We start from the raw sequence: 57,671 nt of genomic DNA on the forward strand, positions 1-57,671 counted from the left end.
CCCGGCGTTCGCCGGGATGACGGGTTGGGGTCGGGATGGCGACGCCTGGCCGGGATGACGGCGAGACTTCGTGACGACGGGCACTTGGGGGAGTGACGGGCGATGATGCTGGACCGCGTGCCGCGCATGATCCAGGAGGAGGGGGCGCTCGACAGGATCGGGACGCTGGCGGCGCGCTATGCGCCGGCGGGGGCCGTGCTGCTGGTCGCCGATCCGGGGCTGAAGGCGGCCGGGATCACCGACCGGGCGATCGCCGCGCTGACCGGCGCGGGCATGCACCCGGTGGTGTTCGACGCCTTCAAGTCGGACCCGACGACCGCCTCCACCGACGCGGCGGCGGCGCTCGCGCGGGAGATCGGCGCGGGGCTGGTGGTGGCGCTCGGCGGCGGGTCGGCGCTCGACCTCGGCAAGGCGGTCGCCTGCGTGGCGCCGGGGGCGCTTTCATCCGAAGCCTACGCGCTATGCGCCAACCCCTTGCCGGCAAAGCCGCTGCCGAAGATCTGCGTGCCGACCACATCGGGCACGGGGTCGGAGACCACGCGGGTGTCCGTGCTCAGTCTCGCCGACGGCTCCAAGGTCTGGCTCTGGGGCGACGAGATGAAGGCCGAGGAGGTCGTGCTCGATCCGACGGTGACGGTGGGTCTGCCGGCGCATCTGACGGCGGCGACCGGGATCGACGCCTTCGTGCACGCCATGGAGGCGGCCACCAACGTGAACGCCACGGCGGCGAACGACGTCTACGCCCACGCGGCCATCGGGCTCGTCACGCGCCATCTGATGACGGCGGTGGAGCGGCCGGGGGATCTGAAGGCCCGCGCCGGGCTGCAACTGGCGGCGGCGCTGGCGGGCGTCGCGATCGACAACGCCGGTACTGCGATCGGCCACAACATCGGCCATGCGCTCGCCTCGCTCCGGCCCATCCACCACGGGCGTGCGGTCGGCGTCGCGGTGCTGGCGACGCTTGCCTGGAACGCCGCGGAGGATCCGGACGGCCGGTTCGCCGCCGTCGCCGCCGCCATGGGCGAGACGGGCGGCGCGGCAGCGCTGGCGCCCGCCTACGAGCGGCTGCTGCGGGCGAGCGGCGTGACGGTTTCGCTGGCCGGGGAAGGCTTCGACGGCATCACGGCGGCGGCGCTCGCCGCCAAGATGGCGGCGCCGGAAAACGCGCCCATGCGGCGGGCGAACGCCAGGACGGTGAGCGACGAGGACCTGATGGTCTTCGCCGAGCGCGTGCTGACGCAGGTGTAGATCTCGGCGCGACCTTCCATCAGGGCCTTCGCGCTCCCGTCCAAGGCTCGGGCGGATCACGTTTTTTCATCCGACGACAAGGCGACCGACCCGATGAACAAGCCCGCCGTCTTCCCCGCCACCCGCGCCGATTGGGAAGCCGCCGCCTCGGTGCTGAAGCCGGAGGCGTCGCATTTCATCGACGGCGCCTTCGTCGCCAGCCGGTCGGGCGAGACCTTCGCCAAGGTGTCGCCGGTGGACGGGCGCGTGGTGGCGGAGGTGGCGGCCGGCGGCGCGGCGGACGTGGACCGTGCGGTCGCAAGCGCCCGGGCGGCCTTCGAGGACGGGCGCTGGCGCGGGCTGGAGCCGAAGCAGCGCAAGGCGGTGCTGCACCGGTTCGCCGACCTCGTCCGCGCGCACACCCAGGAGCTGGCGCTCCTGGAGACGCTGGACGTGGGCAAGCCGATCTCCGATTCGCTCGCCGTCGACGCGCCGTTCGCGGCGGACTGCATCCAGTATTACGCCGAGTTCGCCGACAAGCTGGTGGACGAGATCGCCCCGACCGGGCCGGCGGACCTGGCGCTGATCCGGCGCGAGCCGCTCGGCGTGGTGGGCGCCATCGTGCCGTGGAACTACCCGCTGATCATCACCGCCTGGAAGCTCGGGCCGGCGCTGGTGGCGGGCAATTCGGTGGTGCTGAAGCCGGCTGAGCAAAGCCCTCTGTCGGCTCTGCTTCTGGCGCGGCTCGCCGCCGACGCCGGACTGCCGGACGGCGTCCTGAACGTGGTGACGGGCTTCGGCGAGGCGGCCGGCGCGCCGCTGGCGCTCCACGGCGACGTGGACATGATCACCTTCACCGGCTCCACCGAAGTCGGCAAGCTGATGCTGGAGGCCTCCGCCCGTTCCAACATGAAGCGGGTGGCGCTGGAATGCGGCGGCAAGAGCCCGCACGTGGTGCTGGCCGACTGCGGCGACCTCGACGCGGTGGCGTCCGGCATCGCCTGGGGGATCTTCTACAACCAGGGCGAGACCTGCCACGCGGGCAGCCGGGTGATCGTGGACGCGCGGATCAAGGACGCGCTGGTGGAGAAGATCGCCGCGCACGCCGCCACCATCACCCTCGGCCACGCGCTCGACCCGGCCTCGCGCATGGCCGCCCTGGTGGAGAAGCGCCACGCGGACCGGGTGCTCGACTATGTGGCGATCGGCGTCCGTGAAGGCGCCCGGCTGGCGCTCGGCGGCCGGCGGGCGGACGACCTGCCGGGCGGCTCCTATGTGGAGGCGACCATTCTCGATGGGGTGCAGCCGGAGCACCGGGTTGCCCGCGAGGAGATCTTCGGGCCGGTGCTGACCGTGCTGACCTTCGACGACGAGGCGGACGCGGTGCGGCTTGCCAACGACAGCATCTACGGCCTCGCCGCCGCGGTCTGGACCCGCGACATGGGCAAGGCGCACCGGCTGTCGTCGGCGATCCGGGCCGGCACCGTATGGGTGAACTGCTACGACCGGTCGAGCCTCGCGACCCCGTTCGGCGGCTTCAAGCAGTCCGGCTTCGGCCGCGACCGGAGCCCGCACGCCATCGACAAGTACATGGATTTCAAGACCGTCTGGACCCATTTCGGCTGACGGACGGGGGATACCAAGCTCCTGAAGTCCCGACCTGCCGGGCCTTCAGGAGCGCAGGCAAGCCCGAAAGGGCGCCGGCCGGTCAGGCCGTAACGCTCGAGAAGGTCGGACGAGTCCGAGCTTTTCGAGCCAGGTATGAGGACACATGGCCAAGATCGAGCGCATCACCATCACCCACCACCGGCTGCCGCTGGACCCGCCGTTCGTGGCGTCGTGGGATTCGCGGCCGCGCGGGCACTTCGACGCGACGGTGGTGCGCGTTGCGACCGACGAGGGCCACGAGGGCGTCGCCTCCGGCGACCTGATGCTGGGCTTCGCCGGGCACGAGCACCTGTTCGTCGGCGAGGATCCGCTGCGGATCGAGCGGCACTACCGGGTGCTGTCGCACCTCGACTTCCACTACGGCCGCTCCTGGCCGCTCGACCTGGCGCTCTGGGATCTCGCCGGCAAGATCACCGGACAGCCGGTGTGGAAGCTCCTCGGCGGGCTCAACGACAAGGTGCGCGCCTACGCCTCGTCCGGCACGCTGCGCGATCCGGGCGGCATGGCGGAGACAGCGGAGCGCTTCCTCGGCGAGGGCTATCCGGCCATGAAGATCCGCTTCCAGCGGGGCCGCTGGCAGGACGACATCAAGGCGCTGGAGGCGGTGCGGGCGCGGGTCGGCGACCGACTGACCCTGATGGTGGACTGCAACCAGGGCTGGCGCATGCCCTGGGACACGGTCGCGCCGTGGACCTTCAAGGACGCCCTGCAGGTGGGGCGGGAGCTGGAGCGGCTTTCCGTCTACTGGATGGAGGAGCCGCTGCACCGGGCCGACCGGGAGGGCATGCGGCGCCTGCGCGAGGCGGTGGACGTGCGCATCGCCGGCGGCGAGATGACCCGCGAGCTCTCCGCCTTCCGCGACCTCGTGCGCGACGGCTGCCTGGACGTGCTGCAGCCGGACGCGGCGCTCGTCGGGGGAATCACCGGGCTCCGGCGGGTGGCGCTGATGGCGCAGGAGCACAACGTGGCGTTCACGCCGCACACCTGGACCAACGGCATGGGCGTTGCCGCCAACGCGCACCTGACGGCCGCGCTTTCCGATGCGCCCTTCCTGGAATTCCCCTACGATCCGCCCGAATGGAGCCTCGCCCGCCGGGACTACATGATGGCGGAGCCGCTTCTCGCGGACGGCGAGGGGTGGATCCGTCTCGGCGACACGCCGGGCCTCGGCATCGCGCCCGATGAGGAGAGACTGCGCGCGACGGCACTTTCATGACAGTTTCGCAAACCTGAAGCACGGTGGCCGGATCGGTTCGGGATCAATACAAAACAGGGGACCACCCGAACCCCCCGCCACCTGAAAAACCCCTGAGGAGGACGACGAGCATGCGTTTCAAGCTCTGGACCAACAGCGGCCGACCCACCCATTCGAAGGTGGAAGGCCTCTGCGAGCAGGTGGCGAACGGCGAGATCGACCGCCGCGCCTTCCTGCGCACCGTGTGCCTTCTCGGCGTCTCGGCCGTGTCGGCGAATGCCTTCCTCGGCGAGATCGGCATGCCGATGGTCTCGGCCGCCGCCGCCCAGGAGACGCCGAAGGCCGGCGGGACCCTGCGCTTCGCCTGCCAGATCCAGGAGATCACCGACCCGATGCTGGTGAACTGGGTCGAGGCGTCGGACCTCATCCGCAACTCGTGCGAATTCCTCACCGAGGTGGACGAGAACAACGTCACGCATCCCTATCTGGCCGAGAGCTGGGATCCGTCCGAGGACCTGAAGACCTGGACGTTCAAGCTGCGCCAAGGCGTGAAGTGGACGAACGGCGACGACTTCAACGCCGATGACGTGATCTTCAACCTGAAGCGCTGGACCGAGAAGGATTCGGCGTCGCCGAACCGCACCTCCTTCGAGATGATCACCAACATCGAGAAGAAGGGCGACCACGAGATCGTGCTGACCCTCAGCCAGCCGAACCTCGCCATCCCGGAGATGCTCTACGCCTTCACCTGCGCCATCGTGAACCGCAACTTCGCGGGCGACTGGTCGAAGGACCCGGTCGGCACCGGGCCGTTCGTCCTCACCGAGTACGCGGTGGGCCAGAAGGCCTTCTTCAAGCGCAACGATGCCTACTGGGGCGAGAAGGCGCTGCTCGACGAGATCCAGTACATCGACCTCGGCGCCGACGTGGCCGCCCATGTGGCGGCGCTCGCGGCCGGGCAGGTGGACCTCCTCTACCGCATCACGATCGCCGAGCTCGACCTCGTGGAGAAGCTGCCGAACGTGACGCTGCTCACCGGCAACGCGGCGCAGACCCTCTGCATCCGCATGCAGCCGCAGAAGCCGTTCGACGACATCCGCGTCCGCAAGGCGCTGGTGATGGCGGCCGACAACCAGCAGATCCTGGACATCGCCTACCGCGGCAAGGGCGTCGTCGGCGAGAACCACCACGTGGCGCCGTTCCATCCGGAATACGCCGAGCTGCCGAAGCAGGCCCGCGACGTGGAAGGCGCCAAGAAGCTCCTCGCCGAGGCCGGCTATCCGGACGGGCTGGACGTGGAGCTCGTGGTCGGCAACACCCAGGGCAAGTGGGAGCAGGACACGGCGCAGATCCTGCAGCAGCAGGCGGCCGAGGCCGGCATCCGCATCAAGCTCAACGTGATGCCCGCCACCGAGTACTGGAATATCTGGGACAAGGCCCCGTTCTCGCTCACCTTCTGGTCGCACCGCCCGCTAGGCGTGATGACGCTGAACCTGGCCTACCGCACCGGCGCGGTGTGGAACGAGGCCAAGTACTCGGATCCGGCGTTCGACGCCGCGCTCGACAAGGCGATGGGCATCGTCGACCCGAAGGAGCGCTCGGCCGCCATGGTGGACGTGGAGAAGATCCTCCAGGACGCCGCCGTGATGGTGCAGCCCTACTGGGCCGGCAAGTTCACCGCCCACGCCAAGACGGTGCAGAACTTCAAGCTGCACCCGTCGGACTACTTCAAGATGGACAAGGTCTGGCTGTCCGCGTGAGGGGAGTAGGGGTGGGGATGGGTGGTGTGCTCCTGTGGTGGGGGTGCGCGCTGCCGCCCCATCTTCCACCGTCATCCCGGCGAACGCCGGGATCCAACCGACGGTGGGGAGACCGGACCGTTGTGGATGATCTCGCCTGCGGTTGGGCCCCGGCGTTCGCCGGGGTGACGACCTGGATGGGAGGGAGGGTGTGAGCCTTCGGGTTCATGGCCCTCCACCGCCTCGACCTCCGTCATGGTCCGCGCAGGCGGACCACCCACGCGTTCCGGTGCGCCGGGCGAATGCGTGGGTGGTCCGGCTGAACCGGACCATGGCGATGGGAGAGGGGGTTGGGACGGAGGGTGTGCTCCTGTGGTGGGGGTGCGCGCCGCCGCCGCCTCATCCTCCACCGTCATCCCGCCGAACGCCGGGATCCAACCGACGGTGAGGAGACCGGACCGTTGTGGATGATCTCGCCTGCGGTTGGGCCCCAGCTTTCGCGGGGGTAACGACCTGGACGGGAGGGAGGGTGTGAACCTTCGGGTTCATGGCCCTCCACCGCCTCGACCTCCGTCATGGTCCGCGCAGGCGGACCACCCACGCTTTCCGGTGCGACGGGCGAATGCGTGGGTGGTCCGGCTGAACCGGACCATGACGATGGGGGAGGGGTTGGGACGGGGGGTGTGCTCTCGTGGTGGGGGTGCGCGCTGTCGCCGTCCCACCGCCACCGTCATCCCGGCGAACGCCGGGATCCAACCGACGGTGGAAGAACCGGACCGTTGTGGATGATCTCGCCTGCGGTTGGGCCCCGGCTTTCGCCGGGGTGACGACCTGGACGGGAGGGAGGGTGTGAAACTTAGGGTTCATTGCCCTCCACCGCCACCTCCTCCGCCATGGTCCGCTTGAGGGTCCACCCACGCTTTCCGGCCGGCCGAGCAGCGTTCGGGGCGTCCGTCCTGCCCCTTCAATCCTCGCCGGCATTCGTCGGCCAAATCGCGCGCATTCCGGTAGGATGGTTCGCCGGGCCGAAGGCGCCGTTCGTTCCAACCCGAAAGGTCGCGATGCTAGCCGCAGTTCTGAAGAAACTCGCCGAAGTCGTCGGCGCCATGCTGGTGGTGTCCTTCATCGTCTTCCTGGTGCTGGAAGCGAACGTGGAGGATGTGGCCGTTAAGGTGCTGGGGGCCTATTCGGCGCCCGACCAGCGAGCCGCCTGGCTGGAGGCGAACGGCTACCTGGATCCGTTCCTGGTGCGCTACGTGCGATGGCTGTGGGACTTCGTGACCCTCGACTGGGGCCAGTCGACCCTCTTCCGGGTGCCGGTGACAGAGATCCTGCCGCAGCGGCTTGCGATGACCGGCATCCTCGCCGGCGTGACGCTGGTGGTCTCCACCGTGCTGTCGCTGGTGCTCGGCATCCTCGCCGGCATGAACGAAGGGTCCATCACCGACCGGACGGTGTCCTTCGTGTCGGTGCTGACCACGTCCATCCCGGAGTTCGCCACGGCGGTGTTCCTCTCCGCCATCTTCGTGTTCTGGCTCGGCTGGCTGCCGGGCGCCTCCACCATGATCAGCGGCTTCACGGCGCGCGAGCTGGTGCTGCCGGTGGCGGTGCTGACGCTCTATTCGGCCGGCTACCTCGCCCGCATCACCCGCGCCTCCATGGTGGAGGCGATGCGCAGCCCCTATGTGCGCACGGCGCTGATGAAGGGCGCCTCCACGTCGCGCATCGTGCTGCAGCACGCGCTCCGCAACGCGCTGATCGCCCCGGTGACGGTGATCATGCTGCACATTCCGTGGCTTCTCTCCGGCGTGATCGTCGTGGAGGTCTTCTTCGCCTACAAGGGTTTCGGGACGCTGCTCTACGAGGCGGCGCTCAACTCCGACGTCTTCCTGATCGAGGCGTGCGCCATGGTGAGCGTGGTGGTGGTGGTCGCCACCCAGCTCATCTCCGACGGGCTCTACCGCCTGCTCAACCCGCGCCTTCGCGTCAGCGCCAAACCTGCCGGAGCGACAGCATGACCGCCATCGAGACCCGCAAGGCCGGCTTTCGCGTGCCCGCCGTCCTCAAAAGCCCGACCGTGGTGATCGGCGCCGTGTTCGTCGGCATCTGGGTGTTCGCCGCGCTGTTCGCCCCCTGGATCGCGCCCTACGACCCGTTGCAGAGCCGCGCGCCGCTGCAGCTGCCGATGACGCGGGGGCCGGACGGCTCGCTCTACCTGCTCGGCACCGACCTCCTCGGCCGCGACATCCTCTCGCGCCTCCTCTACGGGGCGCGGGCCGTGGTGCTGTGGGCGGGCCTTGCCACCGCCACCGCCTTCACCGTGGGGCTGGCGATGGGGCTCGTCGCCGGCTTCTACAAGGGTTGGGTCGACAAGGTGCTGTCCTTCATCGCCAACGTCATCCTCTCCTTCCCGGTGCTGGTGCTCTACATCCTGGTGATCGTCACCTTCGGGGCGTCGGGGCTCAACATCGTGCTCGCGGTGACCTTCGCGTCGGCGCCGGGCATCTTCCGCATCGTGCGGGCGCTCACCATCGACATCGCGGCGCAGGACTACGTGGCCGCCGCCATCGTGCAGGGCGAAAGCCCATGGCGGATCATGGTGGTGGAGATCCTGCCGAACGCCGCCGGGCCGCTCGTCGTCGACGCGTGCCTGCGGCTCGGCTACACCACCATCACCATCGGCGTGCTCGGCTTCCTCGGTCTCGGCCTGCCGCCGCCGACGCCCGACTGGGGCAGCATGGTGAACGACGGCCGGCCGATGGCCATCGCCTTCCCGCACATGGTGATCTTCCCCTGCATCGCCATCTCGATGATGACGCTCGGCCTCAGCCTTCTTGCCGACGGCATCCGCGAAGTCAGCCTGAAGCAGGGGCGCGGGTCGTGAGGTCCGCCCGCCCCGCTCGATCCCTGCGCATACCCGGAGCCACGCCATGACCGCCGATTCCGTCGTCTCCGTGGAGAACCTCTCGGTCCGCCTGCCGCGCGGGGCCGACCGGCCGTTCGCGGTGGAAAACGTGACGCTGGACGTGCGCAAGGGGGAGATCCTCTGCGTCGTCGGCGAGTCCGGCTCGGGCAAGTCGGTGCTGTCCGCCGCCGTCATGGGCGCGCTGCCGCGCGGGCTCGCCTTCGGCGGCGGGCGGGTGCTGTTCGGCGGCCAGGACCTGACCACGCTGAAGCCGCGGGCGCTGCGGGCGATGCGGGGCAAGGACATCGCCATGGTGTTCCAGGACCCGATCGCCTCGCTGAACCCGGCCATCCCGGTCGGCCTGCAGGTGGAGGAGGTGTTCCAGATCCACACCGACCTGAAGCCCGAGGAGCGGCGGGCGCGGGCGATGGCGCTCCTGGAGTCCACGCACCTGCCGGATCCGGCGCGCATCCACGGGGCCTATCCGCACCAGATCTCCGGCGGCCAGTGCCAGCGCGTGGTGATCGCCATGGCGCTCGCGCTCGACCCCAAGCTCCTCATCGCGGACGAACCGACGACCGCGCTCGACGTCACCACCCAGGCGCAGATCCTGAAGCTCTTCAACGAGCTGCGCGGCGGCAGCCAGCACGGCATCCTGTTCATCACCCACGATTTCGGCGTGGTGCGCGAGGTGGCCGACCGGGTGGCGGTGATGCGCCACGGCCAGCTGGTGGAGATCGGTCCGGCCGCCGACGTGCTGGACCGGCCGACCCACGCCTACACGCGCACGCTGATCGCCTCCGTGCCGTCGCTGAACCCGCCGGCGCGGACCACGGATCTTACGGCCCCACCAGCCCTGAAGGCCGACGACCTCGTTGCCTTCTACGGCCCGGTGAAAGCGCTGAAGGACGTGTCGGTGACCATCCCGAAGGGCTCCACCCTGGCGGTGGTGGGCGAATCCGGGTCGGGCAAGTCGACGCTGGCGCGGACCATCATCCGCCTGCACGAGCCGGACAGCGGCACGATCGCTGTCGGCGGCGTCGACTATACGGCGCTGAAGGGCCGCGACCTGCAGGAGCGGCGGCGGCTCATCCAGATGATCTTCCAGAACCCGTTCGGCTCGCTCAACCCGCGCCGCACGGTGGGCGACGTCCTGATGCGGGCGGGCGTGCTCGGCGGCCAGACGGCCACCGCGGCGCGGGCGCGGGCGCTGGAACTGCTCGACCTGGTGCGGCTGCCGCGCGAGGCCTTCGACCGGCGGCCGGACGCGTTTTCCGGCGGCCAGCGGCAGCGCATCTCCATCGCCCGGGCGCTCGCCATGAACCCGGAGATCGTGATCGCCGACGAGAGCGTGTCGGCGCTCGACGTCTCCGTCCAGGCGCAGGTGCTGAACCTCCTCGACGACCTGCAGAAGAAGACCGGCATGACCATGCTGTTCATCACCCACGATCTTCGGGTGGCGGCGCAGATCGCCGACCATATCGCCGTGATGAAACGCGGCGAGGTGGTGGAGTATGGTCTCGCCCGGGACGTGCTGCGCCGGCCGCAGCATCCCTACACCCGCGACCTGGTGGCCGCCGCGCCGGGCCAGACGCGCGAGGAAGGGCAGGGCGCCGCGGCCGAATAGGCCTTTGCGGTCGAACCGATGGCCGCGAGAGAAGAGGGACGGGTGATGGCATCGCCGCACGTGATCGTCGTCGGCGCCGGGATCGGCGGCCTTTCCGTCGCCTGGGCGCTCGCCCGCCGGGGCGCGCGGGTGGAGGTGGTCGACCAGGGGCCGATCCCGAACCCGCTCTCCTCGTCCCATGACGAGCACCGGATCATCCGCCACGCCTACGGCTTCCTCTCCGGCTACGGCCGGCTCGCCGGGGCTGCCTATGCAGCCTGGGAAACGCTCTGGGCCGACATCGGCCGGCGGCATTTCGTGGAGACCGGGTCGATCTTCACCTTCCGCGGCGACGACGGGTGGGCGCAGGCCTCCATCGCCGTGATGGCCGAGACCGGCGCGGTGATCCGGCCGCTGCCGCTGTCGGTGCTCGCCGGGAAGGCGCCGATGTTGACGACCGACGGCCTGGTGGCCGCCTACGAGACCGAGGGCGACGGGCTGCTCTTCTGCCGGCGCATCCTGGCCGACCTCGTCGTGCACCTCGCCCGGCTCGGCGCGCGCTTCCACCCGCGAACCCGTGTGCTCGACGTGGACCCGGAGGCCTGCACGGTGACGACGGACGCGGGCGTGCTCAAGGGCGACGCGGTGGTGGCGGCGGCGGGCGCCTGGACGCCGCGGCTGCTGCCCGCTTTCGCGGCGGACCTCACGCCGTCGCGCCAGGCGGTGATGTATCTGGCGCCGCCGGCCTCGCTCGCCGCCGCCTGGGACCGGGCGCCGGTGATCGTGGACTTCAACGGCGAGGCCGGCACCTACACCATCCCGCCGCGCGCCGGCACGCGGCTGAAGGTGGGCGACCACGTGTTCACCCGGGCCGGCGATCCGGACGGGGACCGGGTGGCGACGGCCGACGACGTGGCGCGCCTGCGCGCGGCGGCAGCGGGCGCCTTTGCGGGATTTCAGGATTATACGGTGCTGGAGGAGAAGATCTGCTTCTACACCGTCAGGGAGGACGAGACCTTCCTTGCCGTGCCGATCGGCCGGGCCGGCTACGTGCTCTCGGCCTGCTCCGGCCACGGCTTCAAGTTCGGCCCGCTGATCGGCGGCTTCGTCGCCGAGGCGGTGTTTGGCGAGCGCTCCGGCGCCGACCTCACGGCCGTCGTCGGCGGCGACGCAAATCTCCTCGTGGTGTGACGCAAATCGCCGGTCGCATGCTCTTCCGCCGGCCGGGAATCGGCCGCAGAGTGGGGGGATGACGGCGGACGCCCCCGCGCCCGCCGGGAACACCCGCGCCGGACGGGGTCCGGTCGTTCCATGCTGAGGTCGCCGATGCTGCCGGCCGAACTGACGTCGCTTGAGACCCACGCGCTGGACCTCCTGCGCACCCGCAAGAAGCACTGGAGCCTGCCGCAGGCCTTCTACACGGAAGAAGCCTTCCACGAACTCGACCTCCGGCACATGTTCGGGCGGCAGTGGATCTTCGTGTCGCTCTCCTGCGAGGTGCCGAACCCGGGCGACTGGATCACCGTGGAGGTCGGCCGCGACTCCATCATCATCCTGCGCGACAACGACCGGCAGATCCGCGCCTTCCACAATTCCTGCCGCCACCGCGGCTCGCGCATCTGCCTGGAGCATCAGGGCAAGGCCAAGCGGCTCGTCTGCCCCTACCACCAGTGGACCTACGACCTCACCGGCGAGCTGATCCGCACCCGCTACATGGAGGGCGATTTCGACCGGTCGGAGTTCGGGCTGAAGCGGGTGCACTGCGAGAACCTGGCCGGCTACATCTTCCTCTGCCTTGCCGACGATCCGCCGCCGTTCGACCGGTTCCGGCGCGACCTGGAGCCCTTCATCGCCCGCCAGGACATCGAGAACGCCAAGATCGCCTACACCCAGGTGCTGCACGAGAAGGCCAACTGGAAGCTCGTGATGGAGAACAACCGGGAGTGCTATCACTGCTCGGCCAACCATCCGGAGCTCTTGCGCACCCTCGCCGAGTTCGACGACCCGACCGACCCGCGCGTCGACCCCAAGTACGTGGACCTGATGCAGCGGAAAAACGCCGAATGGGCCGCCGAGGGCATCCCGCACGGGCCGACGGATCCGAACATCCGCTACCGGGCGGTGCGGCTGCCCTTCATCGACGGCCACCAGTCCATGACCCTGGACGGCAAGCTCGCCTGCAAGCGCCTGATGAGCGACTTCACCGACTACGACCTCGGCTCGGTGCGCATGCTCTCGCTGCCGAACAACTGGAACCACCTGCTCTCCGACCACATGATGGCCTTCCGGGTGATGCCGATCTCCGCCCGCGAGACGATCGTCACCACCAAGTGGCTGGTGCACAAGGACGCGGTGGAAGGCGTCGACTACGACGTGGACAACCTGACCGCCGTCTGGAAGGCCACCAACGAGCAGGACAAGGAGCTGGCCGAGTGGAACCAGCTCGGCATCGAGAGCTCCCGCTACGAGCCCGGCCCCTATTCGGGCGTGATCGAGATGGGCGTGCGCGACCTGATCCAGTGGTACACGGACGAACTGGAAGCCTCCCTCTGCCACGACCTCGGCCTGCCCCCGCCGGTCGTCGGCACCGCGCCGACCGAGCGCGCGGTCTACGCCCCGCCACCGGGACGGAGCGCGGGCGCCGGGTCACGCGCGGCGGTGGCGCCGGCGGAGTGAGGGAGGCGGTCGCGGGTGCGTCGGGGGCGGTGGCCAGAGGGGGCGGTCGCGGGTGCGTTGGGAGCGGTGCCGGCGGTGGTGTGAGGGAGGCGGTCGCGGATGCGTCAGGGCGCGCGCGATCGAAGGCGGCGTGAGGGCCGAGGCGAGATCGGCCATACCCGCCCACATGTCATCCCCGCACGTCATCCCGGCGGACGCCGGGATCCAGCCGACGGCGGGGGCTGGGAGACGGTGCGGATGATGGCACCGACGGTTGGGCCCCGGCTTTCGCCGGGGTGACGATCGCGCGTGACGGGCAGGGCGCGTTCGCCCCGTTGGGACAGCGCCCTCGTTCCCTGCACACCTCCATCGTCTTGGTCCGGTTCAGCCGGACCAGCCACGCTTTCCGCCGGGAGGCGTCGAGACAATGCGTGGGTGGTCCGCCTGCGCGGACCATGACGATGTCGAGGCGAGGGTGGGCTTCAGCCGCGGCCGCAGCCCGGTCCTCGGATGCGCTCGCTCGCCACTCCCGCCCGCGCGATCGTCATGGTCCGGTTCAGCCGGACCACCCACGCTTTCCTCCGGGTGATGTCCTGACAATGCGTGGGTGGTCCGCCTGCGCCGACCATGACGATCGGGGGCGGGTGGGGGAGGGGAAGGAGCCGGCGATCCCGGGGGCTGTCGCCCGCGGCGGACCGAACCTCCTCCTACTCCATCCGTTCCGGCAGGTAGTCCTCGCGCGCGAGGTTGCCGAAGCGGGTGAATTGGGCCTCGAAGGCGAGTTGGACGGTGCCGGTGGGGCCGTGGCGCTGTTTGGCGACGATCACCTCGGCCTTGCCGGTGACGGCCTCCATCTCGGCGGCCCACTTGAAGAAGTCCTCTGTGCCTTCCTTCGGCTTCTTCGACTGCAGGTAGTACTCGTCGCGGTAGATGAACATCACCACGTCGGCGTCCTGCTCGATGGAGCCGGATTCGCGCAGGTCCGCCAGCTGCGGGCGCTTGTCGTCGCGGTTCTCCACCTGGCGGGAGAGCTGGGAGAGCGCCACGACCGGCACCGCCAGCTCCTTGGCGAGGGCCTTCAGGCCGGTGGTGATCTCGGTGATCTCCTGCACGCGGCCGTTGGACTGGGAGCGCGACGAGCCGGAGAGGAGCTGCAGGTAGTCGACGATCAGAAGGTCGAGGCCGCGCTGGCGCTTCAGGCGGCGGGCGCGGGCGGCGAGCTGGGCGATGGAGATGCCGCCGGTGTGGTCGATGTAGAGCGGCAGCGTTTGCATCTGCTGGGCGACGGCGGCGAGCTTGGCGAACTGGTTCTCGTCGATGGCGCCGCGGCGGATGTCGGAGGAGGAGATCTCCGCCTGCTCGGCCAGGATACGCGTGGCGAGCTGCTCGGACGACATTTCCAGCGAGAAGAAGCCCACGATGCCGCCGTTCACCGTCTTCAGCGCGCCGTCGGACTGCTCCACCGCCTCGTAGGCGGCGGCCACGTTGTAGGCGATGTTGGTGACGAGCGACGTCTTGCCCATGGCCGGACGGGCGGCGAGGATCACCAGGTCGGAACGCTGCAGGCCGCCCATCTGGCGGTCGAGGTCGCTGAGGCCGGTGGAGATGCCCGACAGGTGGCCGTCGCGCTGGTAGGCGGCGGCGGCCATGTCGATGGCATCGCGCAGCGCGTCGGAGAAGGCGTGGAAGCCGCCCTCATAGCGGCCCGTCTCGGCAAGCTCGAACAGGCGCCGCTCCGCGTCCTCGATCTGGGCGCGCGGCGGCATGTCGATCGGCGCGTCGAAGGCGATGTTGACCATGTCCTCGCCGATGCGGATCAGGTTCCGGCGCACCGCGAGGTCGTGGATGATGCGGCCGTAGTCCTCCGCGTTGATGATGCTGGTCGCCTCCTGCACCAGGCGGAGCAGGTACTGCGTCACCGGCATCTCGGCGATCTGCATGTCGGAAGGGTAGAAGGTCTTCAGCGAGATCGGCGAGGCGACCTTGCCGGCGCGGATCAGCTGGCCGATCTTCTCGTAGATGCCCTTGTGCTGCTCGACGAAGAAATGCTGCGCCTCCAGGAAATCCGAGACGCGGAAAAAGGTCTCGTTGTTCATCAGCATGGTGCCGAGCAGCTGCCGTTCCGCCTCCACGTTGTGGGGGGCCGAGCGGGTGAGCTGGGTGGCGTCTTCGATCTTGCGAGCCTGCGCGACCATCTGCGGCAAGGGTCCTTCAAACGGAACGGCGGTGGCGCCGGGGTGGTCTGTGATAGCGCTTCCGATCCCCGGCCGGGCAAACCGTTAACGACTATGAGTCCTATCCACAGCCCCCCGCCGCAGGGCAGCCACAGGGGGGCTAAATCGCCGACGGCTAATTGACTCCAGTGTAAGGCGATTCGCGTCAGCGCGTGTCAGGAGTTGGCGGGGGCGAGGGGGGCGGCGGGGGCGGGATTGCGCGAAAAATCGTGAGTGCGAGAGGGGTACGATGCGCATGATGCATGCGTTGGGGGGTGGTCCGGTGCGGTTGACAAACCCTCTGGCGTCAGGGTCCGCACAGGCGGACCAGTCACGCATTCTCGAGAGGCACTGCGCAGGAGAAAAGCGTGGGTGGTCCGCCTGCGCGGACCATGACGATGGGGGCGGGTGGGGGCTTTGTGGGCGCTGGACGACAAGCCCTCGCCGCGCGCCAGACCCTCCGCAGTCATGGTCCGCTTGAAGCGGACCATGACGATTACGGCGTGCGGTGACGGGCGGAACGGCCCTTCGCCCCCCCCCAGCCCCATCCCCGAAATGCCACGCGGCGCCGACCCCTTCGGGGTGGCGCCGCGTGGCGTGCTGCTGCTCGCGTCGGGAAGCGGATCAGGCTTCCTCGTCGCCGCCCTCTTCGTCCATCACCGAGCCGACTTCGCGCACGAAAGTCTCTTCGCGGGCGCCGGCGGTCATGTCCTCGCCGCGGGCCTGGCGGTTGGCTTCGTCCTCGGAGCGGGCGATGTTGAGGGTGATGGTGGCGGTCACTTCCGGATGGAGGAAGATCTCCACGTTGTGGAGGCCGATCTCCTTCAGCGGGAAGTTCAGCGAGACCTGGCTGCGGCCGACGGTGTAGCCGGCTTCGGCCAGGATGTCGCAGATGTCGCGGCTCGACACCGAGCCGTAGAGCTGGCCGGTCTCGGCGGCCTGGCGGACCACCACGAAGGAGCGCTGGTCGAGGCTGGTCTTGACCTGGTCGGCGTCGCGGCGGCGCTCGGCGTTGCGCTCTTCCAGGCTGGAGCGCTCGCGCTCGAACTTGGACATGTTCTCCTTGGTGGCGCGGAGGGCCTTGCCCTGCGGCAGCAGGAAATTGCGGGCAAAGCCGTCGCGAACGCGGACGGTCTCGCCGAGGTTGCCGAGCTTGGCGACGCGCTCGAGCAGGATCACGTGCATGGGTAGTCTCCTGTGGTCAGTCCGTTGGATCGGGTCATCAAGGGGCCGCGCGGTCCGTCAGGTGCCGGCGGCGTTGGGCTTTTTGCCGCCGCGAAGGCTCCGGATGGCGTCCGCCATGCCGGCGAGCGCCATGAAGAGAAGCGGCAGCGAGAAGAGGAAGGTGAAGGTGTAGAGGAGGCCGAGGATCATGGTCCGCGCCGGCAGGCCGCGGGTGAGCACGTGCACCACCGCGAACCCCTGGAAGGCGAAGCCCATGCCGACCGCCCCGGCGACGGCGCCGGCCATCAGGCCGAGCGGGCTGTCGGAGAGGGCGGCGACGGCGGCAAGCGCGAACACGGGCACGAAGGTCGCCGGCAGGCCGATGGTGTCCGGGATGGAGTCCCAGGGCCGCTGCAGCCGGCCGGACACCTTGACCACGCGGGCGCCGAGCCAGATCACCAAGGCCATGACGCTCATCCACAGCATGGCGGTGGTGACCGGCATGATGCGGACGTAGACGCGGGTGGCGTCGAGCATCACCTGCCGGTCGGGCGTCGGCACCGTCGGGTCGGTGTTGAGCGCCGCGAGCGTGTCGGCGAGGGTGCCGGACATCTCGTCGATGTCGAGCCCGACGAGCCAGCCGGCCACCACCAGGGTGACGGCGGTGATGATCGTCATGGAGGTGAGCACGCGCCAGAGCGGGTACCACTCCAGCGAGCCGTCCTCGTCGCGCGGACGGGCGAGGCCGATCACGTGGCCGTACCAGGCGGCGGGGCCGGAGGCGACCAGCAGGTAGCCGAAGCCGAGCTCCGGCGCCGTGGTGACGCCGACGAACACCGCCGCGGCAAGCCCCGCGAGGGCGCCGGCGATGGTGCCCCAGCCGAGGCTGGCGATCAGGATGGGAAGCGGGGAAAGGAGAAGGAGCGGCGCGCCGAGGGCTCCGCCGCCGAGAACGGCGGAGAAGAGCAGGGCGGAAACGAATCCGCCCGCGAGTCCCATCAAGGCTTGCGACAGTGTCACGATCGTCTCTTCGCTGTCCCGCTAAGGGCGGTTAGGGGGACCGGGCCGGTTGGCCGTCTCCCAACTTGCGGTGGAGCCGCGGGGCTGTGGCTCCGCGGCGCCGGATGGCGCGAGGCGACGGAGGCGAGGGGCCTCCGCCGCGGGTCGATCACTTGATCACGAACGGGATCAGGCCGAGGATGCGGGCGCGCTTGATCGCCTTGGCGAGCTCGCGCTGCTTCTTGGCCGACACGGCGGTGATGCGGGACGGGACGATCTTGCCGCGCTCGGAGATGTAGCGCTGCAGGAGACGCACGTCCTTGTAGTCGATCTTCGGGGCGTTCGCGCCGGAGAACGGGCAGGTCTTCCGGCGACGGAAGAACGGCCGGCGGGTCGGGAGCTGGTTGATGTCGACCATTATTCGTTGCCTCCGAACTCGGCGTCACGGCGCGGGCCGCGCTCGAAGCGGTCGCGGCGCGGGCCGCGGTCGCCACGATCCCCACGGGGACCCCGGTCGCCGCGCGGGCCGTCACGGCCGTCGCGATCGTCCCGGTCGCGCTTCTGGAGCATGGCCGAGGGGCCTTCCTCCAGTTCGTCGACGCGGATCGTCATGGAGCGGAGGACGTCCTCGGAAATGCTCTGCTGACGCTCCAGCTCGGCGATCGCCGCATGCGGCGCGTCGAGGTTGAGGAGGACGTAGTGCGCCTTCCGGTTCTTCTTCATGCGGTAGGCCAGGGCCTTCAGACCCCAGTTCTCCACCTTCTTGACCTGCCCACCGAGACCCTCGATGACGGTCTTGTACTGGTCGACCATGGTTTCGACCTGCTGGGCCGAAACGTCCTGGCGGGCCAGGAACACGTGCTCGTAGAGCGCCATGCTTTGACAGCCTTTCTTCATCCATACGTTCGCCCGGCGACAAGCCTCTGCGAACCCATGGAAAGGCTCGACAGATGAAGGTATCGAGAGCGGAGACACGGGAAGCGGGATCGATGGTCTGATCCACGCCGGGCGTTCCTTGATGGAAACACGCGGCCTTCCGTTCAGCCCCCAGCCGGGCATCGCCGTTGGGGCGATCGCGGCCGTTTAGCCGAAACGGGCCGGGAACGCAAGGCCGGGCCATCCCGATCGGTGCTCCATCCGCTTGCATGGTCCCGCGTGAACGCCATCTTTGCTATGGATGGGATCCGCCACTTCGGCTGACCGAAAGAGGGCGACGGCATGCTCGGCGACGACGACATCGGGCCTCCCCTGGACCTTCTCGACCCGGAGGGTCTGGCGCTTCTGCGGCGGCAGGCGAGCCGCGTCTCGCTGCCGGCGGGCGCGCACGCCTTCCATGCGGGCGATCCGTGCTCGGCCTATCTCCTGGTGCGGCGGGGCCGGGTGCGGGTGCAGCTTGTGGCCGAGAACGGGCGGGAGATCGTGCTCTACCGGGTGACGCCGGGGGAGAGCTGCGTGCTCACCACGTCCGGCCTCTTCGCCCACGAGCCCTATGCGGCGGAGGGCATCTGCGAGACCGCCGTGGAGGCGCTGGCGGTGCCGGTGGAGACCTTCCGCGACCTCCTCGGCGTCAGCATGGCCTTCCGCGACCTGGTGCTCGGCGACTACGCCCGGCGCATCGGCGACATCCTCATCACCATGGACGGCGCCACCTCCCGCCACGTGACGGCGCGGCTCGCCACGGTGCTCCTGCGCGAGGCGACGGCGGACGGCGCGGTGCCGATGACCCATCACCAGCTGGCGATGGAACTCGGCACGGCGCGCGAGGTGGTGAGCCGGGCGCTGAAGCTCCTGGAGCGGCGCGGGCTCCTGACGCTGGCGCGCGGGCGCATCGACCTCAAGGACCGGGCGGGGCTGGCGCGGGCGGCGGACTGAACGGGTTTCTTGATGATCTTGGTGACCTCGTCACCGACAGGCGAGGCCGGCTTGTGGCCAGATGGCGTCAAGGCAGCCGCCGGCTGCCGCGACCCTTCAAGGAGACCCCCGCCATGTTCGCCACCAATATGGGTTCCGCCGACCGCCTGTTCCGCGCCGTCCTCGGCGTGCTCCTCCTCGCCTTCGCGCTCACCGGCTTGCCGGCGACCGGCTACAACTGGCTCGGCTGGATCGGCATCGTGCCGCTCGCCACCGCGGCGATCGGCTGGTGCCCGCTCTACGTGCCCTTCGGCATCCGCACCTGCCGCTCGGCCTGATCCGGCCGAACTGCGGCCGTCCGCCAGGACGGCTTGACACTCGCGTTCGCCCATGGTGACACCCGCCGCAACGACCAACGTGCGGGAGGTGATCATGGCGAACGCGTTCGTGTTTCCGGGGCAGGGCAGCCAGACCGTCGGCATGGGCAAGGCTCTGGCCGACGCCTATCCGGCCGCCCGGGCGGTGTTCGAGGAGGTGGACGACGCGCTCGGCGAAAAGCTGTCCGCCCTCATCTGGGACGGTCCGGAGGACGCGCTGACGCTGACGGCGAACGCACAGCCGGCGCTGATGGCCGTCTCCATGGCGGCGATCCGGGCGCTGGAAGCGGAGGGAATCGCCCTCAAGGACCACGCGGCCTACGTGGCCGGCCACTCGCTCGGCGAATACTCCGCGCTCGCCGCCGCCGGCAGCCTCTCGGTCGCCGACGCGGCACGCCTCCTGCGCACCCGCGGCGAGGCCATGCAGAAGGCGGTCGCGGTCGGGGCGGGCGCCATGGCGGCGCTGCTCGGGCTCGACTTCGAAGCCGCGGCGGCGGTGGCCGAGGAGGCCGCCGAGGGCGAGGTCTGCGAGGCGGCGAACGACAACGCACCCGGCCAGGTGGTGGTCTCCGGCCATCGGACGGCGGTGGAGCGGGCGCTGGAGATCGCCAAGACCAAGGGCGCCAAGCGCGCCGTGCTGCTGCCCGTCTCCGCGCCCTTCCATTGCGCCCTGATGAAGCCCGCCGCCGCCGTGATGGCCGAGGCGCTGGCGGCGGCGACGGTGAACGCCCCGGTGGTGCCGCTGGTCGCCAACGTGCTCGCCGCCCCGATCACCGACCCGGCGGAGATCCGCGCGCGCCTCGTTGAGCAGGTGACCGGCACCGTGCGGTGGCGCGAATCGGTGACCTGGCTGACCACCGCCGGCGGCGTCGACCGCATCCTGGAGGTGGGCGCCGGCAAGGTGCTGTCGGGCCTCGTCAAGCGCATCGCCAAGGACGCGACGGCCGCCTCCATGGGGGCGCCGGAGGATATCGCCGGCGCGCGGGCGCTGCTGCGGCTTTGACGTACACGCGCTGACGGAAGGGTCGGTGGGACGCTGCCCCGCCGGCTCGGCGCTTGACAAGACCGCACCCGGCGTGGTGACAGGCGGCGGACAATCGTCGGCGTCCGTTCGAGCGGGCGGCCCGACGAGCGGCAAAGGACCAGACCCATGTTCGACCTCACCGGCCTATCCGCCCTCGTCACCGGCGCCTCCGGCGGCATCGGCGGCGCGATCGCCAAGGCGCTGCACGCCCACGGCGCGACGGTGGTGATCTCCGGCACCCGCCAGGCGCCGCTGGATGAGCTGGCCGCCAGCCTCGGCGAGCGCGTCCACATCGCGACCGCCAACCTCTCCGACCGGGCGGCGGTGGATGGATTGCTGCAGACGGCCGAGGGGCAGACCGGCGGCATCGACATCCTGGTCAACAACGCCGGCATCACCCGCGACGGTCTCTTCATGCGCATGAAGGACGAGGACTGGGACCAGGTGATCGAGGTGAACCTCACCTCCGGCTTCCGGCTCACCCGCGCGGCCTTGAAGGGCATGATGAAGCGCCGCTTCGGCCGCATCATCGGCATCACGTCGGTGGTGGGCGTCACGGGCAACGCCGGGCAGGGCAACTACGCGGCGGCCAAGGCCGGCATGATCGGCATGACCAAGGCGCTCGCCCAGGAAGTGGCGACGCGCAACATCACCGCCAACTGCGTGGCGCCGGGCTTCATCGAGACCGCGATGACCGACGCCCTCAACGAGAAGCAGCGCGAGGCGGCGCTCGCCCAGGTGCCGGCCGGCCGGCTCGGCACGGGCGAGGAGATCGCCGCAGCCTGCGTCTACCTCGCCAGCCGCGAGGCCGCCTACGTGACCGGCCAGACGCTCCACGTCAACGGCGGCATGGCGATGATCTAAAACCGTTTTCCGGTGCGCAACCGGGCGCGCACCTCAGCCGGGGCGGGCGCCTCCCAGACTGGTCAACGCGGCGGAAGTATGATACCAAGCCGCCGATCCGTTCGGGAGTCGCCAGCGATACAATGGGAACCCACCACCTCCGGACCCATCGCTCCGGTGATCAGGACGGCCGCTCGATCCACGCTCGAATCCGAAACGACGAGAGTGGCGGCCGAACGTTCAAGTCCTGGTCCACACACCAAGTCCCGTTTCCAGATCTTTTAGCAACATGAGGATCTCCTAAGATGAGCGATGTCGCTGAGCGCGTGAAGAAAATCGTGATCGAGCATCTCGGCGTGGATGCCGAGAAGGTCACCCTGGAGGCCTCCTTCATCGAGGACCTGGGTGCCGACTCGCTCGACACGGTCGAGCTCGTGATGGCTTTCGAGGAGGAGTTCGGCGTCGAGATCCCGGACGACGCCGCCGAGACCATCCTGACGGTCGGCGACGCGGTCAAGTTCCTCGAGAAGGCCACCGGCTGATCCCGTCCGGATCAGGCCCTGTCCGAATGTCCTCGGGGGTGGCAGGTGGCGAACGGCCCGTCCGTTCTTCCACGTCCGCCCCCGCTGGCTTTTGAGGCCCCGGCCCGATCCCCATATGGGACCCAGCGGCCGACGAGAGCCCGCGCTGTCCCGCTCTAGCATGGAGGCGTTCCGCGTATGAGACGCGTCGTCATCACCGGTCTCGGCATGGTCACCCCGCTCGCCAACGGCGTCGAGGCGACCTGGAAGAGGCTCCTCGCCGGCGAAAGCGGTGCGCGGCGCATCGAAACGTTCCAGGTCGACGACCTGCCCTGCCAGATCGCCTGCGTGATCCCGCGCGGCGACGGCACCGACGGGACGTTCAACCCGGACGCCTATGTGGAGCCCAAGGAGCAGCGGAAGGTCGACGACTTCATCGTCTTCGCCATCGCGGCCGCCACCCAGGCGGTGGAGGACAGCGGCTGGACCCCGACCGATTACGAGGATCAGATCCGGTCCGGCGTCCTGATCGGGTCCGGCATCGGCGGCATCGAGGGGATCGTGGAGGCCGGCTACACGCTGCGGGACAAGGGTCCGCGGCGGGTGTCGCCCTTCTTCATTCCGGGCCGGCTGATCAACCTCGCCTCCGGCCACGTCTCCATCAAGTACGGCTTCAAGGGCCCGAACCACGCGGTGGTGACGGCCTGTTCCACCGGCGCCCACGCCATCGGCGACGCCGCCCGGCTGATCGCCCTCGACGACGCGGACGTGATGGTGGCTGGCGGCACGGAAAGCCCTGTGTGCCGGATCTCGGTCGCGGGCTTTGCCGCCTGCAAGGCGCTCTCCACCAGCTTCAACGACACGCCGACCGCCGCCTCGCGGCCCTACGACAAGGACCGCGACGGCTTCGTCATGGGCGAAGGCGCCGGCATCGTGGTGCTGGAGGAATTGGAGCACGCCAAGAAGCGCGGCGCCAAGATCTACGCCGAGGTGATCGGCTACGGCCTTTCCGGCGACGCCTTCCACATCACTGCCCCGGCCATGGACGGCGACGGCGCCTATCGCTGCATGCAGATGGCGCTGAAGCGCGCCGGCGTGTCGGCCGCCGACCTCGACTATGTGAACGCCCACGGCACCTCCACGCCGCTCGGCGACGAGATCGAGCTCGGCGCGGTGTCGCGGATCGTCGGCGACGCGGCGGCCGGCATCTCCATGTCGTCCACCAAGTCGATGACCGGGCATCTGCTCGGCGCCGCCGGCGCCATCGAGGCCATCTTCTCCACCCTGGCGATCCGCGACGGCGTGCTGCCGCCGACCATCAACCTGGAGAACCCCTCCGTGGAGACGGCGATCGACCTGGTGCCGAACGTCGCCAAGGAGAAGAAGGTGAAGGTGGCGCTGTCCAACTCGTTCGGCTTCGGCGGCACCAACGCCTCGCTGGTGCTGCGCGCGTTCGACGGTTGAACCGCGGGCCCGGCACGGCCATTTCGCCATGAGGGGTCGATAGCCTCGACCGGATGTTGACGATCGCGGCGGTGCGCGGGGGCCGCGCGCAGCGACAAGGACGGATCGGAACCGGACGGCCATGGACGACACTGCGCAGCACGGCCTGCAGACCGAGAGACCGGATCCGGCGGCCAGCTCCAGCCGGATCAACCCGCGGAGCCCCCGCGAGGCGATCACGCCGGAGCCGGCCCCCGCGCCGCCGCCGCGCTCGGAAACCGTGCGCAACCCGGTGGTGGTGGCGCTGAACGCGCTCCTGACCATCCTGGTGCTGATCGCCCTCGGCATCGGCGGTCTGCTCTACTGGGGCAAGTCGGAGTTCGACGCGCCCGGCCCGCTCACCGCCGAGAAGGCCGTGCTGGTGCCGAGCGGGTCCGGCCTGCAGTCGATCGCCGACACGCTGGAGCGGGAAGGCGTGATCGCCGACCGCTACGTTTTCATGGGCGGCATCTCGGCCTACCGGCAGACGGCCCGACTGAAGGCCGGCGAATACGCCTTCCTGCCCGGCATGAGCATGCGCGACGTGATGGACCTGCTCGTCTCCGGACGGGCCATCCTGCACACGGTGACGGTGCCGGAGGGGCTGACCTCCCGGCAGATCGTGGAGCGCCTGCGCGGCCACAGCATGCTCACCGGCGAGGTCGACCAGATCCCGCCGGAAGGCTCGCTGCTGCCGGAGACCTACAAGTTCAGCCGCGGCACCACGCGCCAGCAGATCCTCGCCCAGATGCAGGCGGCGCACGAGCGGGCGCTCGCCGAAGTGTGGGAGAGCCGCCGGCCGGACCTGCCGATCGAGACGCCGCAGGAGCTGGTGACGCTCGCCTCCATCGTGGAAAAGGAGACCGGCCGGGCCGACGAGCGGCCGCGGGTCGCCTCGGTCTTCATCAACCGGCTGCGCGCCAACATGCGCCTGCAGTCGGACCCGACCATCATCTACGGCATCGTCGGCGGCGAGGGCACGCTTGGGCGGGCGATCCGGCGCTCCGACATCGACGCGCGGACGGCGTACAATACCTACCAGATCAACGGCCTGCCGCCCGGCCCGATCGCCAACCCGGGTCGCGCCGCCTTGGAGGCGGTGGCGACGCCGTCGACGACGAACGATCTCTACTTCGTGGCCGACGGCACCGGCGGGCACGTGTTCGCCACCAACCTCGCCGACCACAACCGCAACGTGGCCGCCTGGCGGGCGATCGAGCGGAGCCGCGGCACGGAGACCGACACGGCGACGCCGGAGCCCGCATCGGCCACCGCCGCCGAGCCGGCGGGCGATCCGCTCGATCTCCTCGACGGTGCGCCGCGGCGCGACCCGAACGCGCCGGTGCTGCCGACGCCGCGGCCCGAGACCTGAGCGGACCCGCGAGATCCTGACCGGCTGCGGCCGCCTCAAGGTCCGGCCGGCGGCGGGCTTCACGGCGCCATCTCGCGGTCTTGACCGGGCACCCCCTCGCTCCGGGGCGCCGGCTGTTGCATCGTCGGATCCTTTTCTGCCCACCCGGCGCGAACCGTCTGGAGCCCCTGCCATGCCGATCCGTTTCCTGCTGTCGACCGGCCTCGTCGCGGCGGCCCTCGCGGCGCCGGCCGCGGCCGAGACCGTCTCGCTGCCGGACGCGGCGCTCACGTCCGCGCCGTTCGAGACGATCACGGCGGCGGCGCGCGGGCAGACGGTGAACTTTTTCCTCTGGGGCGGCGACGACCGGATCAACGCCTATGTGGCGGGCCCACTCGCCGCAACGCTGAAGGACCGCTACGGCATCACGCTCAACCGCATCGGCGTCGCCGACACGGCCGAGGTGGTGAACCAGGTGCTCTCCGAGAAGGAGGCGGGCATCGATGCGGGCGGCGCGGTGGACCTCGTCTGGATCAACGGCGAGAATTTCCGCACGCTGAAGTCCGGCGGGCTCCTCCTCTGCGGCTACGCGGAAGGGCTGCCCAACGCCCGCCACGTGGACTGGACCGACCCGTCGATCGCCAACGATTTCGGTACCCCGGTGGAGGGCTGCGAGGTGCCGTGGAGCCGGGCGCAGTTCGCCATGGCCTACGACAGCGCCCGCACGCCGGAGCCGCCCGCCACCCTGGCGGCCTTCCTCGCCTGGGTGAAGGCGAATCCCGGCCGCTTCACCTACGCGGCGCCGCCGGACTTCAACGGCAGCGCCTTCATCCGCCACGTGTTCATGTACGCGGCCGGCGGACCGGAGGCGCTCGGCGGGCCGTTCGATCAGGCCCGGTTCGACGCGGTCGCCGAAAAGGCGTTCGGGATCCTCACCGATCTGGAGCCCTTCCTCTGGCGCGAGGGCGCCACCTACCCGACCGATATCGCCCAGCTGAACGCGCTCTTTGCCAACAGCGAGGTGGACTTCACCTTCAACTACGAGCCGACCGTATTCGGCGCGGGCGTGGAGGACGGCCGCTTTCCGCCGACCACCCGCTCGTTCGCCTTCGACGACGGCACGCTCGCCAACACCAGCTATGTGGCGATCCCGTTCAACGCGGCCCACAAGGCGGCGGCGCTGGTGGTGGCCAATCACCTGATCTCGCCGGAGGAGCAGCTGCGCAAGGCCGATCCGGCCGTGTGGGGCATGGCCACGGCGCTCGACCTCGACACGCTTCCCCCTGATGCGGCCGAAGCCTTCCGTGCCCTGCCGCGCCATCCGGCAGTGATCGACGGCGAGGCGCTCGCCGACCGGGCCATGCCGGAGCTCTCCGCCGACTGGCTCGACGCCATCGAGGCCGGCTGGCTCAGGACCGTGGGTCGCTGAGACCGCGCCGATGACCGAGCGCGCCCGCCTCGTTCTGATGCTCGCCCCGACCGTGGCGCTCCTCGCCGGGCTCTTCCTCGGCGGGCTGGCGCTGGCGGCGCTGCGGACGGTCGGCATCGTGCCGCTCGCCGGCCGGTTCGATCCGACCGCGGAGCCCTGGGCGCGGGCGCTCGGCGCGCCCGACGTGCTCGCCTCCATCGGGGTCACGCTCTGGATCGCCAGCGCCGCGACGCTGGTGGCGACCGTCCTCGGCCTCGCGGCGGCGCTGCTTCTGCGGCGGGCCGGGGGAGGGCGGCTGATGACCCTCCTCGTCCAGTTCAACCTGACGGTGCCGCACGTTGTGACGGCGGTCGGCCTCCTCTGGCTCCTCGGCCAATCGGGCTGGATCGCGCGGATCGGCCACGGGGCCGGGCTCATCGACCGGCCCGCGGATTTTCCGGTGCTGGTCGCCGACCCGGCCTTCGTCGCCGTCATCCTCGCCTATGTGGCCAAGGAGGTGCCGTTCGTCGCCGTGGTGACGCTCGCCATGCTGGCGGCGGTCGGGACCGGGCCGGCGGAGACCGCCCGCTCGCTCGGCGCCAGCCGCTGGCAGGCGTTCCGCCACGTGACGTGGCCGCTGATCCGGCCGGGCGTGCTCGCGGCCGCCACGGTGGTGTTCGCCTTCGTGCTCGGCACCTACGAGGTGCCGGCCGTGCTGGGACCGAGCCACCCGAAGGCGCTGCCGGTGCTCGCCTACCAGATGTTCACCTCCAACGACCTCGCCGACCGGCCGGCGGCCATCGCCCTGTCGCTGGTGGCGGCGGCGATCGGCGTCGCCTGCCTGATGGCGGTGCGACGGCTGATGTCGGGCCTGCCGACGCTGAAGGTGGCCCGGTGAGCGCCGTCGACCTCGCGGCGACCAAGCCCGCGGACGTCGCCGCGCGGACCGGCCGGACCGGTATCCGCGCGCGGACGGCCCGGATCGCGACCGGCGCGCTGATCGCGCTCTTGCTGCTGCCCTTCGTGCCGGTGCTGCTCTGGTCGGTGACGCGCGGCTGGTTCTACCCGGCCATCCTGCCGCCGGCGCTCGATCTGGCGGCCTGGGGCGTGGTCGGTTCGCCGGAGTCGGGCATACCGGCGGCGGTCCTTCGCTCCGTCGGGATCGCGCTCGGCGCCACCGTGCTTTCCATGCTGATCGGCGTGCCGGCGGGACGGGCGCTCGGGCTCCACGCCTTTCCGGGCAGGCGATGGGTGGAGGCGCTGGTGCTGGCGCCCTTGGTGGTGCCGCCACTCGCCGTCGCCATGGGGCTCCACGCGGTGTTCCTCCGCCTCGGCCTCGCCGGCACGGCGACGGGCGTGATGATCGTCCACCTGATCCCGACGCTGCCCTATGTGGTGCTGGTCTCCGCCAGCGTGTTCTCCCGCTTCGACCCGCGCGTGGAGGACCAGGCGCGCACCCTCGGCGCCAGCCGCCTGCAGGTGCTGCGCCACGTGACGGTACCCATGCTGGCGCCGGGGCTCGCGGTCGCGGCCCTCTTCGCCTTCCTGGTGTCATGGAGCCAGTACGGCCTGACGCTCCTCGTCGGCGGCGGGCAGGTGCCCACCATGCCGCTGATCCTCAACCAGTATGTGACGGCGGGCCGCTCCGACGTGGCGGCCGCCATCGCGCTCCTCACCGTGCTGCCGGGGCTCGTCGCCCTCGTGCTCTCCGCGCGCATCCTCGCCCGCGCGAGCCGCCGCGACGGGGAGGGCGGGCGATGACGGACGTGGTGCTGGAAGGCCTGACGAAGACCTATGCGGGCGCCTCCGCCGCTGCCGTTGCGGCGGTCGACCTCGTGCTCGCGTCCGGCACGCTGACGACGCTGGTCGGCCCGTCCGGCTGCGGAAAGTCCACGGTGCTGAAGCTGATCGCCGGCCTCCTGCCGCCAAGCGCCGGACGCGTGCTGATCGGCGGCCGGTCAATGGCCGACGTCCCGCCGGAGCGGCGCGGGGCGGTGCTCATGGGCCAGGACCACGGGCTCTTCCCGCACATGACCGTTGAGGCCAACGTGGGCTTCGGCCTGCGCATGCGCGGGGTGGACCCGGCCGCGATCCGCCGCCGGGCCGGCGAGATGCTGGACCTCGTCCGCCTGTCCGGCTTCGAAACCAGGCGCCCGTCCGCGCTCTCCGGCGGGCAGGCGCAGCGGGTGGCGCTCGCCCGTGCGCTGGTGGTGGACCCGGCGGTGCTCCTTCTCGACGAGCCGCTGTCGGACCTCGACCCGGAGCTCCGGCTGGAGATGCGCGACCTGATCCGGTCGGCCCAGCGGGCGACCGGCATCACCACCCTCTTCGTCACCCACGACCGGGAGGAGGCGGTCGCCGTCGCCGACCGGACGGCGGTGATGCTGGCGGGACGCATCGCCCAGCAGGGGCGCCCCGACGCCGTGTTCGAGCGCCCGGCGACCCGCGCGGTCGCGGCCTTCTTCGGCATCGGCAACATCCTCGACGCGCGCTTCGACGGCCGCACGGCCGTGACGGCGCTCGGGTGCCTCGCGCTTGCGGCGGACCCGCCGCCGGGCGCCGACGCCGTGGTGATCCGGCCCGAGCGGATCGGCGTCGCGGCGGAGGGCGCGGCGGCCTCGGGCGGCAACCGGTGCGCGGCGACCGTGGTCGATCTCGGCTACCGGGGCACGCACGTCGTCGCGACCTTCCGGGCGGACCCCGTCACCCTGACGGCGGCGATCTCATCCCCGATCGCGGCGGGTCTCCAGCCCGGCGACCGGGTGCGGCTGCATCTGCCGGCGGAGGCGCTGCACCCCGTCACCGATTGAGCCGCCGGGTCAGTTCGTAGAGCGCGATGCCGGCGGTCACCGCCACGTTCAAGCTGTCGAAGCCGCCCGCCATGTCGATGCGCACGGTCTCGGTCTCGGCCAGCACTGCGTCCGGCAGGCCGGGACCCTCGGTGCCGAGCACCAACGCCGGCCGGAGAGCCGGGTCGAGCGCGTGCAAGGGGTGTGTGCCGCGCGGCGAGAGGCCGATCGGCGTGTAGCCGTGCGCCCGCAACAGGCGGACGAGTGCGAGGCCGTCGTCGACGCGGGCGAACGGCACCCGGAGCACGCCGCCGACCGACACCCGCACGGCCTTGCGGTAGAGGGGGTCGCAGGCGCTCCGGTCGATCAGCACGGCGCCGGCCCCGAAGGCGGCGGCGTTGCGGAAGAGCCCGCCCATGTTGTCGTGGTTGGCGATGCCGACGGCCCCGACCACCACCGCCGGCCGGTCCGCGAGCAGCGATTCGGCGCTCGCCGCCAGCCCCCGCTCGGCGACCGCGATGACGCCCCGGTGGATGGGAAAGCCGACGATCTGGTCCATCACCGCCTGGGTGGCCACGTGCACCGGCAGGTCCGCATGGCCGGCGAGCAGCGGCGCCACGTCCTTCAGCCGGTTGGCGGCGACGAGCACGGCGCGCGGCCGGTAGAGGTGCGAGCGGACGAGCACGTCGAGCACCGTCTCGCCTTCGGCGACGAAAAGGCCGCCGTGGGTGCCGGCAAGGTCGCGGTCGCGCACGTTCATGAAGGCGGCGACGCGCGGATCCTCCGGATCGTCGACGGGGATCAGGCGCATGCGATGCGCACGGGCGGGCGCCGGCCGGCACGGTCCGGTTCAGGCTGGACAGCCATGGGCCGGCTTGATCTATGCTTGGGGAACGATCCCGCGATCCGATCCGCCTGTGGGCCGGACGGATGCGCGGGGCGAGCCGATGAGCGAGGCGACATGGCGATACTCGACAGGGTGATCCGGGTGGCCGCGGGTCTGGCGGGCGCCGCCGGCGTGGCGGCCTCGGCGGCCGGCTCCCACGCCTTTGCGGGCACCAACCTCGACACCGCCGGCAAGATGCTGCTGATCCATGCCGCGGCGCTCATCGCCTTGTCCATCCCGGCCTTGGGATCCAGCCGCATTCGCCAGATGGCGGCGGTGACGATGATCGTCGGCATCACGCTGTTTTCCGGCGACCTCACGCTCCGCTCCACCGCCGGCCTGCCGCTCTTCCCCATGGCCGCCCCCCTCGGCGGCCTCCTCCTCATCGCCAGCTGGCTCATCGCCGCCCTCTCGGCCGCGGGCGACCACGTGGATTGAGCGTCGCCCGCCGGTCGGCGCGTCGCCCTTACGACGGGATCGCCACGTAGCGGCCCGGGGCGTCCTCGATCGGGTTGAGGCGGCCGCCGCCGATGCGGCGGGCCTTGACGAGCGCGGGCTCCTGCTCCTGGATCCAGGCGTGCCAGTCCGGCCACCACGAGCCGGGCGTCTCCGTGGCGGCGGCGATCCATTTCTCGAGAGTGCCCTCGGCGGGGCCGCCGGTCCAGAACTGGTACTTGTTCCGCGTCGGGTGGTTGATGACGCCGGCGATGTGGCCGGAGCCGGAGAGCACGAACTTGACCGGCCCGCCGAAAAGGCTCGACCCGTAGAAGACGGACTTGGCCGGCGCGATGTGGTCCTCGCGGGTGGCGAGGTTGTAGATCGGGATCTTGACCTTCTTCAGGTCCAGAACCTGCCCGGCGACCTCCATGGTGCCCTTGGCGAGCGTGTTCTCCAGATAGCAGTTGCGCAGGTAGAAGCTGTGGTTTGCCGCCGGCATGCGGGTGCTGTCGGAGTTCCAGAACAGGAGGTCGAACGGGAAGGGCTCCTTGCCGCGCATGTAGTTGTTGACGAAATAGGGCCAGATCAGGTCGTTCGCACGCAGCGAATTGAACGCCGCCGCCATCTTGGAGCCTTCCAGGAAGCCGCGCTCCTTCATGCGCTCCTCCAGGATCTTGATCTGCTCCTCGTCGACGAAGACCTTGAGGTCGCCGGCGTTCTGGAAATCCACCTGGGTGGTGAAGAGGGTGGCGGACTTGATCCGCTCGTCGCCGACGGCCGCCATGTAGGCGAGCGTGACGGCGAGCAGCGTCCCGCCGACGCAGTAGCCGACGGTGTTCACCTCCTTGACGCGGGTCACCTTGTGGATGACGTCCAGCGCCTCAAAGATCCCCTCGCGCATGTAGTGCTCGAAGCTCTTGGCCGCGTGGCGCTCGTCCGGGTTCACCCAGGAGATGACGAAGACCGTGTGGCCCTGGTCCACCGCCCACTTGATGAAGGACTTCTCCGGCGTCAGGTCCAGAATGTAGAACTTGTTGATCCAGGGCGGCACGATGAGGAGCGGGCGCTTCAGCACCTTCTCGGTCGTCGCCTCGTACTGGAGGATCTGGCAGACCTCGTTCTCGTGCACCACCTTGCCAGGCGTGAGGGCGAGATTGGTGCCGACCTTGAACTTGCGGTTGTCCGACTGGCGGATCCGCAGGTCGCCGCCGCCGGCCTTGATGTCCTCCGCCAGCATGCGCATGCCGCGGGCGAGGTTCTCGCCGTTCGACGTCAGCGTCTCGCGCATCAGCTCCGGATTGGTCAGCACGTAGTTGGACGGGCTGAGCGCGGCGGAGATCTGCTTGACGTAGAAGTCGGCCTTGTGGCGCGTGTGCTCGTCGAGGCCCGAGGCCTCCTCCACCAGGCCCTGCGCCCAGCGGGTGGAGATCAGATAGGCCTGCTTCAGGGCGTCGTAGAACTGGTTGTCGCGCCATTCCGGATCGGCGAAGCGCTTGTCACCCGGCTCCGGCTCGGCTACCGGCCGGCTCTCCTCGCCCATGGCCTTGCGCATGGACTGGGACCAGAGGTCCATGTAGCTGCTGGCGAGGCGCGTCTGCGCCTCCAGATAGCGCTGGGGATCGCGGGTCCACCAGTCGCCCACCTTGGCGAGGGTCTTGGTGACCTCGGTCAGCTCGTCGGCGAGGGTCGGCTTCACCGTGCCCTTCTCGCGCGGCTCCACATAGGCGGCCGCGGCCTTGCCGAAGCTTTCCACGATGGTCGCCAGGTTGTGCGCGAAGGCCTCCGGATTGTTGATGATGTAGTTGAGAAGTGGCCCTCCTCCCGAGGTCTTCTCCTTGTCGGTCATCGGCTCGTTCCCCGGGCTCTCGGATCCAACGGCCATGTTAGAGACGCTTCCGGCGGTTTGACAGGGATTTCGGTGTCTGGTGGCATTGAACCTTATGGGATGAACCGCATGTGAAGTCCGTCGTTAACGCAGCCGTTACCATGACGGACCGACACTCCGGTGGCAGATTGGCCGGCGATGTCGGCCCGTGGCCGGAAGGCGGAAGGCTGGACGGCTGAAGGAAGGACAAAGCGAGCCATGACGGCTTCCCTCAACGCGGCGCCCGCCGCCCGGCCCTCCGGCCTTCGCACCCGCGTCGCCATGTCGATCGCGGCGGCGCTCCTGCTCGCGGCCTGCGGCGGCGGCCCTTCGGACTATGTGGAGACCGCCGCGCCCGTGGCCGAGCCGGCCGGTTCCTCGGTGCCGCTGCGCACCGCCGCCCAGCAGGACGCGCTGGAGCGGGATCTGGCGAACGCCGGGTCGGCGCAGGCCTCTGCCGGCAACCGCGCCGACGCCAGCCTGCCGTCCGCCATGGCGCTCGCCATCATCCGCCAGCAGCAGAACGAGGAGGCGCGCAAGCTCCTCGACGAGACGAGCGGCGGCGTCGCCCCGGCCGCGTCCCCGTGCGATCCGAGCCAGGTGGTCTGCCCGGCGACGCCGACGCCTTGAGGCGCCCGGCCAGGCTGCCGACGGGCCTTGCGGCCGTTATGACGCGACCGGTCGCGAAGTTCGGGTTTCTCAGCGACCGGCGAACAGTGCTAGAAGCATAACCCCCCGGTTCGCGGAGCCGGGTCAGTCCGGCCGCCGGGACGGCCCTTCGGGACAGAAGCCATGAGCAACGACGAGTTCCACAAGATCAAGCGCCTTCCCCCCTACGTCTTCGAGCAGGTGAACCGCCTGAAGGCGAGCGCGCGGGCAGCAGGCGCAGACATCGTGGACCTCGGCATGGGCAACCCCGACCTGCCGACGCCCAAGCACATCGTCGACAAGATGATCGAGACGGTGCAGCGCCCCGACACCCACGGCTATTCGGCCTCGCGCGGCATCGCGGGCCTGCGCAAGGCCCAGGCCGCCTACTACGATCGGCGCTTCGGGGTGAAGCTCGATCCGAACACCCAGGTTGTGGCGACGCTCGGCTCCAAGGAGGGCTTCGCCAACATGGCCCAGGCGATCACCGCGCCGGGCGACGTGGTGCTGTGCCCCAACCCGAGCTATCCGATCCACGCCTTCGGCTTCCTGATGGTCGGCGGCGTGATCCGCTCCATCCCGGTGACGCCGGGGCCGGAGTTCTTCCACGCGCTGGAGCGGGCGGTGATCCACTCGATCCCCAAGCCCATCGCCATGGTGCTCTGCTATCCGTCGAACCCGACCGCCGAGGTGGTGGAGCTCGACTTCTACCGCGACGTGATCGCGTTCGCGCGCAAGCACGGCGTGTTCGTGCTCTCCGACCTTGCCTATTCGGAGATCTATTTCGACGGCGTGCCGCCGCCCTCCCTCCTGCAGGTGCCGAACGCCATGGAGGTCGCCGTCGAGTTCACCTCCATGTCGAAGACCTTCTCCATGGCCGGCTGGCGCATGGGCTTCGCGGTCGGCAACGAGCGGCTGATCTCGGCGCTCTCGCGGGTGAAGAGCTACCTCGACTACGGCGCCTTCACGCCGATCCAGGTGGCCGCCGCCGCGGCGCTCAACGCGCCCGACAGCGACAAGCACATCGACGAGGTGCGCCAGACCTACAAGCGCCGCCGCGACGTGATGGTAGAAAGCTTCGGCCGCGCCGGCTGGACCATCCCGTCGCCGCGCGCGTCCATGTTCGCCTGGGCGCCGCTGCCGGACAAGTTCAAGGCCCTCGGCAGCCTGGAGTTCGCCAAGCTCCTGATCGAGAAGGCCGACGTCGCCGTCGCGCCCGGCATCGGCTTCGGCGAGCACGGCGACGACTACGTGCGCCTCGCCCTTGTGGAGAACGAACAGCGCATCCGCCAGGCCGCCCGCAACATCCGCAAGTTCATGGACGGCGCGGACGAGACCTTGCACAACGTGATCACGCTGAAGCGGGCTTAAGGGAAGGGGCGGGGGGTTCCTCGATCCATCCGCCACGCCCGTCATGTTCCGCGCAGGCGGACCACCCACGCCTGTGTGCGGTCGGCAGGCGGAATGCGTGGATGGTCCGGCAGAACCGGACCATGACGAGCGCGGGACAGGGATGGCAGGCGGATCTGCCGCCGTCATCCCGGCGAACGCCGGGATCCAACCGTCCGCCGTGCATCCACTCCGTCGAGACCGACCTCCCCGACGGTTGGGCCCCGGCGTACGCCGGGGTGACGACCTGGAAGAACGGTCGGTGCTTCGCTCCGAGCGTGGTTTCCTCCCGCCCGCCGCCGCCGTGGCGCTCGCCCGGCCCTTCCCCCTTTGCCTCCGGGGCGCCGACCTGATATCCCCCGCTCCGGTCCCGTGAACCATCTGGAAGGGCGATCAGGCTTCCCATGTCCAATCCGCTCAGGCTCGGCGTCGCCGGGCTCGGCACCGTCGGTGCGTCCGTTCTGAAGATCGTCCGCAACAACGCCGCGGCCCTCGCGGCGCGGGCGGGGCGGCCGGTGGTGGTGACCGCCGTGTCGGCGCGCGATCGCATGCGGGACCGCGGGCTCGACCTCACGGGCATCGCCTGGCACGACGATCCGGCGGCGCTGGCGGCGGATCCTTCCGTCGACGTGGTGCTGGAACTGATCGGCGGCGCGAGCGGCCCGGCCGAGGCGGTGGTGCGCGCGGCGCTCTTTGCCGGCAAGCCGGTGATCACCGCCAACAAGGCACTGCTCGCCCGCCACGGGGTGGAACTCGCCCGGATCGCCGAGGCGAAGGGCGTCGCGCTCGCTTTCGAGGCGGCGGTGGCCGGCGGCATCCCGGTGATCAAGACGCTGAAGGAGAGCCTCTCGGCCAACCACGTGACGCGGGTCTACGGCATCCTCAACGGCACCTGCAACTACATGCTGACCCGGATGGAGACGGAGCAGCTCTCCTACGACGTCTGTCTCGCCGAGGCGCAGCGGCTCGGCTACGCGGAGGCCGACCCGACCTTCGACGTGGAGGGCTACGACACCGCCCACAAGCTGGCGCTCCTGACGAGCCTCGCCTTTGGCGTCGAGGTCGACGCGGATGCCATCTACGTGGAGGGCATCTCGGCCATCACCCCCGCCGACATCGAGGCGGCGGACGAACTCGGCTACCGGATCAAGCTGCTCGGCGTCGCCCGGCGCACCGAGACCGGCATCGAGGCGCGGGTGCACCCGACCATGGTGCCGAAATCCTCCGCCATCGCGCGGGTCGACGGGGTGCTGAACGCGGTCGCCATCGACGGCGACGCGGTGGGCGAGATCGTGCTGGTCGGCCCCGGCGCGGGCGGCGGCCCGACGGCTTCCTCGGTGATCGGCGACGTGGTGGACGTGGCGCGCGGCCACGCGGTGCCGGTGTTCGGCCGTCCGGTGGCGGACCTCGCCCCCTACGAGCGCGCCGCCATCCAGGCGCACGAGGGCGGTTACTACGTGCGCCTCTCGGTCAACGACCGGCCCGGCGCCTTCGCGGCCATCGCGGCCCGCATGGCCGAAAAGGGCATCTCGCTGGAATCGATCGTGCAGCGCCGCCGCGCGCCGCGCTCCGAGGCGCCGCGCCGCGACGGGGCGCACGTGGCCTCGGTGGAGCCGCAGCCGGTGATCCTGATCACCTACGCCACCACGGAGGCGGCGATTCGGGGCGCCCTGGAGGCCATCAGCTCCGACGGCCACATCGCCTCCACGCCGCGCCTGATCCGGATCGAGGAACTCTGAGGGGCGGTCGGGCCGAGCATCGTCCGCGGCGCAATCCCGACGGCCGCATCCAGCGAGGACGCATGGCGACCGCCCGTTCGCCGACCGACCTCCTCGCGAAGACATAGGATTTATACGTACGTGTCTACCCGATCTTAGGACATTGCTGCCAGTGTGGGCCTCGAACGTCGCTGCTATCCAGTGCTACGAGGACCCGTCTCAATGGCCATGTTTGCAAATCTATCCCTGAACCTGAAGGTCGGGTTCATGATCGGAGCGCTCGGCCTCACGGCCCTCGCCGGCGCCGGATACAGCGCATCGCGCATGATGGCGATCGACGGGAGCTACACGGCGCTGCTCGACAGCCAGGTGGTCGCGCTCGGGCATGCCGCCGCGGCCGACCGCGAGCTTTCGAACGTGATGGCCAGTCTCTATCGCAATGCCGCGGCGACCGCCGAGGCGGATGTCGCCGAGGCGAATGCCGCCCGGCAGGCGGCGGAGCGCGCCGTGGCCGAACGGATCCAGAGCGCCGCCGCCGCCAATGCGCCGACGGCCCAGACGCTGACCGGCATCAGCACCGCGCTCGGCGGCGCGATCGCTGGCGTCTGCGCCGAGCCGATCCGCATGGCGCAGTCCACCGATCCGGCGGTCAACGCCCGTGCGCTCAACGCCATCACGTCGCTATGCTACCCGGCTATCGCCGATATCCAGGGAAAGCTTGGCGCGATCGTCGATGAGCTTCAGACGGCCGTGGCCGCCCAGAGCGTCGACAACACCCGGGCGACCCAGTCCGCCACCGTCGTGTCGCTGACCGGCATCGTCGTATCGATCGCCCTGGTGATCGCCGGGGCGGTTCTCGTCATGCGCGCCACCGTGTCCCGGCCGCTCGGCGATCTGTTCGCCCGGATGACGGAGATGCAGGAGGGCCACCTGGACGTGCGCGTCAAGAACACCGACCGGCGCGACGAAGTGGGCCGGCTCGCCATCGGCCTCGCCGCCTTCCGCGACAGCCTCGTCGCCGCCCGCGACGCCGACAGGCGCCAGCGCGAGGAGCAGGCCGCCGAGGAGGCCCGCGTGCGCCGGCGCGCCGAACTTGCCGAACAGTTCGTTTCGGAAATGAGCGCGCTCTCCACCGGCGTCGGCCGTTCGTCCGGCGCCCTGGCGGACGCCGCCCGCAACCTCTCGGCGACGGCGGAGGAGACCTCCCGGCAGGCGCAGGCCGTGGCCGGCGCCGCGGAGGAGGCCTCCGCCAACGTGCAGACGGCCGCGGCCGGCACGGAGGAATTGGCCGCGTCGATCCAGGAGATCTCCTCCCAGGTCGCCCGGTCGTCCGAGGTCGCCGAGTCCGCCGCCCGCGAGGCGGACGTCACCACCAATCGGGTGCAGGAGCTCTCCCAGTCCGCCCAGCAGATCGGCGAAGTGGTGGAGATGATCAGCAACATCGCCGCCCAGACTAACCTTCTCGCCCTCAACGCCACCATCGAGGCGGCGCGGGCCGGTGAGGCCGGCCGAGGCTTCGCCGTGGTGGCCGCGGAGGTCAAGGAACTCGCCAACCAGACCGCCAAGGCGACCGAGGAGATCGGCCGCAAGATCACCGACATCCAGTCCGCCACCAGCGGCACGGTGGAGAGCATCGCCCGGATCGTGACCACGATCGGCACCATCCAGGCGTCGTCCCAGGCGATCGCCGGCGCGGTGCAGCAGCAGGGCGCGGCGACCGACGAGATCGCCGCCAACACCCAGAGGGCGGCGGAAGGCGCCGCGGACGTGACCGGCAACGTGACCGGCGTCGGCACCGCGGCGGAGATGACCGGCGCGGCCTCCACCAAGCTGATGGCGCTCTCCGACGAACTGAACGGCCAGGCGAGCCAGCTGAACCAGGCGGTGAACCGCTTCGTAGACGGCCTGCGCGCCGCCTGATCGGACCTCGGCGGTCCGCCGCGAACCACACCGGCTCCGGTCACCTTCGGGCAACCTGGAGTCGGTACGCGTTGGGGCGGACTGATGCGGAACCGGTCGCATATCAAAGGATCCGTTCCGTTGAAGCCCGCACCATCTTGCTGCGACACGGAAAAAACGACCGCATTGCGCTCCTGCGACCGTGTGATGACGGTCGACAACCGGCGGACCGTCATTCGATTCGCCGGAATCGGTGAAATCAACACCGTTCCGACTGACGTTCCTCGTTCGGATCGCGGTTGATACTGAGTATTTCTTTGTTTTCCGAATTTAGGCTATTCGAAGACGAGCCTTTTTATGGATCGCGCGCCGATGCGTACCTGGGTTACACATGCCCTGGAGGACTGCACGAGGATCTCGACATGACCAAACTTCTCCGCCCGTCCGCCGCCGCCGCGGTGGTTCACCCGCCGGTCGGATCGCTGATCAAGGGGCCGACGGTGCGGGCCGAGGAGGGGTTCATGTCGCCGAAGCCGGGCAGCACGCTCGATCGCATCCTGACGCTGGAACTGGTGCGGGTGACCGAGCGCGCCGCCGTGGCCGCCGCGCGCCTGCGCGGCCGGGGCGACGAGGTGGCGGCCGACCAGGCGGCGGTCGACGCCATGCGGCGCGAACTGAACCGCCTGCCCGTCACCGGCACGGTGGTGATCGGCGAGGGCGAGCGCGACGAGGCGCCGATGCTGTTCATCGGCGAGGAGGTCGGCAACGGCAAGGGCCCGAAGGTGGACATCGCTCTCGACCCCCTGGAGGGCACGACCATCTGCGCCAAGAACCTGCCGAACTCCCTGGCGGTGATCGCCATCGCGGAGCACGGCGGGCTCTTGAACGCGCCGGACGTCTACATGGACAAGATCGCCATCGGCCCGGGCTATCCGGCCGGCATCGTGGACCTCGATGCCACCCCGGCGGAGAACATCCACGCCGTCGCCGCCGCCAAGGGCGTGCCGGTGGGCGAGGTCACCGCCTGCATCCTCGACCGGCCGCGCCATGCCCGCCTGATCGAGGCCGTGCGCGCCACCGGTGCCGCCATCCGGCTGATCGGCGACGGCGACGTGGCGGGCGTCATCCACACCACCGACCCGGACGAGACCGGCATCGACATCTATCTCGGCATCGGCGGCGCGCCCGAGGGCGTGCTGGCGGCCGCGGCCCTGCGCTGCATCGGCGGCCAGATGCAGGGCCGGCTCGTCATCAACCGCGACGACCAGATCCAGCGGGCCAACCGCATGGGCATCCGCGACGTGCGCAAGAAATACGCGCTCTCGGACATGGCCAAGGGCGACGTGCTCTTCTCCGCCACCGGCGTCACCGACGGCAACATGCTCTCCGGCGTCAAGTTCGCCCGCGGCGACCGGATTGAGACCCACACGGTGGTGATGCGCTCCTCCACCGGCACGGTGCGGTGGATCAAGGCGAGCCACACGGACATGTCGAAGTTCGAAAGCCGCTGACCGGGATACCGGGGCCGGGGATGGCGCCGGCCCGGGGGCTCGCGCGGGCGGGTCCTGGTCGCTATGATTCACCATGACCATTCGAATCGCGTCCGACAGCCTGTCTTTCGACGCCGGGGCGGTGCGCCCGGTGCTCGGCGTTTCCGCCTCCTGCCAGTCGCGGGTGTGGACCGACCGCGTCGGCGAGGCGCGGGCGCCGATGGTGCAGGCGATCGCCCAGCGGTATGGGCTGCCGGAGGTGGTGGCACGGGTGCTCGTGGGGCGGCAGGTGTCGCCGGACGAGGCGGCCGCCTACCTGGACCCGAGCCTCAAGACCCTGATGCCGGACCCGTCCGTGCTCCGCGACATGGACGCCGCCGCCGAGCGGGTGGCGGACGCGGTGGAGCGCGGCGAACGGATCGCGCTCTTCGGCGACTATGACGTGGACGGCGCCACCGCCTCGGCCCTCTTCGGCCGCTTCCTCCGGCACCAGCGGCTCGACCCGGCCGTCTACATCCCGGACCGGTTGGTGGACGGCTACGGGCCGAACCCGCGCGCCGTGCAGGACCTCGCGAGCGGCGGCGCGACGCTGCTGGTGACGCTCGACTGCGGCACGCAGAGCTTCGAGGCGTTCGCGGCGGCGCGGGCCGTCGGCCTCGACGTGGTGACCTTCGACCACCACCAGAGCGGCGTGGAGCTGCCGCCGGTGCGGGCGCTCGTGAACCCCAACCGGCAGGACGACCTCTCCGGCCTCGGCCACTTGGCGGCGGTGGGCGTCAGCTTCCTCGGCGTGGTGGCGGTGAACCGCGAGCTGCGGCGGCGTGGCTGGTACGCGCGCGGCGGGCTGAAGGAGCCGGATCTTCTCGGCCTCCTCGACCTGGTGGCGCTCGGCACCGTGTGTGATGTGGTCCCGCTCCTCGGGCTCAACCGCGCCTTCGTGGTCAAGGGCCTGCAGGTGATGCGCGCGCGCGCCAACCGGGGCCTCGCGGCGCTCGCCGACGTGGTGAAGCTCTCCGGGCCGCCGACCTGCTACCACCTCGGCTATTTGATCGGGCCGCGCATCAACGCCGGCGGCCGGATCGGCGACAGCGGCCTCGGCGCGCGCCTCTTGATGGGCGACGACAGCGTGGAGGCGGGCCGCATGGCGGTGGAGCTCGACCGCCTCAACCGGGAGCGCCAGCAGCTGGAATCGGAGGCCCTGGACGCCGCCGAGGCCATGGTGACGGCCGCGCTGGTGACCGAGGCGCCCGCCGTCCTGGTGGCCTCGTCCGCCGACTGGCATCCGGGCATCGTCGGGCTCGTGGCGGCGCGGCTGAAGGAGCGGCACAACCGGCCGGCCTTCGCCATGGCGCTGAAGGGCGACGGCACGGCGACCGGCTCCGGCCGGTCCATTCCCGGCGTCGACATCGGAGCCATGGTGCGGGCGGCGGTGGACGCCGGGTTGCTGCAGAAAGGGGGAGGGCACGCCATGGCGGCGGGCCTCACCCTGGACGCGCGGCGCATCGATGCCTTCCGGGCCTTCGCCGAGGAGGCCCTCAAGACCGGCGTCACCAGCGCCCGCGCCGTCGACGCCCTGCCGGTGGACGGCGTGGTGACGGCGGGCGGCGCCACGGTGTCGCTGGTGGAGACGCTGGAGCGGGCAGGGCCCTTCGGCGCCGGCCAGCCGGACCCGGTGTTCGTGCTGCCGGCGCACCGCGTCGCCTACGCGGAGGTCATCGGCAACGGCCACGTGCGGGTCTCGCTCGCCGCGTCGGACGGCACCAAGATCAAGGGCATGGCCTTCCGGGCCGCCGGCCAGCCGCTCGGCGATTTCCTGACCGGCGCCCGCGACCGGCCGGTCCACGTGGCCGGCGTCCTCGGCCTCGACCACTGGCACGGCGAGCCGCGCGTTCAGCTGCGCGTGCTCGACGCCGCCGACCCGACCCGCGCGCGGCCCTGATCCTTCCCCTTCTCCTCCTGACGCGAGGGCCTGCATGACCGCCGCCACCCCGGCCGCTTCCGGCCGCCTCCTCTCCGTCGACGCGGCGCGCGCCTTCGCGATCGACACCCTGGCGCGGGCCGGCACGGCGCCCGCCGCCGCCGCGAGCACCGCGGAGGCGCTGATCGGCGCGGAACTCGCCGGCTTGAAGAGCCACGGGCTCGTGCGGCTGGAGAGCTACGCGGCGCAGGTGCTCACCGGCAAGGTGGACGGGCAGGCGCTGCCGGTCTGCCGCGAGGCGGCGCCGGCGGTGATCACCGTGGACGCCGCCACCGGCTTCTCCTATCCGGCGATCGACATGGCCGTCGCCCGCCTGCCGGGGCTCGCCCGCACGGAGGGCGTCGCGGCCGCTGGCATCCGCCGGGCGCACCACGCGGGCGCGATCGGCATCCACGTGGAGCGGCTGGCGAACGAGGGCCTCGTCGCCCTGATGGTGGCGAACGCGCCGGCCTGCATCGCGCCCTTCGGCGGGTCGAAGGCGGTGTTCGGCACCAATCCGATCGCCATCGCGTGTCCCCGGCCGGACGGCGCGCCCATCGTGGTCGACCTCTCGGTCGCCAAGGTGGCGCGCGGCAACATCCTCGCCGCCGCCCAGCGCGGCGAGCCCATCCCGGAGGGCTGGGCCGTGGACGCGGACGGACGGCCGACCACGGACGCGCGCGCCGCGCTCGCCGGCACCATGCTACCGGCCGGCGATGCCAAGGGCACCGCGCTGGCGCTCCTCGTGGAAATCCTCTGCGCGCTCGCCGGCGGCCGGCTCGCCACCGACCAGTCGAGCCTCTTCGACGGGGAGGGGCCGGCGCCGGAGATCGGCCACCTGATGCTCGCCATCGACCCGGCGCCCTTCGGCACCGGCTTCGCCGAGCGAATCGCCGCCCTTGCGGCCTCCATCGAGACGCAGCCCGGCGCCCGCCTGCCCGGATCGCGCCGCCGCACTGCCCGGGAAACGGCGCTCCGCGACGGGATCCTGGTGCCGGCGACCCTCGACCAGGCGCTCGCCCGGCTGCTCGGATCCGACGCCCGCTGACCCTTAACGGCGTTGTCGCATTACGAAGTTTGCGTGTCTCATCCGTCCGGTGGCTTGTGGCCGTTCGCGGGCGGTGCTTACTCTCCCCCAAACGGCGCGTCGGCGCCGGCAGGGGGAAGTCGCATGTCGTCCATGGTTCGGAACGCCGCCCGCACGGCCGGAGCGGTCCTCGTCGTCCTCTCGGCGCTGATCCATCCGTCCGGCGCCGCCGAACGACGCGCCATCGTGACCGAGAACGCGGACTATTTCGGCCGCGACTACCAGACCCTGAAGGAGATCGCGCCGGAAGCCTGCGAGGCCTCCTGCGTCGCCGACGACCAGTGCCGCGCCTTCACCTACAACGTGAAGGCCCGCTGGTGCTTCCTCAAGGCGGAGTTCGGCGATCTCCGCCAGACGCCCGGCGCCATCTCCGGCCGGATCGTCACCGGCGCCGTGCCGACGCCCGAACTGGAGGCCGAACGGCTCGCCGACCTCGCTTTCCTCGACAGCGGCTTCGTCGACGCCGCCCGCCGGCAGGTGGGCCAGGTCGAGGCGAGCAACGAGGAAGGCTCCATCGACTTCCTGGTGGCGCGCGCCGAGAACGCCGCCATCAACGGCGCGCCGCTCCTGGTCTTCTCGTCCTACTACGGCGCGCTGAAGCTGGCGCCGGAGCGGTTCGACATCTGGGACGCCCTCTCGTCCGCCGCCCAGTCGGTGCAGACCAACGAGTGGCAGCTGCGCCAGACCGCCCAGGAGACCGCCACCTCGGCCGCGATCAACGCCTATCTGAAGTCGCTCGACGACGGCGAGCGGGTGCGCGCGCTGGCGCTCCTCAGCGATTCCTTCGCCGCCCGCGAACTCTGGCGCCCCGCCATCAAGGCCATGCGGCTCGCCGTCTCCATCGGCGCCGACGACGCGCTGACGGCGCAGCTCGACCAGCTCGTGGCCCAATACGGCTTCCGGGTGGTGGAGAACACCGTCGACACGCGCTCCTCCGACCCGCGGATCTGCATCGCCTTCTCCGAGGCGATCGCCCGGGCGGCGCCGGACCTCTCCGACTTCGTCTCCGTGGAAGGCCGCGAGACCCTCGCCGTGGAGGCGGACGACCAGCAGATCTGCATCAGCGGCGTCGACTATGGCGAGCGCTACCGGGTGACCGTGCGCCAGGGCTTCCCGGCGGAGGACCCGGAGGAAAGTCTCGCCCGGCCGGTGACCATCGAGGCCTACGTGCGCGACCGCGACCCGCAGGTGCGCTTCCTCGGCAAGGCCTACGTGCTGCCGAAGGGCGGCGACGCCACCATCCCGGTCGCCACCGTCAACGTCGACACCGTCGACGCGACGGTCGTGCGCATCGGCGACCGCGGCCTCGTGCAGGCGATCGGGGAGGGCACCTTCCTGCGCCAGCTCGGCAGCTGGGAGGCCACCGACATCGCCGACCGGCGCGGCGAGGCCGTGTGGTCGGGCTCCATCCTGGTCAAGCGCGACATCAACCGCGAGGTGACGACCGCCATCCCGGTCGGCGAGGTGGTGAAGGACCTGAAGCCGGGCGTCTATGCCATGACGGCGACGGCCCGCAATCAGGCCGACACCTGGGGCGAGCAGGCGACCCAGTGGTTCATCGTCACCGACCTCGGCCTCTCCACCCTCTCGGGCAACGACGGCCTGCACGCTGTGGTGCGCTCGCTCTCCACCGCCGGGGCGGTGACGGGCGCGAAGCTCCGGCTCGTCGCCCTCAACGACGAGGTGCTCGGCACCGTGGAGACCGACGCGGACGGCTACGGCCGGTTCGACGCCGGCCTCATCCGCGGCACCGGCGGCAACAGCCCGGCGCTCCTGGTGGCCGAGACCGTCGCGGGCGACTACGCCTTCCTGGACCTCACCAAGGCGGCCTTCGACCTCACCGACCGGGGCGTGGAGGGTCGCGCCCCGCCGAAGCCCGTGGACGTGTTCATGACCGCCGAGCGCGGCGTCTACCGGCCGGGCGAGACCGTGCACGTGACGACGCTCGCCCGCGACCCGAAGGCCGTGGCGGTGGACGACGTGCCGCTGACGCTGGTGGTGTCGCGCCCCGACGGCGTGGAATTCTCCCGCACGCTCGCCGCCGACGAGGGCGCCGGCGGCCGCGACAGCCTGTTCCCGCTGCCGGACGGCGCCATGCGCGGCACCTGGCGCGTCGCCGCCTTCGCCGACCCGGAGGCGTCGTCGCTCGCCGAGACCACCTTCCTGGTGGAGGACTTCCAGCCGGAGCGGATCGACTTCACGCTTGAAAGCGAAGCGGAGGTGCTGGAGCCCGGCGTCGACGCGGAGGCGACGCTGACGGCCGAATGGCTCTACGGCGCCCCTGCGGGCGGCCTTGCCATCGAGGGCGAGGTCTATGTGACGCGCGCCCCCGGCCTGCCGTCCGCGCCCGGCTACAGCTTCGGCCTCGCCGACGAGGCCTTCGAACCGGCCGCCGAGCCGGTGGCCGCGGAGCCGACCGCGGAGGACGGCAGCGCGGTGGTGAGCCTCGCCCTGCCGGAGCTCGCCGACAGCACCGTGCCCTTGCAGGCGGCGGTGCACGTGCGCGTGCTCGACACCAACGGCCGCCCGGTGGAGCGCAAGCTCTCCCTGCCGGTCTCCAACGGCTACGCGCGGCTCGGCATCGACCCGCAGTTCGACGGCGCGGTGGAGGAGGGCGGCAACGCGGCCTTCGCCATCATCGCCGTCGACGCGGACGGCGAACGGATCGCCGCCGAGGGCCTGACCTACGTGCTCGACAAGGTGGAGACCGCCTTCCAGTGGTACAATTCCGGCGGCAGCTGGTCCTATGACGCGGTGAAGTCGCGCAGCCGCGTGGCCAACGGCACCGTCGCGGTGACGGCGGACGCCCCGGCCCGCATCGAGGCGCCCGTGACCTGGGGCGAGTACGAGCTGACCGTGGAGGATCCGACCGGCGAGGCGCTGCCGGTGTCCGTCACCTTCGAGGCGGGCTGGTACGTTGCCCCGACCGCGCAGGCGACGCCGGATCTCTTGAAGGTCTCGCTCGACAAGCCGGCCTATGCGGTTGGCGAGACCGTGAAGGCCCGCCTGGAGGCGCGCTTTCCGGGCGTCGCCGTCGTCACCGTGGTGGACGACCGGCTGATCGCCCTGAAGACCGTGGAGGTGCCGGAAGGCGGCACCGTGGTCGACCTGCCGGTGACCGCCGACTGGGGGCCGGGCGCCTACGTGGCCGCCACCCTCATCCGGCCCATGGACATCGAGGCCCGGCGCATGCCGACGCGGGCCCTCGGCCTGCAGTGGGCGGGCGTCGACCCGGGCGACCGGCTGCTCGACGTCTCCGTCACCCTCCCGTCCGAGCAGAAGCCCCGCACCGCCCTGCCGGTTGAGGTTACGGTCGCCAACGCCAAGGCGGGCACGCCCGCCTATGTGACGATCGCCGCGGTGGACCTCGGCATCCTCAACCTCACGTCCTTCGCGCCGCCCGCGCCGGAGGGCTGGTACTATGGCCAGCGCGCCCTCGGCATCGAGATGCGCGACCTCTACGGCCAGCTCATCGACCGCATGGCCGGCACCCGCGGGGAGGTGCGCTCCGGCGGCGACGGCACGGGCCTGTCGCGCCTGGAGGGGACGCCGCCGACCGAGCAGCTGGTGTCCTTCTTTCAAGGGGTGACCCAGGTCGACGCCAACGGCAAGGTGCGCGTCGAATTCGACCTGCCGGACTTCAACGGTACCGTGCGGGTGATGGCGATCGCCTGGTCCGCCGACGCGGTGGGCCACGGCTCCGCCGACGTCGTGGTGCGCGATCCGGTGGTCGTGCAGGCCGCCCTGCCGAACTTCCTCGCGCCCGGCGACCGCTCGCGCCTGAAGCTCGACTTCACCCACCTGACCGGGCCTTCCGGCGATTTCGGCCTCTCCGTCCAGGTCGCCGGCGACCTTGTGGCGATCGACCCGGCCCTTGCATCCCACACGCTCGCCCTTGGCGACAAGGGCAAGGCGGAGGTGCTGATCCCGATCGAGGGTCTTGCCGTCGGCGACGAAACCCTCTCGGTGTCGCTGACGACGCCCGGCGGCGACGTTCTGACCAAGACACTGACCGTGCCCGTGCGCGCCAACGAGCCGCCGGTGCTTCGCCTGTCGGACGTGACGCTGCCGGCAGGATCCGGCCGGCTGGACTTCTCCGCCGATCTCCTCTCCGACTTCGTGCCGGGCACCGGCGAGGCCACCGTGACGGTGGGCGGGCTCTCCGGCATCGACCTGCCGGGGCTCGTCGCCTCGCTCGACCGCTACCCCTATGGCTGCGCCGAGCAGATCACCAGCCGCGCGCTGCCACTCGTCTACCTGGACGACGTGGTGCTGGCGGCCGGGCTCGGCGGCGAGACGCCGGTGCGCGACCGGGTGGCGAAGGCGGTGGAGCAGGTGCTGGTCAACCAGGCCTCCAACGGCTCGTTCGGCCTCTGGGGTCCGGGCTCCGGCGATCTCTGGCTCGACGCCTACGTGACCGACTTCCTCACCCGCGCCAAGGAGAAGGGCATCGCCGTGCCGGCGATTCCGTTCGAACTGGCGGTGACCAACCTGAAGAACCGGGTGGCCTACACGCCCGAGGTGACGGACGGCGGCGAGGACCTCGCCTATGCGCTCTACGTGCTGGCGCGGAACGGCCGGGCCACCATCGGGGACCTGCGCTACTTCGCCGAGACCAAGCTCGACGCCTTCGCGACCCCGCTCGCCAAGGCGCAGCTCGGCGCGGCGCTCGCCCTCTACGGCGATGGTCCCCGCGCCGGGACGGTGTTCCAGGCGGCGACGGCCGACCTTTCGGCCCGCATGGACACGCGCGGCTGGCGGCGCGACTACGGCTCCGACCTTCGCGACGGCGCCGCCATGCTGACGCTCGCCTCCGAGACCAAGGTGCCGGCGTTCGACATCGCGGCGCTCGGCCGGGACGTGGGCACGCTCGCCCGCGCCTCCAGCCACCGGAGCACGCAGGAGGAGGCCTGGATGCTGCTTGCCGCCAACGCGCTCCTCAACGAGGGCCGGCGGCCGGTGGTGACGGTCAACGGCAGCCGCCACGAGGGCGTGCTGACCGCCCGCTACACGGATGCGGATCTCGCCAACGGGCCGGTGGCGATCGAGAACACGGCCGACGCGCCGGTCGACGCCCGCGTCACCCTCAAGGGCGTGCCGGTGACGCCGGAGCCGGCCGGCGGCAACGGCTATGCGATCACCCGCAAGGCCTACGACCTGGAAGGCAACGAGGTGGACATCGCCACGCTCGAACTCGGCGCCCGGGTTGTGGTGGTGCTGACGGTGACCTCCACCGAATCGGTCGCCGCCCGGCTGGTGGTGGACGACCCGCTGCCGGCGGGCCTTGCCATCGACAACCCGAGCCTCCTCGCCGGCGGCGACGTGGCCGCCCTCGGCTGGGTGCCCCTGGTGCCGAACGCCGCCCGCACGGAGTTCCGCGCCGACCGCTTCGTCGCCGCGCTCGACCAGTCCGGCGGCGGCGCGACGGAGTTCGCGCTCGCCTACATGGCCCGCGCCGTCGCCCCCGGCACCTTCACCCACCCGGCCGCCACCGTCATGGACATGTACCGCCCGGAGAAGCAGGCCCGCACCGACGCCGGCCAGGTGGAGGTGATCGGCCCGCTGGAGTGAGGAGGGGGTGTCGGGGTTCGGTGGCGGTGGTCGGCGTTCCCGCCCACCTCGATCGTCATGGTCCGCGAAGGCGGACCACCCACGCTTTTCTCCCGCTCCCCGCACCATGCGTGGGTGGTCCGGCTGAACCGGACCATGACGAGGGAGGCCGGCGGTGACGGGCGACTACCCCGCCTCATCCTTCCCCGTCATCCCGGCGAACGCCGGGATCCAACCGTCCGACCCGCCAGCCCCGCCGTCCGCGATCATCCCGCACCACCTGCGAAGTCCGCCCCGTCGGCTGGGTCCCGGCATTCGCCGGGATGACGACGCGGGGACGTGAGGGGTTGGCGCGCACCCGCCTCCGCCCCTCCCACGCTCGCGATCGTCATGGTCCGCGCAGGCGGACCACCCACGCATAGCCTTTGGATCGACAATCCCCCACCCGGCATGCCGATTGCTTGCCTCGGCCGCAGGCTGTAGCGTGCCGCGCCGCATCCCTGTCTTCCACCCGGCCGCCATTCCGACCACGGACCCTTCATGACCACTTTTCTTGCCGAATGGGCCAACATCCTGCTGCGTTGGGCTCATCTCGTGGCCGGTATCGGCTGGATCGGGACGTCCTTCTACTTCATCGCCCTCGACCTTCAGCTGAAGAAACGGGCGATCATGAATCCGGGCGTCTACGGCACGGCCTGGGAGGTTCACGGCGGCGGGTTCTACCATGTGGAAAAGTACATGGTCGCGCCGAAGGAGCTGCCGGAAGACCTGATCTGGTACAAGTGGGAGGCCTACCTCACCTTCATCACCGGCTTCGCGCTCCTGACGGTGCAATACTATTTCAACGCGCGCGCCTACCTGATCGAGCCGGACCTCTGGAACGCCCGCCCGGGCGACGCCATCCTGGTGTCCATCGTGTCGCTGGCCGCCGGCTGGTTCATCTACGACCGCCTTCTCTGCCGCACGGCCATCGGCCGCAATCCGACGCTGCTCGCGGTGGCGGTGTTCGCGCTGATCATGCTCTTCTCCTATACCTTCACCCACATCTACTCCGGGCGCGGCGCCTTCATCCATGTGGGCGCCCTCGTCGGCACCATCATGGCGGCGAACGTCTTCGCGGTGATCGTTCCCAACCAGAAGAAGATCGCCGCCAGCCTGATGCGCGGCGAGGATCCGGACCCGGCGCTCGGCGCCATGGGCAAGCAGCGCAGTGTGCACAACAACTACCTGACGCTGCCCGTGCTCCTGATGATGGTGTCCAACCACTATCCGATCCTCACCAACCATCCGCAGAGCTGGATCCTGGTGGCGCTGATCCTGGTGATGGGCGCCATGGCGCGCCACTTCCTCAACCGCCACGAGGCGGGCGACCCGCTGCAGAAGATCTGGTGGACGCTGCCGCTCGCCGCCGGCGGCCTCGCCGTCGCCCTCGTGATGACGGCCCCCGCCGCCCGCGAGGCGACGGTGGACGGCGTCCGGGTGACCGACGCCGACGTGCTCGCCATCACCGCCCGCCACTGCGCCACCTGCCACGCGGAGGCGCCGACCCACGAGGGCTTCGCCGAGGCGCCGAAGGGCGTGATGCTGACCAGCATCGACCAGATCCGCCAGTTCGCCGCGCTGATCGACCAGCAGGCCGTCCAATCCGACGCCATGCCCCTCGGCAACGAGACGGGCATGACGGCCGAGGAGCGCCGTGCGCTTGGGGCATGGATCGCCGCGCGGTAGGCTTGGGGGCGGCACCCACGAGACCCGTCATCCCGGCGAACGCCGGGATCCAACCGTCCGACCAGTCTCTTCGTCGGGTGAAGACCGGGAGCCGCCGCTGGACCCCGGCTTCCGTCGGGGTGACGACCGCAACGGACGCGGCGGGGAGAGCCGCCCCAACCCTCCCGCGCCGCCGAAAAGCCTCGTTTTCATGGCGAAATGGGCGCTGGACGAAGGACCGGTCCCGGTGGCTTTCACACCGTGGAATCGGATATGACCGTTCCTACGCGTAACAGAAGAAAAGAGCCTCGACTTGGCCGACGAGACCGAACGCCCGACCGGCGGTGGCGACCACCCCGCCGACATCCGCCCGATCTCGATCATCGATGAGATGAAGCGCAGCTATCTCGATTACGCCATGAGCGTGATCGTCAGCCGTGCGCTGCCCGACGTCCGCGACGGGCTGAAGCCCGTGCACCGGCGCATTCTCTATTCGATGTATGAGAACGGCTACGAGTGGAACAAGCCGTATCGCAAGTCGGCCCGCATCGTCGGCGACGTGATCGGTAAGTATCACCCGCACGGCGACCAGTCGATCTACGACGCGCTCGTGCGCATGGCGCAGACCTTCTCCATGCGCCTGCCGCTGATCGACGGCCAGGGCAACTTCGGTTCGGTGGACGGCGATCCGGCCGCGGCCATGCGCTACACCGAAGTGCGCCTCCAGAAGGTGACGAACGCGCTCACCGACGACCTGGACAAGGACACCGTCGACTTCACGCCCAATTACGACAATTCCGAGCGCGAGCCGTCGGTGCTGCCGGCGCGCTTCCCGAACCTGCTCGTCAACGGCGCCGGCGGCATCGCCGTCGGCATGGCGACCAACATCCCGCCGCACAACCTCGGCGAGGTGATCGACGCCACCATCCGCCTCATGGACCAGCCGGAGACCGAGATCGAGGACCTGATGGAGCTGATCCCCGGTCCGGATTTCCCGACCGGCGCCCAGATCCTCGGCCGCTCCGGCATCCGCCAGGCCTATCTCACCGGCCGCGGCTCGGTGGTGATGCGCGGCCGCGCCACGGTGGAGACCGTGCGCAAGGAGCGCGAGGCCATCATCATCCACGAGATCCCCTACCAGGTGAACAAGGCCACCATGGTGGAGAAGATCGCCGAACTCGTCCGCGAGAAGCGGGTGGAGGGCATCTCCGATCTTCGCGACGAGTCCGACCGCGACGGCATGCGCGTGGTCATCGAGTTGAAGCGCGACGCGGTCGCCGACGTGGTGCTGAACCAGCTCTACCGCTTCTCGCCGCTGCAGACCTCGTTCGGCGTCAACATGGTGGCGCTGAACGGCGGCCGCCCGCAGCTGATGACCATCAAGGACGTGCTCGCGGCCTTCATCAGCTTCCGCGAGACCGTCGTCAGCCGGCGAACCAAGTTCCTGCTCGCCAAGGCGCGCGACCGGGCCCACGTGTTGGTGGGCCTTGCCATCGCGGTCGCCAACATCGACGAGGTCATCGCCCTCATCCGCAACGCGCCGGACCCGGCGACCGCGCGCGAACAGCTGATGACGCGCCGCTGGCCGGCCTACGACGTCGCCCCGCTGATCCAGCTGATCGACGACCCGCGCCACACGGTCAACGAGGACGGCACCTACAACCTCTCCGAGGAGCAGGCCCGCGCCATCCTCGACCTCCGCCTGCAGCGCCTCACCGCGCTTGGCCGCGACGAGATCGCCGAGGAGCTGAACAAGCTCGCCGACGAGATCAAGGAATATCTCGCCATCCTCGGCTCGCGCGAGCGGATCATGCAGATCATTCGCGACGAGCTTCTGGAGATCAAGACCGCCTTCGCCACGCCGCGCCGCACCGAGATCCTCGACAGCGACGCCGACATGGAGGACGAGGACCTGATCGCCCGCGAGGACATGGTGGTGACGGTCAGCCACGCGGGCTACATCAAGCGCGTGCCGCTCTCCACCTACCGGGCGCAGCGGCGGGGCGGCAAGGGCCGCTCCGGCATGACGACGAAGGACGAGGATTTCGTCACCCGTCTGTTCATCGCCAACACCCACACGCCGGTGCTGTTCTTCTCCTCGCGCGGCATCGTCTACAAGATGAAGGTCTGGCGGCTGCCGCTCGCCAACCCGCAGTCGCGCGGCAAGTACATCAAGAACCTGCTGCCGCTGCGCGAAGACGAGCGCATCACCTCCATCCTGGCGCTGCCGGAGGACGAGGCGACCTGGGCGGACCTCGACGTGGTGTTCGCCACCCGCCAGGGCACGGTGCGCCGGAACAAGCTCTCCGACTTCACCAGCGTGAACCGCAACGGCAAGATCGCCATGAAGTTCGACGACGAGGCGGACGGCATCGTCGGCGTGGAGACCTGCACGGAGAACGACGACTTCCTGCTCGTCACCGCCCTCGGCCAGTGCATCCGCTTCCCGGTGCCGGACGTGCGCGTGTTCAAGGGCCGCGATTCCACCGGCGTGCGCGGCATCGCGCTCGCCGACACCGACGAGATCATCTCGCTCACGATCCTGCGCCACTTCGAGGCGGCGCCGTCGGAGCGCACCGCCTACCTGAAGCAGGCGTCCGCCTTCCGCAAGGCGACTGGCGAGGAGGTCGAGGGCGACGAGCCCGCCGTGGAGGCCGACGACGCGGAGGAGGGCAACGGCGACGCCGCGCTTTCGCCGGACCGCTACGCCGCCATGAGCGCCGCCGAGCAGTTCCTCCTCACCGTCAACGAGAAGGGCTACGGCAAGCGCTCGTCGTCCTTCGAGTTCCGCACCTCCGGGCGCGGCGGCAAGGGCATCAAGGCCACCGACCAGACCAAGCTCGACGAGATCGGCAAGCTCGTCGCCGCTTTCCCGGTGGAATCGACCGACCAGATCATGCTGGTCTCCAACGGCGGCCAGGTGATCCGCGTGCCGGTGGAAGGCATCCGCATGGTCTCCCGCGCCTCCAAGGGCGTGCGCATCTTCAACACCGCCGGCGCCGAGAAGGTCGTCAGCGTCGAACACATCGCCGACCTCGGCGGCGAGGAGGACGACGAGGAGTTGGGCGAGGGTTGAGCGGGGAAGGGGCCGCGCCACCGTTCGGTGGAGCGGCTGACGGGAATGTGGCGGGTGTGGTCGAAGGGAATGCGTGGGGGGCGTGGTTGCAAGGTCTGCGTGGGGGCGTGGTCGATAGGTATGCGTGGGTGGTCCGCCTCCGCGGACCATGACGGCGGTGGAGCGGGGCAGGGAGGACATCACCGGCCTTGCTCAGGGACACGCTCAGGCTCGCCCTCACCCTCACCCTCCCGATCGTCATGGTCCGCGCAGGCGGACCACCCACGCATTGCCCCGGCACCAACACCCGTGCGACCCCACCCCCACACGACCTCCGTCATCCCGGCGAACGCCGGGATCCAACCGTCCCGCCCGCCATCCGCGCCAGCCGCAAACGTCCCGGCGGACGCCGGGGCCACCCGCACCCTCGGTTGGATCCCGGCGTCCGCCGGGATGACGGCGATTTGTAAACGGCAATCCGTGAACAGCGGTCGGCGCAAGCCACACACCCCCACACCCCCCCACCGTCATGGTCCGCGCAGGCGGACCACCCACGCATCCTCCCACCCCTCCCTCGCCTTCCTTCCCTCCCCCCACTCCCCATAAGCACTCCGCATCCGTTCACCGCCTCTTTACCATGCGCGGTCACACTGGCCGGAGGTGTCGACGATCACCAGCCGCACCCCGTGCCCTGAGTTGCCCCGTCCCATGACCACGCGTCAGTACCGTCCGTCCAAGCTCCGCAGGCTCGTGCTGCCGTCGATCACGGCGGTGTTCCTTGCCTATTTCGCCTACCACGCCTTCCACGGCGAATACGGCCTCGTCGGCCGGGCGCGGCTGGAGAGCCAGGCGGAGCAGTTGGCGGGCGAACTCGCCCGGCTGAAGGACAAGCGCGGCGTGCTGGAAACCGAGGTGGGGCTGTTGCGTCCCGGCAGCCTCGACCAGGACATGGTCGACGAGCGCGCCCGCGATTCGCTCGCCATGGTGCACCCGAACGACATCGTCATCATGCGCGGCGCGTCGGCCACCGCCGTCTCCGCCGCCAACGCCCCGCTGATGGGCACGCCCTGACGGCGAACGGGCGAGCCGACACCGCCAACGCCGTTTTCACGTCATTGCGACCGGTCGACCGGTGCCGACGGTGGCGCACGCCGGTCATGCTGCACGTGCGAAAGGTTTTCCATGCCCCTTCGGCAGTGCAAATGAACTAAAGGCGAGTTCATCACCCATGATGAACCTGAACTTGGTTCATGCGCATCTCTGAAATGCGCCGTGCGCATGCGAGATGCGACAAACCGTCATTGACGGGAACACGGCAATGGGTTTCCGTCCTCCCCGGAGCGAACCCGCAGGGAGGACCCTCATGGCCGTGCGACCCCCGTCCGAGAAGCGCCAGGGCGCTTCGGCAGCGACCGATAAGGCCCGCACCACCGACGACCCGAAGATCGCCGACTTCACCAAGGACGAGGAGTTGAAGGCCTATTCGGACATGCTGTTGATCCGCCGCTTCGAGGAGAAGGCGGGCCAGATGTACGGCATGGGTCTGATCGGCGGCTTCTGCCACCTCTACATCGGCCAGGAGGCCGTGGTGGTGGGCATGCAGATGTGCATCGTGGAAGGCCAGGATCAGGTGATCACCGGCTACCGGGATCACGGCCACATGCTGGCCTGCGGAATGGACGCCAAGGGCGTGATGGCCGAGTTGACCGGCCGGCGCGGCGGCTATTCCAAGGGCAAGGGCGGCTCCATGCACATGTTCAGCCGCGAGAAGCAGTTCTTCGGCGGCCATGGCATCGTCGGCGCTCAGGTGTCGCTCGGCACCGGCCTCGGCTTCGCCAACAAGTATCGCGAGACCGACCACGTGTCGCTGACCTACATGGGCGACGGCGCGGCCAACCAGGGCCAGGTCTACGAGAGCTTCAACATGGCGCAGCTCTGGAAGCTGCCTGTGGTCTACATCATCGAGAACAACCGCTACGCCATGGGCACCTCGGTGTCGCGCGCCTCCGCGCAGACCGACTTCTCCAAGCGCGGCGTCTCGTTCGGCATCCCGGGCGAGCAGGTGGACGGCATGGATGTGCGCGCCGTCAAGGCGGCCGGCGAGCGGGCGGTGAAGCACTGCCGCGAGGGCCACGGCCCCTTCATCCTGGAAATGCAGACCTACCGCTACCGCGGCCATTCCATGTCCGATCCGGCCAAGTACCGGACCAAGGACGAGGTCTCGCGCATGCGCACCGAACACGATCCGATCGAGCAGGTCCGGGCCCGCGTGCTGGAGCGCGGCTGGGCGAGCGAGGACGAGCTGAAGGACATCGACAAGGACGTGCGCGCCGTCGTCGCCGAGGCGGCCGACTTCGCCACCCACGATTCCGAGCCCGACGTCGCCGAGCTCTGGACCGACATCCTTCTCTGATCGTCCGCCACAAGGGTTTCCGCACAATGCCGATCGACATTCTGATGCCGGCCCTCTCGCCGACGATGGAGGAGGGCAAGCTCTCCAAGTGGGTGAAGAAGGTGGGCGACGCCGTCAAATCCGGCGACGTCATCGCCGAGATCGAGACCGACAAGGCCACCATGGAGGTGGAGGCCGTCGACGAGGGAACGCTCAGCGAAATCCTCGTCGCGGAGGGCACCGAGGGCGTGAAGGTGAACACGCCGATCGCCAAGATCACCGGCGAGGGCGAGGACGCCGTCGGCGGGCCGAAGCCCGACAGCGCCGCCACCGCCTCCGCGCCGAAGTCCCCGGCCGCCCCCGAACAAGGCGAGAAGCCGGCGACGCCGGAGAATTCCGAGAAGACCGTCTCCGGCGTGCCCGCCGCCCCGGCGACCCAGCCGCTGGCGGATCCGGACCTTCCGGCCAACGTGGAATACGTCACCATGACGGTCCGCGAGGCGCTTCGCGACGCCATGGCCGAGGAGATGCGCCGCGACGGCAACGTCTTCGTCATGGGCGAGGAGGTGGCCGAATACCAGGGCGCCTACAAGATCACGCAAGGCCTCCTGCAGGAGTTCGGCGCCCGCCGGGTGGTCGACACGCCGATCACCGAGCACGGCTTCGCCGGTCTCGGCGTTGGCGCGGCCTTCTCGGGTCTTCGGCCCATCGTGGAGTTCATGACGTTCAACTTCGCCATGCAGGCGATCGACCACATCATCAACTCCGCCGCCAAGACGCTCTACATGTCCGGCGGCCAGCTCGGCTGCCCGATCGTGTTCCGCGGCCCGAACGGCGCCGCCGCCCGCGTCGGCGCCCAGCACAGCCAGGATTATGCCGCCTGGTACAGCCAGATCCCGGGCCTCAAGGTCATCCAACCCTATTCGGCGGCGGACGCCAAGGGCCTCCTCAAGGCCGCCATCCGGGATCCCAACCCGGTGGTCTTCCTGGAGAACGAGATCCTCTACGGCCAGACCTTCCAGGTGCCGAAGGTCGACGACCTGGTGCTGCCGATCGGCAAGGCGCGCGTCCACCGCAAGGGCAAGGACGTGACCATCGTCTCCTTCGGCATCGGCATGACCTACGCGGTGAAGGCCGCCGAGGAACTGGCCGGCATGGAGATCGACGCGGAGATCATCGACCTTCGCACCATCCGCCCGATGGACATCGCCACCGTGGTGGACTCGGTGAAGAAGACCGGCCGCGTGGTGACGGTGGAGGAGGGCTTCCCGCAGTCCGGCGTCGGCTCGGAGATCGCCTACCAGATTATGGCCAACGCGTTCGACTACCTGGACGCCCCGGTCGGCCGCGTCACCGGCAAGGACGTGCCGATGCCCTACGCGGCAAACCTGGAAAAACTGGCGCTGCCGAACGTCGCCGAGGTCATCGCGGCCGTGAAGGCCGTCACCTACACCGCCTGAGGAGAGACCCGATGCCGATCGAGATTTTGATGCCGGCGCTCTCTCCCACCATGGAGAAGGGCAACCTCGCCAAGTGGACGGTGAAGGAAGGCGACACGGTGAAGTCCGGCGACGTGATCGCCGAGATCGAGACCGACAAGGCCACCATGGAGGTGGAAGCCGTCGACGAGGGGACCGTGGCCAAGATCGTGGTCCCGGAAGGCACCCAGGACGTGGCGGTGAACGCCGTCATCGCGCTTCTGGCCGCCGAGGGCGAGGACGTGGCCGCCGCGGCGTCCGGCTCTGGCAACGGCGCCGCCAAGCCGGCGGCCGCGGACGCCCCGAAGGCCGAAGCCGCGCCGGTCGCCAACCCGGCGCCGGCATCGCCTCCGGGCGGCGGCTACGGCGCGGCGGCTCCGGCCCCAGTCGCCCCGACGGCTCCTGCCCCGGCCGCCAAGCCGGCCGGTGACGCCAAGGAGGGGAGGGTGTTCGCCTCGCCGCTCGCCCGCCGGGTGGCGAAGGAGAAGGGCGTCAGCCTTGCCGACATCGTCGGCTCCGGCCCGCACAACCGCATCATCCTCCGCGACGTGGCCAACGCCCAGCCGGGCGCCAAGCCCGCCGCCGCCCCGGCTCCCGCGCCCGCCGCCAAGGCGCCGGACGCCCCGAAGCCGGCCACCATGCCGGCGGGCCTGTCCGACGACGCGGTCACGCGCCTGTTCGAGCCCGGCTCCTACGAGCTCATCCCCCACGACGGCATGCGCAAGACCATCGCGCGCCGCCTGACGGAGTCCAAGCAGACCGTCCCGCACTTCTACCTGACGGTCGACATCGAGCTCGACGCGCTGCTCGCCCTCCGCGCCCAGCTCAACGACGCGGCCCCGGTGACGGACGGCAAGCCCGCCTACAAGCTCTCGGTCAACGACATGGTCATCAAGGCCATGGCGCTCGCCCTCAAGGCGGTGCCGGACGCCAACGTCTCCTGGTCCGACGGCGGCATGCTGAAGCACCGCCACGCCGACGTGGGCGTCGCCGTCTCCATCCCGGGCGGCCTGATCACGCCGATCATCCGCAAGGCTGAAACGAAGCCGCTCTCCATCATCTCCAACGAGATGAAGGACCTCGCCAAGCGCGCCCG

42 protein-coding genes (1 of these 42 running past the window's edge) are annotated in these 57,671 nt (G+C 70.3%); 35 read left to right on the forward strand and 7 right to left on the reverse strand.

Translation table 11 applies throughout. The features are described from left to right. The first annotated feature begins 102 nt into the window (after positions 1 to 102). The 9 genes from BUQ68_RS10035 to BUQ68_RS10075 all read left to right on the forward strand — a co-directional run bounded on the left by BUQ68_RS10035 (position 103) and on the right by BUQ68_RS10075 (position 13,016). Positions 103 to 1,248 carry an iron-containing alcohol dehydrogenase gene (locus tag BUQ68_RS10035; protein WP_075215842.1) on the forward strand — a complete coding sequence of 382 codons (1,146 nt, stop codon included), beginning with the start codon at positions 103 to 105 and terminating at the stop codon, positions 1,246 to 1,248. A 93-nt stretch (positions 1,249 to 1,341) separates the two neighbouring features. After that, positions 1,342 to 2,853 (forward strand): aldehyde dehydrogenase, encoded by a 1,512-nt coding sequence (locus BUQ68_RS10040; RefSeq protein WP_075215843.1) that lies wholly within the window; start codon positions 1,342 to 1,344, stop codon positions 2,851 to 2,853. A 145-nt stretch (positions 2,854 to 2,998) separates the two neighbouring features. Next, on the forward strand, positions 2,999 to 4,111 hold the full coding sequence (locus BUQ68_RS10045) for a mandelate racemase/muconate lactonizing enzyme family protein (RefSeq protein ID WP_075215844.1): 1,113 nt from the start codon (positions 2,999 to 3,001) through the stop codon (positions 4,109 to 4,111). A 110-nt stretch (positions 4,112 to 4,221) separates the two neighbouring features. Further along, positions 4,222 to 5,850, forward strand: coding sequence for an ABC transporter substrate-binding protein (locus tag BUQ68_RS10050; protein ID WP_075215845.1), 1,629 nt, complete (start codon positions 4,222 to 4,224; stop codon positions 5,848 to 5,850). A gap of 1,040 nt (positions 5,851 to 6,890) precedes the next feature. Further along, positions 6,891 to 7,847 (forward strand): ABC transporter permease, encoded by a 957-nt coding sequence (locus tag BUQ68_RS10055; protein WP_075215846.1) that lies wholly within the window; start codon positions 6,891 to 6,893, stop codon positions 7,845 to 7,847. Continuing rightward, positions 7,844 to 8,713, forward strand: a complete 870-nt coding sequence (locus BUQ68_RS10060; protein ID WP_075215847.1) for an ABC transporter permease — start codon at positions 7,844 to 7,846, stop codon at positions 8,711 to 8,713. The genes BUQ68_RS10055 and BUQ68_RS10060 overlap by 4 nt, the downstream gene beginning before the upstream one ends. 46 nt (positions 8,714 to 8,759) lie before the next feature. Continuing rightward, complete coding sequence (locus tag BUQ68_RS10065) at positions 8,760 to 10,361, forward strand: dipeptide ABC transporter ATP-binding protein (RefSeq protein WP_075215848.1); 1,602 nt, start codon at positions 8,760 to 8,762, stop codon at positions 10,359 to 10,361. A gap of 45 nt (positions 10,362 to 10,406) precedes the next feature. After that, positions 10,407 to 11,531, forward strand: coding sequence for an FAD-dependent oxidoreductase (locus BUQ68_RS10070; protein ID WP_075215849.1), 1,125 nt, complete (start codon positions 10,407 to 10,409; stop codon positions 11,529 to 11,531). Between the two features lie 120 nt (positions 11,532 to 11,651). After that, the gene (locus BUQ68_RS10075) at positions 11,652 to 13,016 is read left to right on the forward strand and encodes an aromatic ring-hydroxylating oxygenase subunit alpha (protein ID WP_083656460.1); all 1,365 of its coding nucleotides are present in this window, start codon (positions 11,652 to 11,654) and stop codon (positions 13,014 to 13,016) included. Between the two features lie 686 nt (positions 13,017 to 13,702). Here BUQ68_RS10075 and BUQ68_RS10080 read toward each other — a convergent pair. The 5 genes from BUQ68_RS10080 to rpsF form a co-directional block, all read right to left on the reverse strand. Beyond that, complete coding sequence (locus tag BUQ68_RS10080) at positions 13,703 to 15,190, reverse strand: replicative DNA helicase (RefSeq protein ID WP_075215851.1); 1,488 nt, start codon at positions 15,188 to 15,190, stop codon at positions 13,703 to 13,705. A gap of 642 nt (positions 15,191 to 15,832) precedes the next feature. Then, complete coding sequence (gene rplI, locus BUQ68_RS10085; protein ID WP_075215852.1) at positions 15,833 to 16,393, reverse strand: 50S ribosomal protein L9; 561 nt, start codon at positions 16,391 to 16,393, stop codon at positions 15,833 to 15,835. 57 nt (positions 16,394 to 16,450) lie between these two features. Beyond that, positions 16,451 to 17,392 carry a DUF2232 domain-containing protein gene (locus BUQ68_RS10090; RefSeq protein WP_139315198.1) on the reverse strand — a complete coding sequence of 314 codons (942 nt, stop codon included), beginning with the start codon at positions 17,390 to 17,392 and terminating at the stop codon, positions 16,451 to 16,453. Positions 17,393 to 17,540: 148 nt separating this feature from the next. Beyond that, on the reverse strand, positions 17,541 to 17,789 hold the full coding sequence (rpsR, locus tag BUQ68_RS10095) for a 30S ribosomal protein S18 (RefSeq protein ID WP_075215854.1): 249 nt from the start codon (positions 17,787 to 17,789) through the stop codon (positions 17,541 to 17,543). Next, on the reverse strand, positions 17,789 to 18,247 hold the full coding sequence (gene rpsF, locus BUQ68_RS10100) for a 30S ribosomal protein S6 (RefSeq protein WP_075215855.1): 459 nt from the start codon (positions 18,245 to 18,247) through the stop codon (positions 17,789 to 17,791). The genes rpsR and rpsF overlap by 1 nt, the downstream gene beginning before the upstream one ends. Positions 18,248 to 18,589: 342 nt before the next feature. Between rpsF and BUQ68_RS10105 the strand changes: the two genes are divergently transcribed. The 11 genes from BUQ68_RS10105 to BUQ68_RS10155 all read left to right on the forward strand — a co-directional run bounded on the left by BUQ68_RS10105 (position 18,590) and on the right by BUQ68_RS10155 (position 29,038). Then, positions 18,590 to 19,243: a Crp/Fnr family transcriptional regulator gene (locus BUQ68_RS10105; RefSeq protein ID WP_075215856.1), complete on the forward strand. Its 654-nt coding sequence runs from the start codon at positions 18,590 to 18,592 to the stop codon at positions 19,241 to 19,243. 113 nt (positions 19,244 to 19,356) lie between these two features. Continuing rightward, complete coding sequence (locus tag BUQ68_RS10110; RefSeq protein WP_075215857.1) at positions 19,357 to 19,560, forward strand: YgaP family membrane protein; 204 nt, start codon at positions 19,357 to 19,359, stop codon at positions 19,558 to 19,560. Between the two features lie 94 nt (positions 19,561 to 19,654). Beyond that, entirely contained in the window at positions 19,655 to 20,602 is a 948-nt protein-coding gene (fabD, locus tag BUQ68_RS10115; RefSeq protein WP_075216108.1) for an ACP S-malonyltransferase, read from the forward strand. A gap of 147 nt (positions 20,603 to 20,749) precedes the next feature. Continuing rightward, positions 20,750 to 21,487 (forward strand): 3-oxoacyl-[acyl-carrier-protein] reductase, encoded by a 738-nt coding sequence (gene fabG, locus BUQ68_RS10120; protein ID WP_075215858.1) that lies wholly within the window; start codon positions 20,750 to 20,752, stop codon positions 21,485 to 21,487. Between the two features lie 284 nt (positions 21,488 to 21,771). Further along, the gene (locus BUQ68_RS10125) at positions 21,772 to 22,008 is read left to right on the forward strand and encodes an acyl carrier protein (RefSeq protein WP_075215859.1); all 237 of its coding nucleotides are present in this window, start codon (positions 21,772 to 21,774) and stop codon (positions 22,006 to 22,008) included. A 177-nt stretch (positions 22,009 to 22,185) separates the two neighbouring features. Continuing rightward, entirely contained in the window at positions 22,186 to 23,451 is a 1,266-nt protein-coding gene (fabF, locus tag BUQ68_RS10130) for a beta-ketoacyl-ACP synthase II (RefSeq protein WP_075215860.1), read from the forward strand. Between the two features lie 121 nt (positions 23,452 to 23,572). After that, entirely contained in the window at positions 23,573 to 24,841 is a 1,269-nt protein-coding gene (mltG, locus tag BUQ68_RS10135; RefSeq protein WP_083656461.1) for an endolytic transglycosylase MltG, read from the forward strand. Positions 24,842 to 25,013: 172 nt separating this feature from the next. Continuing rightward, complete coding sequence (locus tag BUQ68_RS10140; RefSeq protein WP_075215861.1) at positions 25,014 to 26,249, forward strand: ABC transporter substrate-binding protein; 1,236 nt, start codon at positions 25,014 to 25,016, stop codon at positions 26,247 to 26,249. A 10-nt stretch (positions 26,250 to 26,259) separates the two neighbouring features. Next, positions 26,260 to 27,126: an ABC transporter permease gene (locus BUQ68_RS10145; protein ID WP_075215862.1), complete on the forward strand. Its 867-nt coding sequence runs from the start codon at positions 26,260 to 26,262 to the stop codon at positions 27,124 to 27,126. Beyond that, a complete protein-coding gene (locus BUQ68_RS10150; protein ID WP_210215616.1) occupies positions 27,123 to 27,989 on the forward strand; it encodes an ABC transporter permease in 867 nt (288 codons plus the stop codon). The genes BUQ68_RS10145 and BUQ68_RS10150 overlap by 4 nt, the downstream gene beginning before the upstream one ends. Further along, a complete protein-coding gene (locus BUQ68_RS10155; RefSeq protein WP_075215863.1) occupies positions 27,986 to 29,038 on the forward strand; it encodes an ABC transporter ATP-binding protein in 1,053 nt (350 codons plus the stop codon). The genes BUQ68_RS10150 and BUQ68_RS10155 overlap by 4 nt, the downstream gene beginning before the upstream one ends. Here the strand turns inward: BUQ68_RS10155 and BUQ68_RS10160 are convergent. Then, positions 29,028 to 29,828 carry a TrmH family RNA methyltransferase gene (locus tag BUQ68_RS10160; RefSeq protein WP_075215864.1) on the reverse strand — a complete coding sequence of 267 codons (801 nt, stop codon included), beginning with the start codon at positions 29,826 to 29,828 and terminating at the stop codon, positions 29,028 to 29,030. The two genes, BUQ68_RS10155 and BUQ68_RS10160, sit on opposite strands and share 11 nt — an antisense overlap. A 150-nt stretch (positions 29,829 to 29,978) precedes the next feature. On the opposite strand from BUQ68_RS10160, the gene BUQ68_RS10165 reads away from it, so the two are divergent. After that, positions 29,979 to 30,341, forward strand: a complete 363-nt coding sequence (locus tag BUQ68_RS10165) for a DUF423 domain-containing protein (protein WP_075215865.1) — start codon at positions 29,979 to 29,981, stop codon at positions 30,339 to 30,341. Positions 30,342 to 30,369: 28 nt separating this feature from the next. On the opposite strand, the gene phaC is transcribed toward BUQ68_RS10165, so the two are convergent. Beyond that, complete coding sequence (gene phaC, locus BUQ68_RS10170) at positions 30,370 to 32,187, reverse strand: class I poly(R)-hydroxyalkanoic acid synthase (RefSeq protein ID WP_075215866.1); 1,818 nt, start codon at positions 32,185 to 32,187, stop codon at positions 30,370 to 30,372. A gap of 237 nt (positions 32,188 to 32,424) precedes the next feature. Here phaC and BUQ68_RS10175 point away from each other — a divergent pair, with 237 nt between their 5' ends. The 14 genes from BUQ68_RS10175 to BUQ68_RS10240 form a co-directional block, all read left to right on the forward strand. After that, positions 32,425 to 32,835 carry a hypothetical protein gene (locus BUQ68_RS10175; protein WP_075215867.1) on the forward strand — a complete coding sequence of 137 codons (411 nt, stop codon included), beginning with the start codon at positions 32,425 to 32,427 and terminating at the stop codon, positions 32,833 to 32,835. 162 nt (positions 32,836 to 32,997) lie between these two features. Further along, a complete protein-coding gene (locus BUQ68_RS10180) occupies positions 32,998 to 34,224 on the forward strand; it encodes an LL-diaminopimelate aminotransferase (RefSeq protein WP_075215868.1) in 1,227 nt (408 codons plus the stop codon). Positions 34,225 to 34,646: 422 nt separating this feature from the next. Beyond that, positions 34,647 to 35,981, forward strand: a complete 1,335-nt coding sequence (locus tag BUQ68_RS10185; RefSeq protein ID WP_075215869.1) for a homoserine dehydrogenase — start codon at positions 34,647 to 34,649, stop codon at positions 35,979 to 35,981. A 246-nt stretch (positions 35,982 to 36,227) separates the two neighbouring features. Continuing rightward, positions 36,228 to 37,880 carry a methyl-accepting chemotaxis protein gene (locus BUQ68_RS10190; RefSeq protein ID WP_210215617.1) on the forward strand — a complete coding sequence of 551 codons (1,653 nt, stop codon included), beginning with the start codon at positions 36,228 to 36,230 and terminating at the stop codon, positions 37,878 to 37,880. 500 nt (positions 37,881 to 38,380) lie between these two features. Then, entirely contained in the window at positions 38,381 to 39,370 is a 990-nt protein-coding gene (gene glpX / locus BUQ68_RS10195) for a class II fructose-bisphosphatase (RefSeq protein ID WP_075216111.1), read from the forward strand. Positions 39,371 to 39,443: 73 nt separating this feature from the next. Beyond that, a complete protein-coding gene (gene recJ, locus BUQ68_RS10200; RefSeq protein WP_075215871.1) occupies positions 39,444 to 41,288 on the forward strand; it encodes a single-stranded-DNA-specific exonuclease RecJ in 1,845 nt (614 codons plus the stop codon). Positions 41,289 to 41,322: 34 nt separating this feature from the next. Further along, complete coding sequence (locus BUQ68_RS10205) at positions 41,323 to 42,354, forward strand: Ldh family oxidoreductase (protein ID WP_075215872.1); 1,032 nt, start codon at positions 41,323 to 41,325, stop codon at positions 42,352 to 42,354. Positions 42,355 to 42,477: 123 nt separating this feature from the next. Beyond that, positions 42,478 to 47,964, forward strand: coding sequence for an alpha-2-macroglobulin family protein (locus BUQ68_RS10210; protein ID WP_210215618.1), 5,487 nt, complete (start codon positions 42,478 to 42,480; stop codon positions 47,962 to 47,964). A 519-nt stretch (positions 47,965 to 48,483) separates the two neighbouring features. After that, complete coding sequence (locus BUQ68_RS10215; protein ID WP_075215873.1) at positions 48,484 to 49,671, forward strand: urate hydroxylase PuuD; 1,188 nt, start codon at positions 48,484 to 48,486, stop codon at positions 49,669 to 49,671. A 370-nt stretch (positions 49,672 to 50,041) separates the two neighbouring features. Further along, the gene (gene gyrA / locus BUQ68_RS10220; RefSeq protein WP_210215626.1) at positions 50,042 to 52,726 is read left to right on the forward strand and encodes a DNA gyrase subunit A; all 2,685 of its coding nucleotides are present in this window, start codon (positions 50,042 to 50,044) and stop codon (positions 52,724 to 52,726) included. 687 nt (positions 52,727 to 53,413) lie between these two features. Further along, on the forward strand, positions 53,414 to 53,776 hold the full coding sequence (locus BUQ68_RS10225; protein ID WP_075215875.1) for an FtsB family cell division protein: 363 nt from the start codon (positions 53,414 to 53,416) through the stop codon (positions 53,774 to 53,776). A gap of 292 nt (positions 53,777 to 54,068) precedes the next feature. Further along, entirely contained in the window at positions 54,069 to 55,118 is a 1,050-nt protein-coding gene (pdhA, locus tag BUQ68_RS10230; RefSeq protein WP_075215876.1) for a pyruvate dehydrogenase (acetyl-transferring) E1 component subunit alpha, read from the forward strand. 26 nt (positions 55,119 to 55,144) lie between these two features. Next, positions 55,145 to 56,557, forward strand: coding sequence for a pyruvate dehydrogenase complex E1 component subunit beta (locus BUQ68_RS10235; protein WP_075215877.1), 1,413 nt, complete (start codon positions 55,145 to 55,147; stop codon positions 56,555 to 56,557). An 11-nt stretch (positions 56,558 to 56,568) separates the two neighbouring features. After that, on the forward strand, positions 56,569 to 57,671 hold the 5' portion of the coding sequence (locus BUQ68_RS10240) for a pyruvate dehydrogenase complex dihydrolipoamide acetyltransferase (protein ID WP_075215878.1). The gene runs 292 nt beyond the window's last position; only the first 1,103 of its 1,395 coding nucleotides appear in the window; the start codon lies at positions 56,569 to 56,571; the stop codon falls past the right edge of the window.

Origin of the sequence: Mongoliimonas terrestris (assembly GCF_001927285.1) — a bacterium.
GTDB lineage: Bacteria > Pseudomonadota > Alphaproteobacteria > Rhizobiales > Pleomorphomonadaceae > Chthonobacter > Chthonobacter terrestris.

What these genes read in the sequence shown, in the direction of transcription:
- BUQ68_RS10035 (WP_075215842.1), top strand. Translation starts at nt 103, where the DNA reads ATGATGCTGGACCGCGTGCCGCGCATGATCCAGGAGGAGGGGGCGCTC.
- BUQ68_RS10040 (WP_075215843.1), top strand. Translation starts at nt 1,342, where the DNA reads ATGAACAAGCCCGCCGTCTTCCCCGCCACCCGCGCCGATTGGGAAGCC.
- BUQ68_RS10045 (WP_075215844.1), top strand. Translation starts at nt 2,999, where the DNA reads ATGGCCAAGATCGAGCGCATCACCATCACCCACCACCGGCTGCCGCTG.
- BUQ68_RS10050 (WP_075215845.1), top strand. Translation starts at nt 4,222, where the DNA reads ATGCGTTTCAAGCTCTGGACCAACAGCGGCCGACCCACCCATTCGAAG.
- BUQ68_RS10055 (WP_075215846.1), top strand. Translation starts at nt 6,891, where the DNA reads ATGCTAGCCGCAGTTCTGAAGAAACTCGCCGAAGTCGTCGGCGCCATG.
- BUQ68_RS10060 (WP_075215847.1), top strand. Translation starts at nt 7,844, where the DNA reads ATGACCGCCATCGAGACCCGCAAGGCCGGCTTTCGCGTGCCCGCCGTC.
- BUQ68_RS10065 (WP_075215848.1), top strand. Translation starts at nt 8,760, where the DNA reads ATGACCGCCGATTCCGTCGTCTCCGTGGAGAACCTCTCGGTCCGCCTG.
- BUQ68_RS10070 (WP_075215849.1), top strand. Translation starts at nt 10,407, where the DNA reads ATGGCATCGCCGCACGTGATCGTCGTCGGCGCCGGGATCGGCGGCCTT.
- BUQ68_RS10075 (WP_083656460.1), top strand. Translation starts at nt 11,652, where the DNA reads ATGCTGAGGTCGCCGATGCTGCCGGCCGAACTGACGTCGCTTGAGACC.
- BUQ68_RS10080 (WP_075215851.1), bottom strand. Translation starts at nt 15,190, where the DNA reads ATGGTCGCGCAGGCTCGCAAGATCGAAGACGCCACCCAGCTCACCCGC.
- rplI (WP_075215852.1), bottom strand. Translation starts at nt 16,393, where the DNA reads ATGCACGTGATCCTGCTCGAGCGCGTCGCCAAGCTCGGCAACCTCGGC.
- rpsR (WP_075215854.1), bottom strand. Translation starts at nt 17,789, where the DNA reads ATGGTCGACATCAACCAGCTCCCGACCCGCCGGCCGTTCTTCCGTCGC.
- rpsF (WP_075215855.1), bottom strand. Translation starts at nt 18,247, where the DNA reads ATGGCGCTCTACGAGCACGTGTTCCTGGCCCGCCAGGACGTTTCGGCC.
- BUQ68_RS10105 (WP_075215856.1), top strand. Translation starts at nt 18,590, where the DNA reads ATGCTCGGCGACGACGACATCGGGCCTCCCCTGGACCTTCTCGACCCG.
- BUQ68_RS10110 (WP_075215857.1), top strand. Translation starts at nt 19,357, where the DNA reads ATGTTCGCCACCAATATGGGTTCCGCCGACCGCCTGTTCCGCGCCGTC.
- fabD (WP_075216108.1), top strand. Translation starts at nt 19,655, where the DNA reads ATGGCGAACGCGTTCGTGTTTCCGGGGCAGGGCAGCCAGACCGTCGGC.
- fabG (WP_075215858.1), top strand. Translation starts at nt 20,750, where the DNA reads ATGTTCGACCTCACCGGCCTATCCGCCCTCGTCACCGGCGCCTCCGGC.
- BUQ68_RS10125 (WP_075215859.1), top strand. Translation starts at nt 21,772, where the DNA reads ATGAGCGATGTCGCTGAGCGCGTGAAGAAAATCGTGATCGAGCATCTC.
- fabF (WP_075215860.1), top strand. Translation starts at nt 22,186, where the DNA reads ATGAGACGCGTCGTCATCACCGGTCTCGGCATGGTCACCCCGCTCGCC.
- mltG (WP_083656461.1), top strand. Translation starts at nt 23,573, where the DNA reads ATGGACGACACTGCGCAGCACGGCCTGCAGACCGAGAGACCGGATCCG.
- BUQ68_RS10140 (WP_075215861.1), top strand. Translation starts at nt 25,014, where the DNA reads ATGCCGATCCGTTTCCTGCTGTCGACCGGCCTCGTCGCGGCGGCCCTC.
- BUQ68_RS10145 (WP_075215862.1), top strand. Translation starts at nt 26,260, where the DNA reads ATGACCGAGCGCGCCCGCCTCGTTCTGATGCTCGCCCCGACCGTGGCG.
- BUQ68_RS10155 (WP_075215863.1), top strand. Translation starts at nt 27,986, where the DNA reads ATGACGGACGTGGTGCTGGAAGGCCTGACGAAGACCTATGCGGGCGCC.
- BUQ68_RS10160 (WP_075215864.1), bottom strand. Translation starts at nt 29,828, where the DNA reads ATGCGCCTGATCCCCGTCGACGATCCGGAGGATCCGCGCGTCGCCGCC.
- BUQ68_RS10165 (WP_075215865.1), top strand. Translation starts at nt 29,979, where the DNA reads ATGGCGATACTCGACAGGGTGATCCGGGTGGCCGCGGGTCTGGCGGGC.
- phaC (WP_075215866.1), bottom strand. Translation starts at nt 32,187, where the DNA reads ATGACCGACAAGGAGAAGACCTCGGGAGGAGGGCCACTTCTCAACTAC.
- BUQ68_RS10175 (WP_075215867.1), top strand. Translation starts at nt 32,425, where the DNA reads ATGACGGCTTCCCTCAACGCGGCGCCCGCCGCCCGGCCCTCCGGCCTT.
- BUQ68_RS10180 (WP_075215868.1), top strand. Translation starts at nt 32,998, where the DNA reads ATGAGCAACGACGAGTTCCACAAGATCAAGCGCCTTCCCCCCTACGTC.
- BUQ68_RS10185 (WP_075215869.1), top strand. Translation starts at nt 34,647, where the DNA reads ATGTCCAATCCGCTCAGGCTCGGCGTCGCCGGGCTCGGCACCGTCGGT.
- BUQ68_RS10190 (WP_210215617.1), top strand. Translation starts at nt 36,228, where the DNA reads ATGATCGGAGCGCTCGGCCTCACGGCCCTCGCCGGCGCCGGATACAGC.
- glpX (WP_075216111.1), top strand. Translation starts at nt 38,381, where the DNA reads ATGTCGCCGAAGCCGGGCAGCACGCTCGATCGCATCCTGACGCTGGAA.
- recJ (WP_075215871.1), top strand. Translation starts at nt 39,444, where the DNA reads ATGACCATTCGAATCGCGTCCGACAGCCTGTCTTTCGACGCCGGGGCG.
- BUQ68_RS10205 (WP_075215872.1), top strand. Translation starts at nt 41,323, where the DNA reads ATGACCGCCGCCACCCCGGCCGCTTCCGGCCGCCTCCTCTCCGTCGAC.
- BUQ68_RS10210 (WP_210215618.1), top strand. Translation starts at nt 42,478, where the DNA reads ATGTCGTCCATGGTTCGGAACGCCGCCCGCACGGCCGGAGCGGTCCTC.
- BUQ68_RS10215 (WP_075215873.1), top strand. Translation starts at nt 48,484, where the DNA reads ATGACCACTTTTCTTGCCGAATGGGCCAACATCCTGCTGCGTTGGGCT.
- gyrA (WP_210215626.1), top strand. Translation starts at nt 50,042, where the DNA reads ATGAAGCGCAGCTATCTCGATTACGCCATGAGCGTGATCGTCAGCCGT.
- BUQ68_RS10225 (WP_075215875.1), top strand. Translation starts at nt 53,414, where the DNA reads ATGACCACGCGTCAGTACCGTCCGTCCAAGCTCCGCAGGCTCGTGCTG.
- pdhA (WP_075215876.1), top strand. Translation starts at nt 54,069, where the DNA reads ATGGCCGTGCGACCCCCGTCCGAGAAGCGCCAGGGCGCTTCGGCAGCG.
- BUQ68_RS10235 (WP_075215877.1), top strand. Translation starts at nt 55,145, where the DNA reads ATGCCGATCGACATTCTGATGCCGGCCCTCTCGCCGACGATGGAGGAG.